Annotated in this window: 50 protein-coding genes, 2 tRNA genes and 1 pseudogene (2 of these 53 cut by a window edge); 27 read left to right on the top strand and 26 right to left on the bottom strand. The window is 38.8% G+C overall.

The genetic code is table 11. The features are described 5' to 3' along the window. A protein-coding gene (locus C4S38_RS10840) for a S9 family peptidase (protein WP_200817965.1) crosses the window boundary here: on the bottom strand, positions 1 to 636 show its 5' end (the start). The gene continues 1,458 nt to the left of window position 1, outside the view; the window shows 636 of its 2,094 coding nt (coding positions 1-636); its start codon is at positions 634 to 636; the stop codon falls past the left edge of the window. An 84-nt stretch (positions 637 to 720) separates the two neighbouring features. Between C4S38_RS10840 and C4S38_RS10835 the strand changes: the two genes are divergently transcribed. Both C4S38_RS10835 and C4S38_RS10830 read left to right on the top strand, forming a co-directional pair. After that, positions 721 to 1,209: an SPOR domain-containing protein gene (locus C4S38_RS10835; protein ID WP_099463120.1), complete on the top strand. Its 489-nt coding sequence runs from the start codon at positions 721 to 723 to the stop codon at positions 1,207 to 1,209. Between the two features lie 84 nt (positions 1,210 to 1,293). Beyond that, complete coding sequence (locus tag C4S38_RS10830) at positions 1,294 to 1,761, top strand: WbuC family cupin fold metalloprotein (protein WP_103983759.1); 468 nt, start codon at positions 1,294 to 1,296, stop codon at positions 1,759 to 1,761. A 13-nt stretch (positions 1,762 to 1,774) separates the two neighbouring features. Here the strand turns inward: C4S38_RS10830 and C4S38_RS10825 are convergent, their stop codons facing one another. From C4S38_RS10825 to C4S38_RS10815, 3 genes are all read right to left on the bottom strand, one after another. Beyond that, complete coding sequence (locus C4S38_RS10825; RefSeq protein ID WP_103983758.1) at positions 1,775 to 3,595, bottom strand: peptidase U32 family protein; 1,821 nt, start codon at positions 3,593 to 3,595, stop codon at positions 1,775 to 1,777. 7 nt (positions 3,596 to 3,602) lie between these two features. Continuing rightward, entirely contained in the window at positions 3,603 to 4,535 is a 933-nt protein-coding gene (gene metA, locus C4S38_RS10820; protein WP_099463117.1) for a homoserine O-acetyltransferase MetA, read from the bottom strand. A gap of 179 nt (positions 4,536 to 4,714) precedes the next feature. Then, a complete protein-coding gene (locus tag C4S38_RS10815) occupies positions 4,715 to 5,773 on the bottom strand; it encodes a class I fructose-bisphosphate aldolase (RefSeq protein WP_103983757.1) in 1,059 nt (352 codons plus the stop codon). Between the two features lie 183 nt (positions 5,774 to 5,956). Here C4S38_RS10815 and C4S38_RS10810 point away from each other — a divergent pair, with 183 nt between their 5' ends. Continuing rightward, complete coding sequence (locus C4S38_RS10810) at positions 5,957 to 6,511, top strand: NADH peroxidase (RefSeq protein ID WP_099463115.1); 555 nt, start codon at positions 5,957 to 5,959, stop codon at positions 6,509 to 6,511. A 238-nt stretch (positions 6,512 to 6,749) separates the two neighbouring features. Here C4S38_RS10810 and C4S38_RS10805 read toward each other — a convergent pair whose 3' ends face one another. Together C4S38_RS10805 and C4S38_RS10800 are read right to left on the bottom strand one after the other, a co-directional pair. After that, complete coding sequence (locus C4S38_RS10805; RefSeq protein WP_103983756.1) at positions 6,750 to 6,995, bottom strand: hypothetical protein; 246 nt, start codon at positions 6,993 to 6,995, stop codon at positions 6,750 to 6,752. Between the two features lie 266 nt (positions 6,996 to 7,261). After that, the gene (locus tag C4S38_RS10800) at positions 7,262 to 7,723 is read right to left on the bottom strand and encodes a methylated-DNA--[protein]-cysteine S-methyltransferase (protein ID WP_103983755.1); all 462 of its coding nucleotides are present in this window, start codon (positions 7,721 to 7,723) and stop codon (positions 7,262 to 7,264) included. Between the two features lie 177 nt (positions 7,724 to 7,900). Here C4S38_RS10800 and C4S38_RS10795 point away from each other — a divergent pair. Then, positions 7,901 to 7,985, top strand: a tRNA-Ser gene (locus tag C4S38_RS10795). 181 nt (positions 7,986 to 8,166) lie between these two features. Here the strand turns inward: C4S38_RS10795 and C4S38_RS10790 are convergent. After that, positions 8,167 to 9,660: a Fic family protein gene (locus C4S38_RS10790; protein ID WP_103983765.1), complete on the bottom strand. Its 1,494-nt coding sequence runs from the start codon at positions 9,658 to 9,660 to the stop codon at positions 8,167 to 8,169. Positions 9,661 to 10,120: 460 nt separating this feature from the next. Between C4S38_RS10790 and C4S38_RS10785 the strand changes: the two genes are divergently transcribed. The 8 genes and pseudogenes from C4S38_RS10785 to C4S38_RS10750 all read left to right on the top strand — a co-directional run bounded on the left by C4S38_RS10785 (position 10,121) and on the right by C4S38_RS10750 (position 21,516). Continuing rightward, on the top strand, positions 10,121 to 10,561 hold the full coding sequence (locus C4S38_RS10785) for a GNAT family N-acetyltransferase (RefSeq protein WP_200817964.1): 441 nt from the start codon (positions 10,121 to 10,123) through the stop codon (positions 10,559 to 10,561). A gap of 12 nt (positions 10,562 to 10,573) precedes the next feature. Then, positions 10,574 to 11,196, top strand: a pseudogene (locus C4S38_RS16280) (hypothetical protein). 111 nt (positions 11,197 to 11,307) lie between these two features. Further along, positions 11,308 to 13,995 (top strand): sensor histidine kinase, encoded by a 2,688-nt coding sequence (locus C4S38_RS10775; protein ID WP_103983754.1) that lies wholly within the window; start codon positions 11,308 to 11,310, stop codon positions 13,993 to 13,995. A gap of 1 nt (position 13,996) precedes the next feature. Continuing rightward, positions 13,997 to 16,639: an ABC transporter substrate binding protein gene (locus tag C4S38_RS10770; RefSeq protein WP_103983753.1), complete on the top strand. Its 2,643-nt coding sequence runs from the start codon at positions 13,997 to 13,999 to the stop codon at positions 16,637 to 16,639. 23 nt (positions 16,640 to 16,662) lie between these two features. After that, positions 16,663 to 17,067: a response regulator gene (locus tag C4S38_RS10765; protein ID WP_099463061.1), complete on the top strand. Its 405-nt coding sequence runs from the start codon at positions 16,663 to 16,665 to the stop codon at positions 17,065 to 17,067. 217 nt (positions 17,068 to 17,284) lie between these two features. Further along, positions 17,285 to 19,405 (top strand): KamA family radical SAM protein, encoded by a 2,121-nt coding sequence (locus tag C4S38_RS10760; RefSeq protein WP_103983752.1) that lies wholly within the window; start codon positions 17,285 to 17,287, stop codon positions 19,403 to 19,405. A gap of 41 nt (positions 19,406 to 19,446) precedes the next feature. Next, positions 19,447 to 19,989, top strand: a complete 543-nt coding sequence (locus C4S38_RS10755; RefSeq protein ID WP_103983751.1) for a ferredoxin domain-containing protein — start codon at positions 19,447 to 19,449, stop codon at positions 19,987 to 19,989. Positions 19,990 to 20,139: 150 nt separating this feature from the next. Continuing rightward, positions 20,140 to 21,516 carry an MFS transporter gene (locus C4S38_RS10750; protein WP_103983750.1) on the top strand — a complete coding sequence of 459 codons (1,377 nt, stop codon included), beginning with the start codon at positions 20,140 to 20,142 and terminating at the stop codon, positions 21,514 to 21,516. A gap of 775 nt (positions 21,517 to 22,291) precedes the next feature. On the opposite strand, the gene gpmA is transcribed toward C4S38_RS10750, so the two are convergent. Beyond that, complete coding sequence (gene gpmA / locus C4S38_RS10740) at positions 22,292 to 23,038, bottom strand: 2,3-diphosphoglycerate-dependent phosphoglycerate mutase (RefSeq protein ID WP_103983749.1); 747 nt, start codon at positions 23,036 to 23,038, stop codon at positions 22,292 to 22,294. A gap of 107 nt (positions 23,039 to 23,145) precedes the next feature. Here gpmA and nikR point away from each other — a divergent pair, with 107 nt between their 5' ends. The 3 genes from nikR (at position 23,146) to C4S38_RS10725 (ending at position 26,870) form a co-directional block, all read left to right on the top strand. Further along, positions 23,146 to 23,547 carry a nickel-responsive transcriptional regulator NikR gene (nikR, locus tag C4S38_RS10735; RefSeq protein WP_099463056.1) on the top strand — a complete coding sequence of 134 codons (402 nt, stop codon included), beginning with the start codon at positions 23,146 to 23,148 and terminating at the stop codon, positions 23,545 to 23,547. An 84-nt stretch (positions 23,548 to 23,631) separates the two neighbouring features. Further along, positions 23,632 to 25,518 (top strand): TonB-dependent receptor plug domain-containing protein, encoded by a 1,887-nt coding sequence (locus C4S38_RS10730; protein ID WP_103983748.1) that lies wholly within the window; start codon positions 23,632 to 23,634, stop codon positions 25,516 to 25,518. A 56-nt stretch (positions 25,519 to 25,574) separates the two neighbouring features. Next, positions 25,575 to 26,870 carry a DcaP family trimeric outer membrane transporter gene (locus C4S38_RS10725; protein ID WP_103983747.1) on the top strand — a complete coding sequence of 432 codons (1,296 nt, stop codon included), beginning with the start codon at positions 25,575 to 25,577 and terminating at the stop codon, positions 26,868 to 26,870. Here the strand turns inward: C4S38_RS10725 and C4S38_RS10720 are convergent. From C4S38_RS10720 to gldB, 4 genes are all read right to left on the bottom strand, one after another. Continuing rightward, a complete protein-coding gene (locus tag C4S38_RS10720) occupies positions 26,855 to 27,037 on the bottom strand; it encodes a hypothetical protein (protein ID WP_103983746.1) in 183 nt (60 codons plus the stop codon). The genes C4S38_RS10725 and C4S38_RS10720 overlap by 16 nt on opposite strands. A 15-nt stretch (positions 27,038 to 27,052) precedes the next feature. Continuing rightward, positions 27,053 to 28,624, bottom strand: a complete 1,572-nt coding sequence (locus C4S38_RS10715) for a ClC family H(+)/Cl(-) exchange transporter (protein WP_103983745.1) — start codon at positions 28,622 to 28,624, stop codon at positions 27,053 to 27,055. Between the two features lie 107 nt (positions 28,625 to 28,731). Continuing rightward, on the bottom strand, positions 28,732 to 30,351 hold the full coding sequence (locus C4S38_RS10710; protein ID WP_103983744.1) for a sialidase family protein: 1,620 nt from the start codon (positions 30,349 to 30,351) through the stop codon (positions 28,732 to 28,734). A gap of 211 nt (positions 30,352 to 30,562) precedes the next feature. After that, entirely contained in the window at positions 30,563 to 31,555 is a 993-nt protein-coding gene (gene gldB / locus C4S38_RS10705) for a gliding motility lipoprotein GldB (RefSeq protein ID WP_103983743.1), read from the bottom strand. 104 nt (positions 31,556 to 31,659) lie between these two features. On the opposite strand from gldB, the gene C4S38_RS10700 reads away from it, so the two are divergent. Then, on the top strand, positions 31,660 to 32,982 hold the full coding sequence (locus tag C4S38_RS10700; protein WP_099463050.1) for an MATE family efflux transporter: 1,323 nt from the start codon (positions 31,660 to 31,662) through the stop codon (positions 32,980 to 32,982). Positions 32,983 to 33,042: 60 nt separating this feature from the next. Here the strand turns inward: C4S38_RS10700 and C4S38_RS10695 are convergent, their stop codons facing one another. The 5 genes from C4S38_RS10695 to C4S38_RS10675 form a co-directional block, all read right to left on the bottom strand. Beyond that, entirely contained in the window at positions 33,043 to 34,968 is a 1,926-nt protein-coding gene (locus tag C4S38_RS10695) for an NAD(+) synthase (protein ID WP_103983742.1), read from the bottom strand. A gap of 49 nt (positions 34,969 to 35,017) precedes the next feature. Further along, positions 35,018 to 36,370 (bottom strand): MATE family efflux transporter, encoded by a 1,353-nt coding sequence (locus C4S38_RS10690; RefSeq protein WP_103983764.1) that lies wholly within the window; start codon positions 36,368 to 36,370, stop codon positions 35,018 to 35,020. Between the two features lie 77 nt (positions 36,371 to 36,447). Continuing rightward, the gene (locus tag C4S38_RS10685; protein WP_103983741.1) at positions 36,448 to 37,212 is read right to left on the bottom strand and encodes a peptidylprolyl isomerase; all 765 of its coding nucleotides are present in this window, start codon (positions 37,210 to 37,212) and stop codon (positions 36,448 to 36,450) included. Between the two features lie 10 nt (positions 37,213 to 37,222). Then, entirely contained in the window at positions 37,223 to 37,894 is a 672-nt protein-coding gene (locus C4S38_RS10680; RefSeq protein WP_103983740.1) for a peptidylprolyl isomerase, read from the bottom strand. Positions 37,895 to 38,011: 117 nt separating this feature from the next. Then, on the bottom strand, positions 38,012 to 38,914 hold the full coding sequence (locus tag C4S38_RS10675) for a glycosyltransferase family protein (RefSeq protein ID WP_103983739.1): 903 nt from the start codon (positions 38,912 to 38,914) through the stop codon (positions 38,012 to 38,014). A 178-nt stretch (positions 38,915 to 39,092) separates the two neighbouring features. Here C4S38_RS10675 and C4S38_RS10670 point away from each other — a divergent pair, with 178 nt between their 5' ends. After that, complete coding sequence (locus C4S38_RS10670; RefSeq protein ID WP_103983738.1) at positions 39,093 to 41,135, top strand: M13 family metallopeptidase; 2,043 nt, start codon at positions 39,093 to 39,095, stop codon at positions 41,133 to 41,135. A 63-nt stretch (positions 41,136 to 41,198) separates the two neighbouring features. Here C4S38_RS10670 and C4S38_RS10665 read toward each other — a convergent pair whose 3' ends face one another. From C4S38_RS10665 to C4S38_RS10650, 3 genes are all read right to left on the bottom strand, one after another. Further along, complete coding sequence (locus C4S38_RS10665) at positions 41,199 to 43,211, bottom strand: glucosidase family protein (protein ID WP_103983737.1); 2,013 nt, start codon at positions 43,209 to 43,211, stop codon at positions 41,199 to 41,201. 302 nt (positions 43,212 to 43,513) lie between these two features. Further along, a complete protein-coding gene (locus tag C4S38_RS10660) occupies positions 43,514 to 43,723 on the bottom strand; it encodes a hypothetical protein (RefSeq protein WP_103983736.1) in 210 nt (69 codons plus the stop codon). A 366-nt stretch (positions 43,724 to 44,089) separates the two neighbouring features. Beyond that, the gene (locus C4S38_RS10650; protein WP_103983735.1) at positions 44,090 to 44,491 is read right to left on the bottom strand and encodes a hypothetical protein; all 402 of its coding nucleotides are present in this window, start codon (positions 44,489 to 44,491) and stop codon (positions 44,090 to 44,092) included. Positions 44,492 to 44,580: 89 nt separating this feature from the next. Here C4S38_RS10650 and C4S38_RS10645 point away from each other — a divergent pair, with 89 nt between their 5' ends. After that, on the top strand, positions 44,581 to 45,465 hold the full coding sequence (locus C4S38_RS10645; protein WP_103983734.1) for a 1,4-dihydroxy-2-naphthoate polyprenyltransferase: 885 nt from the start codon (positions 44,581 to 44,583) through the stop codon (positions 45,463 to 45,465). 201 nt (positions 45,466 to 45,666) lie between these two features. Here C4S38_RS10645 and C4S38_RS10640 read toward each other — a convergent pair whose 3' ends face one another. Together C4S38_RS10640 and C4S38_RS10635 are read right to left on the bottom strand one after the other, a co-directional pair. Continuing rightward, positions 45,667 to 46,542 carry an NAD kinase gene (locus tag C4S38_RS10640; RefSeq protein ID WP_103983733.1) on the bottom strand — a complete coding sequence of 292 codons (876 nt, stop codon included), beginning with the start codon at positions 46,540 to 46,542 and terminating at the stop codon, positions 45,667 to 45,669. 17 nt (positions 46,543 to 46,559) lie between these two features. Then, positions 46,560 to 47,219 carry a CBS domain-containing protein gene (locus C4S38_RS10635; RefSeq protein ID WP_099463037.1) on the bottom strand — a complete coding sequence of 220 codons (660 nt, stop codon included), beginning with the start codon at positions 47,217 to 47,219 and terminating at the stop codon, positions 46,560 to 46,562. An 85-nt stretch (positions 47,220 to 47,304) separates the two neighbouring features. Between C4S38_RS10635 and C4S38_RS10630 the strand changes: the two genes are divergently transcribed. From C4S38_RS10630 to C4S38_RS10595, 8 genes are all read left to right on the top strand, one after another. Continuing rightward, positions 47,305 to 48,018, top strand: a complete 714-nt coding sequence (locus C4S38_RS10630) for a pyridoxine 5'-phosphate synthase (RefSeq protein WP_103983732.1) — start codon at positions 47,305 to 47,307, stop codon at positions 48,016 to 48,018. A gap of 33 nt (positions 48,019 to 48,051) precedes the next feature. Then, entirely contained in the window at positions 48,052 to 48,765 is a 714-nt protein-coding gene (locus C4S38_RS10625; protein WP_099463035.1) for a MotA/TolQ/ExbB proton channel family protein, read from the top strand. 5 nt (positions 48,766 to 48,770) lie between these two features. Then, positions 48,771 to 49,181: an ExbD/TolR family protein gene (locus tag C4S38_RS10620; protein WP_099463034.1), complete on the top strand. Its 411-nt coding sequence runs from the start codon at positions 48,771 to 48,773 to the stop codon at positions 49,179 to 49,181. A gap of 5 nt (positions 49,182 to 49,186) precedes the next feature. Beyond that, positions 49,187 to 50,035 carry an energy transducer TonB family protein gene (locus tag C4S38_RS10615; protein WP_103983731.1) on the top strand — a complete coding sequence of 283 codons (849 nt, stop codon included), beginning with the start codon at positions 49,187 to 49,189 and terminating at the stop codon, positions 50,033 to 50,035. A gap of 17 nt (positions 50,036 to 50,052) precedes the next feature. Continuing rightward, entirely contained in the window at positions 50,053 to 50,598 is a 546-nt protein-coding gene (locus C4S38_RS10610) for a DJ-1 family glyoxalase III (RefSeq protein WP_103983730.1), read from the top strand. A 190-nt stretch (positions 50,599 to 50,788) separates the two neighbouring features. After that, positions 50,789 to 51,982 (top strand): peroxiredoxin family protein, encoded by a 1,194-nt coding sequence (locus C4S38_RS10605; RefSeq protein WP_103983729.1) that lies wholly within the window; start codon positions 50,789 to 50,791, stop codon positions 51,980 to 51,982. Between the two features lie 69 nt (positions 51,983 to 52,051). After that, positions 52,052 to 52,966: a DMT family transporter gene (locus tag C4S38_RS10600; RefSeq protein ID WP_103983728.1), complete on the top strand. Its 915-nt coding sequence runs from the start codon at positions 52,052 to 52,054 to the stop codon at positions 52,964 to 52,966. 96 nt (positions 52,967 to 53,062) lie between these two features. Then, positions 53,063 to 53,602 (top strand): 30S ribosomal protein S16, encoded by a 540-nt coding sequence (locus tag C4S38_RS10595; protein ID WP_099463029.1) that lies wholly within the window; start codon positions 53,063 to 53,065, stop codon positions 53,600 to 53,602. Between the two features lie 223 nt (positions 53,603 to 53,825). Here C4S38_RS10595 and trxA read toward each other — a convergent pair whose 3' ends face one another. Further along, a complete protein-coding gene (gene trxA / locus C4S38_RS10590; RefSeq protein WP_103983727.1) occupies positions 53,826 to 54,299 on the bottom strand; it encodes a thioredoxin in 474 nt (157 codons plus the stop codon). A 183-nt stretch (positions 54,300 to 54,482) separates the two neighbouring features. Here trxA and C4S38_RS10585 point away from each other — a divergent pair. After that, positions 54,483 to 54,567, top strand: a tRNA-Ser gene (locus tag C4S38_RS10585). Between the two features lie 265 nt (positions 54,568 to 54,832). Here C4S38_RS10585 and C4S38_RS10580 read toward each other — a convergent pair. The 3 genes from C4S38_RS10580 to C4S38_RS10570 form a co-directional block, all read right to left on the bottom strand. After that, positions 54,833 to 55,879 carry a hypothetical protein gene (locus C4S38_RS10580; protein ID WP_103983726.1) on the bottom strand — a complete coding sequence of 349 codons (1,047 nt, stop codon included), beginning with the start codon at positions 55,877 to 55,879 and terminating at the stop codon, positions 54,833 to 54,835. 246 nt (positions 55,880 to 56,125) lie between these two features. Continuing rightward, on the bottom strand, positions 56,126 to 56,989 hold the full coding sequence (locus tag C4S38_RS10575) for a hypothetical protein (RefSeq protein ID WP_103983725.1): 864 nt from the start codon (positions 56,987 to 56,989) through the stop codon (positions 56,126 to 56,128). Positions 56,990 to 57,000: 11 nt separating this feature from the next. Continuing rightward, positions 57,001 to 57,671: the 3' portion of an outer membrane beta-barrel protein gene (locus C4S38_RS10570; protein WP_160034715.1), read on the bottom strand. It continues 7 nt past the right edge of the window; 671 of the gene's 678 nt are visible here — the last part of the coding sequence; its start codon lies beyond the right edge, outside the window — the gene reads right to left on this strand; it ends in the stop codon at positions 57,001 to 57,003.

The raw sequence follows: 57,671 nt of genomic DNA, 5'->3' as shown, positions 1-57,671 counted from the left end.
GAAATCGGCAATAAAAGGATGGGGCGCAGTTGTTACCCATTCGTCCCAGTGTTTATACATCAGGTCTGTAATAATGATACCACTGGTTTTGTCTAAATCAGGATATTTGTCGGTTGAGCTTTTTACTGTTTTTACCTGGGATATAAAGAGTATCTTTTTCTCATTGGGTGAGAAGGCGAAGCCTTCGATATTGCCGTCATATTTGGATAGCTGTTTACGGTCGGTTCCATCGGGATTCATTTCCCAAAGCTGGCTGCTTCCACTTTCAGAAGATAGAAAGGCGATTTTGGTTCCTCCTTTTATCCATACGGCATTGTTTTCCGAATACGGTGTTGATGTGATTTGTTTATTGTCTGATCCGTCTGCGTTAATCACGAAGACTTCGCGATTGCTTTTATTCTGAGGCACGCTGTAATAGGCCACAGTATAAACGATTTTCTTTGCATCAGGCGAAACACAAAAATCGCCAATACGTCCCATAGCCCAAAGTGTCTCCGGTGTCATACGTCCGGACGGCACTTTAATTTCCGAACGTCCGATAAGAGGAGCTTCACTGTCGGCCTTTTTAGCCTCTTGTGTACAAGCACCTAACAATACGGATGTTGCCATAACCATTGTTCCGATAGTTTTATTCATGTACTTTATAAATATTATGTTATGAGTGCGAAAGTACTAAATATAATTTATATCTTTGCGTAATTAATTTAAGAACTGAACAGTATGAATAAGATTTGGTTATTTGGAGCCGCAATAAGTATGGTATTAGCACTTGGCTCATGTAAACCTAAACAGAGTGCGTACAAAGCTGCTTATGAACAAGCTAAGGAAAAAGAAACCACGGCTCCTGTTGAGGTAGTAGAAGATACTGAAGTTGTTGAAGACGTTACTCCGGTGTCAAAACCGCGGGTATCATCGGCAACTACGCGTACGGAAAGAATTAATGCTGCACAAGGCGAAGATGCCAGCCGTTTGAAACGTTACAGCGTTGTAATTGGCAGTTTTAAGAATCGTACCAATGCTTACTCATTAAAGGAACGCATGCAGAGAGATGGTTACAATGCCGTATTAGGTGAAAACGAACAAGGTATGCTCCGTGTCATTGTTGCCAGTTTCGACAATAAAGCTGATGCTGCTGACAGCCGCGATGCTATTAAATCCAAATATGCTCCAAACTTCCAGGATGCCTGGTTGCTGGAAAGACAGTATTGATAAAATATAATATTAATAAAAAAGCCATTTCAAATGATCTTGAAATGGCTTTTTTATTAAATGTAAAACCTTTATTGTTCAATTATGAAAATCATAAACACAATATTGCTGGACGAAATAACGGCAAAAGCCAAACAATCGCCCCGCATGCGAATGAATTATAACTTTCATGAAAAGCTGGATGATCCGGTTAACCGCTTGCTTAATGCGATGGAACCGGGCACTTATTTACGTCCTCATCGTCATTTGGATCCTGCAAAAGATGAAATATTTCTTCTTTTGCGTGGGCGGGTTGCCGTATTTCTTTTTGATGAAACTGGAGAAATCACAGATACACTTGTCCTTGATCCTCTTGCTGGAATATATGGTGCCGAGATAAAGGCCGGTGTGTGGCACGGATTGTTGGTACTTGATAGCGGATCGGTTATATACGAAGTAAAGCAGGGTCCGTTCGCACCTTTAAGCCCGGAAAATATGGCTCCTTGGAGTCCGGCAGTAGAGGAAGCTGAAGCTGTACGGTTATATATGCAGAAATTGGCAGCGGCTCTTTAAAATATATGTTGCCCTATTGTTTATTATCAGCATACACAAGCATCTGGCAGTTCTTGCAGTCGAACTGTAAACGTAAGCGGGTATCTTTATACAAAAGGTAGTATGGTTCCTTGAAAACGGATGTGGGCTTTTGAAAAATAGGACATGCCTTTATTGAAAAACGGATACAATGTTTTGTAAACATTAGCGGCACATCTTTTTGTGGGGCAAGCTCAAATGCAGGAGCTATCTGTGTTACTCCATGTGTCTTGTAAAACGCTTCGGCCAGACTGTTCGCTACATTTCCCAAATAGGTAAGCGAATGCTCCGGATAAGGCGTGTCATTCGTAGTGCATTTTGATAGTTCGCGGCGGTATCGAATACGACGGCAGGCTAATAATTTTTCTACTCCTTCACGACGCATATCTGCAAGTAATGAAGAAGGAACGAACCAGTTCTCTGATAAGTTTACTTCTACTTCGGATGTTTCAAAAGGCGTATTGCCTAATTTACTTAATTGGGTACGGATGTTATCTTGTTGGTCGCGCCGTGCTGCCTCCTTCTCAAATGGACGGGTGACGAGAATATGGGCTCCGGTTTCGTCGCTCATTTCCAGAGAAAAACCGAATGAGTTATCAGAGAAACAAATATAGGTAGCGAGTTTTCGTTCTGCCGAAGGTTTGGAAAGTTGTTTTTCAAAAGCCTGATCGAAGTTCCGGTATATAGGTGTTTTAGGGAGAAGTGCGGGCATTTCTAATGGAAAAACCCTGTTTGCATCTACGCGGTTTACACGGAAGCCTTCCAACTCTCCCCGTGAATTAAAGAATGCCAGGCCATCACCATTGTTGAGTTGTTTTAATCCGGCTATGGTAAATGAGTTTCCTTTTATTTCTTTTACTGTCCCTATTGGTTCGCCTAATGATTTTGGAGTATCGAAAGCCGTTATATCATCTGTTCGTTTCTCTGTTAAAAAAGGAGTGAAGCCACGATTGAAGCTTTTTTCTACGGCCGGTTCAAAGGAAAATGAACTCATTCCTGAGGATGCCCTGCGGTATTCCGGATGACGGGATAAAATATCATCCAGCTTTTTACGGTAAAAAGCAGTGATGTTTTTTACATAACTTACGTCTTTCAGGCGTCCTTCTATTTTAAAAGATGAGGCACCTGCTTCTATCAAAGCTTCAAGATTTTCGGATCTGTTCATGTCTCGCAACGATAGCAAGTGCTTATTGTTTGCTATTATTTTGCCACCAGCATCTACTAATGTGTAAGGGAGGCGGCAGTATTGGGCACATTCGCCCCGGTTTGCACTGCGCCCGCTTAGGGCAGCACTCAGATAGCACTGACCGCTATAGCTTACACAAAGAGCCCCATGTACGAAAACTTCTAAGGGAACGCTGGTTTGTTCGTAGATAGAGCGGATCTGATTAAGTGACAGTTCTCGTGCAAGCACAACTTGGGAGAATCCTGCATTTTGTAGGAATTTGACTTTTTCGGGAGTACGGTTGTCTGTTTGCGTACTGGCATGCAAGGGAATTGGTGGTATATCCAACCGGGTGATTCCCATATCTTGTATAATCAGTGCATCGGTTCCTGCATCATATAACTGGCGAATGAGAAGTTCGGCTTCCTTTAATTCGTTTTCTTTTAGTATCGTATTGAGTGTTACATAAATGCGTGCATCGTAAATGTGAGCATAATCGCATAATGCACTGATATCTTCTAAAGAGTTTCCTGCAGCGGCACGGGCGCCGAATTTTGGAGCTCCGATGTAAACGGCATCGGCTCCGTGGTTAATAGCTTCGATACCGCAAGTTAAATCTTTAGCCGGAGCAAGTAATTCTATCGTACGCATAAACAGATCAGAGACTTCCTAAATTTTTAATATCTTCTATACGGAATGGTGTTTCCTGGTAAACGTAATAGTTCAGCCAGTTGGTGAAAAGCAAATTTGCATGTCCCCGCCAACGTACAACAGGACCTTGGGCCGGATCGTTGTTGCGGTAATAATTGCGGGGAACGGAGATTGATAAACCCTTGTTGATATCACGCACATATTCGTCATTCAATGTATATGGCGAATATTCTGAATGTCCGGTGATAAAAAACTCCCGGCCTCCACGTGCCATTGCCATGTAAACACCGGATTCCTGGCTTTCTGAAAGAAGTGTTAATTCAGGTACTTTACGGATGTCTTCGCGCCGGACTTCGGTATGACGGCTGTGTGGTACATAAAATTCGTCATCAAATCCCCGGAATATCGGCAGATACGGTTCACGCAATGTATGACGGAATACGCCAAACATTTTGGCTGGTAAATCATATTTGGGTACGTCATAGAAATGGTAAAGACCAGCCTGAGCTGCCCAACATATGTAAAGTGTAGAAGTAACATGAGTTCGTGCCCAGTCGAATATGCAGGTAATTTCATCCCAGTAGGCCACCTCTTCGAAAGCCATTTGTTCTACCGGGGCACCTGTTATAATCATACCATCGTAGTAATCTGCAGCAATATCGTCAAAATCTTTGTAAAATTCCTGCATGTGCTCGATCGGTGTATTTTTAGGAGTATGTCCTTTTATCTTCATAAAATCCAGTTCTACCTGTAATGGTGTATTACTAAGTAGGCGGATAAGATCCGTTTCTGTAGTTATCTTAAGTGGCATCAGATTAAGAACGACAACACGCAATGGGCGGATATCTTGTTCCGAAGCCCTGAGAGAGTCCATTACAAAAATGTGTTCCTTTTTCAGCAGCTCAATAGCCGGTAGGTTTTTCTGTAAATTTAAAGGCATGATATTTTTGTATTTGTTTGAAGCTACAAAGATAGAAATTAGTTGAGAGTTGACAAGTTAGAGATAGCTGGTTTTTATTTGATGATGAACTTCATAGATAAAGGTGGTGGTTTAGACTTAGGTACGTAATAAAAAAGCTGTCTGGTAAAGACAGCTTTTATGATGGATTGGCTATTTGACTATGCAATTGTTATTTCATGATCAAGATAAACATCCTGTATAGCGTTGAGTAATTCGACGCCATCTTTCATAGATTTCTGAAAAGCCTTACGACCGCTTATAAGCCCCATGCCGCCGGCACGCTTATTTACAACAGCAGTAACTACTGCATCTTTCAGATCGGAAGCTCCATGTGATTCGCCACCGGAATTAATCAGACCAACGCGCCCCATATAGCTATTCGCTACCTGATAGCGGCAGAGATCAATAGGATGTTCGGTAGTTAGCTCCGTATACATCTTTTGGTTTATTTTACCGAAGTTGATAGCTGTAAAACCTCCGTTGTTGACAGGAAGTTTTTGTTTTACAATATCAGCTTTGATGGTAACACCCAAATGATTAGCCTGTCCTGTCAGGTCAGCGGCTTCGTGATAGTCTACTCCGTCTTGTTTGAAAGCGTTATTGCGTAGATAGCACCATAAAACGGTAGCCATTCCTAATTCGTGTGCATATTCGAATGCTTCGGCTACTTGTATCAATTGCTGCCTACTTTCCTGTGACCCGAAATAAATAGTAGCACCTACGGCTACAGCTCCCATATTCCATGCCTCTTTAACCGTTCCGAACATGATCTGATTGTAAGTGTTAGGGTAACTTAACAGCTCATTATGATTAAGTTTTACTAAGAATGGTATTTTATGTGCATACTTTCGGGCAACACTACCTAATACCCCAAAAGTAGAGGCAACAGCATTACAACCGCCTTCAATGGCAAGTTTGACAATGTTTTCAGGATCAAAATAGAGAGGGTTCGGAGCAAAAGATGCTCCGGCAGTATGCTCTATACCTTGATCCACCGGTAAAATGGAAACATAACCGGTGTTTGCCAACCGACCATGTCCCAATATTGCTTGCAAGCTGTTTAATGTTTGGATGTTTCTGTCCGAAGCAATCCAAACGTCATCGATTAGCGTAGGAGAGGGTATATGTATAAGAGATTTGTCTATCGTTTTACAAGAATGGTTTAGATAAAACTCGCTTTTGTCGCCAAGAAGGCTTTTGATTTTTGAAGTATCCATAGTATTATATATTTATTTCTATATATTAGTAACAGCGTAAAAGGAAAATAAGTTTTATAGTTTTTATCAATTACTATATAGAAGAAATCTATTGGGAAAGTTCTTTTGTTTTCGATTGTTTAGTTAATTTTGTCAACGGAAACCAATCATTTTATATAATAACCAATAAAAAATTACACAGCGATGAAGAAAAAATGGATATGCACAGTATGCGGTTATGTACATGAAGGTGACGAAGCTCCTGAATTTTGCCCTCAATGTAAACAGCCTAAAAGCAAGTTTAAAGAGTTGGTAGAAAGCGAAGGCGCATTGAAGTTCGTTGACGAACACGTATTAGGTGTTGCAAAAGGTGTTGATCCTGTTATATTGGAAGGTTTAAATGCCCATTTTATGGGAGAATGTACCGAAGTCGGTATGTATTTGGCTATGAGTCGTCAGGCTGATCGTGAAGGTTATCCTGAAGTGGCTGAAGCATTTAAACGTTATGCTTGGGAAGAAGCTGAGCATGCGGCTAAATTTGCAGAACTGTTAGGCGATGTTGTTTGGGATACAAAAACAAATCTTAAAAAACGTATGGAAGCAGAAGCCGGCGCTTGTGAAGATAAAAAGCGTATTGCTACACTGGCTAAGCAACAAAACCTGGATGCAATCCACGACACAGTACATGAGATGTGTAAAGATGAAGCTCGTCACGGCAAAGGGTTTGAAGGTTTATACAATCGCTATTTTAAAAAGTAATTTGTAGGAATACAGGCTACAAAATGAATTTTGAAGAGGGCATCTTTTATAAGATGCCCTTTTTTGACAACCGTCTGATATGTCATATATTTAGTTTCATCCCGATAAAACTATTTTTTCATCCTGATGAAACTATTTTTTTGTCCCGATAAAAAAATAAAAGAATTCCTTTCTCTGCCTGATAAATTACGGGAGCTGCTTCTTGAAAAATAACTATTATTTTATCAGTATTCGAATATTAAACTTGTAGGACTTCCTGGGTTACAAAAAGAGAATGCTCCTCCATGGTATAAACCCCGTTCTTTTTTCGCAGTAAGGTGATGATGTTATTCTCATTCAAAGCGAAAGGAATTTCGAATGTCTTTTCTTCAGCATCATACAATGCGAACGTATAATCGTTAACCGTTCCGTTGCTGTAATTGGTATCCGGGAATATATGGTCTGTGGACTTGCCTTCGTACGGAAAAGAACTGAATACCTTCATGTAGTCATAGGAGTTGTCTTGTTGGCTGGGGATAAATCCTTTCAGAGTAACCGGGATGCATCTTTTCCGGGGGATGCATAGATTATCTGTATAAGTAGTGCTATGATTAAACGAATAACCGTATCTGGTTTCCTGCGTAACATTATTGATCTAAACTGATTGCACTAAGGGATAGTAGTAGTGTTCCGAATAAATTTTCAGCTCTCATATCTGTTGAGTTTATGATACTTTGCAAAAAGGAGGTTGTATGGCTTCTTTTTTTATGTTTATTTCTTTTCTTTTTCCAGATTAAGCAGATATTCTTTTGCAGGTAATCCGCCTCCATATCCAACTAATTTTCCATTTGCTCCTATTACACGATGGCAAGGCACGATAATGGAAATAGGGTTTCTGTTATTAGCCATTCCGACTGCTCTGCAGGCTTTAGGGTTGCCAGCAGCTTCGGCTACTTGTTTATAACTCCACGTTTCTCCGTAAGGTATAGTAGTTAATACTGTCCAGACCTTCTTTTGGAAAGGAGTTCCTTTGGGATTCAACGGCAAATCGAAAGCCGTTCTTTTTCTTGCAAAATATTCCTCGATTTGTTGAAAGGCTTTTTTTATCAAAGGTGTTTCTTTATATATTGCCTGATTTGGGTATGATGAGTAGGCAATTCGTGTAACCGCATTTTCATCTGCTTGAATTTCCAGTTGTCCGACCGGAGTAGAGTATGAATAATAATAGTTCATTGTCCTTATCTTTTATAGTTAAACTAATCTTACAAAGTAAGTCTATTTTTTGAGTATAAAAAACAGATATGTTTTCTTTTCTGTCAAAAAAATAGTTTGAAATATTTGGAACTAATAGGAGATATTATTACCTTTGCACCCGAAATAAGAACAAGGAACAATCCTTGAACTAGTATTGGAGAGATGGCAGAGTGGTCGATTGCGGCGGTCTTGAAAACCGTTGAACTGAGAGGTTCCTGGGGTTCGAATCCCTATCTCTCCGCTGAACACTAAAGACAAATAGTGGAAAAGCTAAGACAAGTCCCGTAAAACCTTGATTTTACGGGACTTTTTTCGTTTTGTCGGCAGACAAGCAAATGCCCCGTTTGGACAAAGTAGTGTTACTAAATCGTTACCAATATATTCATTATCTTCATTGAAATTTATCATACTATTTTTTGTTGTTAAATGCTTGATAAAAACTTTGTGAAGGGCACTATATCACCTGCTACACTTGCTTTTTCAAGAGCAACCATATATTCATCCCGCTTCTCTACTGAAATAATCAACCAATCGTAACCGCCTGATGCTAACATTGTATTCATTAAGAATCGTCCTACACGACCATTACCGTCCATATAAGGGTGGATATAAGTAAATACAAAATGCCCTAATATAGCTCTCACACTGGCTTCGGGTTCTTCTTTCAGTAGCTCAAACAATGTTCTCATAGCATCTCGTAGCGCATCGGGATTCGGTGGAGTGTGCATTGAGTTACGAATATAAACCTGATGGGAGCGATAACCTACAATATCGGACGGTTTAATAATGCCAGCCGTAACACACGGCATAAACATTTCGCTGTGCCATACCGATAAATCTCGTTCTACTACCTCTGCATTATTTGCACCGTTCAATATATCCGAGATACTTGTTTTGACACTCTGAAATGCCTGCCAATAACCGCGTGCCGCAAGAGCATTTTTGGAATCCGCATCGTCTCCATCCGGTTTCCAAGCTCCACTTTTGACTTTGTTTATCAACTCGTCCGTTACCCGATACCCCTCAATAGACAAGGAGTGATAAGCATCCAGTTTGTACTGCGTTTCCATTTGTTCCAAGAATTGCTGAGGGGAGAGATTAGACTTAGTGCGGCTGAAGTTACTCAAAACATCGTCCCTCATATTTTGCCACATCAACCTTAAGCGCGTAGCATATGGAGAGGGGGATCGGCTTACTTTTACAACTTCTGCAAACGGATCATCTTCACGGACATCATATCCTATTCGCTTCATTGTACTCATGATCTCATCGGCAAAATCGGCCCTTCCTATATTGCGAAAAGCCCCGGCCACTCTTCCGGCACGGATTGTCTGTCCTGTATCGACCAATATCTTGAGAATACCCGACACATCGCCCACCATTGCCAATGCTGTACGCATCGTTAGCGGATCATTGCTATACATAGAGGGAGTTGCAACAATAATAGCTTCAGTGAGTGAATAGAGATTGAGTCCGTATTGATTATTGCTATCAATTACTGATGGTAGTTCCGCTCCGAGATTAAAAATCGAAGTAGGGGGTATCAACTGAATGGCATTGTTGTTTCCTTTTGGAGCTCTAATTAAGACCTGTGCAGGAACGATGGATGAGCCACTATGAATAGCCAGTGATTGTTCTGCGGACAAACACCACTCTTTACCATAGCGTTCAGTGGCATATCTGACAATGAAGTTCCAAAACGAAGCATACCAGGCAGTACTGTCGCCGGGTAGTGTCCTCGGATCAGTAACCACATACCATCCTTTTATAATAGGCTTCAGGAAGTTGTTAGCCATAAGCCGCTTCATATGAGTTGGTGATAGTTCTCCTCCTTTTATAATCATGAAATTGCCATCCTGCTGTACTTTTTTGAGTGCGGCCAAAGAGGATGCTAATAATTCAGCTATTGTTGCCATTGTTTGAACTGTATTAGAATACGTAAATATATCTGTTGCCCTACACGTGATAATTAAAAAAAATAAAACACGCTTATGTTTGTGTTGTATTACACGTATAATATGCAAATATAATTCCATAGTTCTAATAACCAAATCTTTTGGAAATGTTTTTTAGAGCCGCAGGTTATAAAAAAATTGGTGCTCAGAGGAAGAGTACTACCTTTGACCTATCGTCTTCCGCTCTTCGCACCTCGGCATAATAATTTACTAACATTCTAACTATTTATGACAATGAAAACTATATCTTTGCAGATATAAGCGGATTATGATATGGTGAATTTCAATGAATATATGAATGAGATTGATTTTTCAGGGTTTAAAGAGCTTTTCAAAATAATTATAGAAAAAGAATTGCAGTGCAAAAGAAGCCTGTAAAACGAGATATTTATGAAAGTGCTTTAATTTAAAAGGATAAAATATGATTACTATAAATCCAAACAGAACAGATATATTAATTGATGCATTGATCTCTCTGTGGGAGGCATCGGTACGTGCTACACATCATTTTTTGACAAAAGAGGATATTCAAAAGCTCATTCCGTTTGTAAAAATGGGCTTATCTAACATTGAAACTCTTATAGTTGTCGAGGATACCCACAAACCTATTGCATTTATGGGTATCGAGGAGAGTAAAATTGAGATGCTCTTTGTATTGCCTGATTGCTTTGGTAAAGGTATCGGCAAAGAACTCATAACTCTTGCTGTTACCCAATATGGCGTACAGTACGTTGATGTAAATGAACAAAATCCGCAAGCCATAGGATTTTACAGTCATATCGGGTTCGAAGTATTTGAACGTAAAGAGACAGATGAGCAGGGAAAACCATTTCCAATCCTTAAAATGAAACGATGTTTATGATGTCTATTTTTCATTCGACAGGCTACACCCAATGATATTACAGAGATAAAGGGGTTGTGTGAAAATACTGTATTGACCATTAATAGACGAGATTACTCACAGGAGGAAGTGGAAGACTGGGCATCGTGTGGAGGTGATCTCTCTAAAATAGGAGAGATGATAAAGACACACTATTTTATTGTGGCTGTTAATCAACAGTTACAGATTGTTGGTTTTTCATCCGGCACACGTCGTCGTTTTTCTTATGAAATGCAGGACAAGGTTGTGGGTATTTTGAAAGAATATATGGATAGTGGTGACCCTTTCGTGTTTACTCAAAAAGCGATAGAACATTATAGAAAAAACGTATAGATCCTCGTACAAAGACAATTGTTTATAGTGATGCATTAGATTTGGATAATATACGTAAGATTAAAGAATTTGTGGATGGAAGATTGCATGATGTATATGGAGCTGGAACTTATTTGACAAATGATGTAGGAGTAAGGCCTTTGAATATGGTTATTAAACTATTTGAATGCAAACCTAAAGGTTATAAATTCTTTTTGCCGACAGTGAAACTATCCGATGCAGAAGGAAAACATACAGGTGATCCGGAAGAAATGATATTGTGTATCAGGGTTTTATGTTTGTGAGTGGTAAAAATGCCCAAAAGTAAATGAGATTTAATGATAATCAAGATTTATTTCAAATATAATTTGTACGTTTGTGAGCTTTAAAACAATTTTATTTATAGGGTTCGCTTAATGTTGGACAAGTATTTCAAGAAGGACAAATTATTTGTTTTAGTCTTTCTTATTGGTGTTTTTATTTGTATCATGCTTGTTATTTCATATAATGAGCACGAGACGAAGAAATACCATATATTATTAATTCATTCTTTTGACCAGAATTGCAAATGGAAGGATGAAATGAACAATGGAGTAAAAGATTGTTTTGAAGATAATGGGGTTCATGTGGATATACAAACATTTTATTTGAATGCAGAATATCTTCCTGCTCAAGCAGAGTTGGATACCTTAAATTTCTTAATGGATCAATATCTGGATAAACCTCTTGATTTGATTTTGGTCTGTGATGACCAGGCTACTTTTTCTTTACTGGCAACGAATCATCCGCTTTCGCATAAGATCCCAATTGTATTTAGTGGTGTCGATTATGTAAATAATAAAGTTTTAGCAGGACATACCAATATAACAGGATTCACGACAAAGCCAAATTTTGTAAAATGTTACCACTTAGCTCAAAAATTATTTGGACGGATTGATGATTTAGCTATTATTGCGGAAGACACTTATTTAGGACGTGTTGGTGCAGATGAAGCCAGGTCTCAATTTGAGAATTACCAGGAAACAGCAACAATTTATAATTCTTTTCCTAATTATAATAAAACAGATACAATCCGTCCACTTTCTTCCATTGAATATCCTTTGCATATACGAATAGAACGTGTAGATAAACAGGAAGCAGAAGCCTTGAAAAAGATTTTATTTTACCGTTTGCATAGTTGTTGTATTTTACCGAAATGGAGTCCGTTTTATTCGGCTTTGGCTAGTATGGGGACTGCGCCTTTCTTAATGATAAATAATGAAGGATTTGGTGATGGACGTATTGGAGGATATATGACTCCTAGCTATAATCAGACTTATGATGCTGCAGATTTAGGAATTAAACTTTTACGTGGAGGAAAAATTACAGATTTTCCGATAACTGCAAGTAAACAATATCCCGTTTTTGACTGGGATCAATTGAAATATTGGAAGATTAATTTAAATTCGTTGCCGCCAGATAGTATTATTCCAAATATGCCTTTAACTGTAAAATATAAGAAACATATCTGGCTTGGAGTCGTGTTTGTTGTTGTTTTAGTTATGTCTCTATTTCTTGTACTTATGCGTCTTTATAAGCGAGAGGCTTTAAATAAGAAAAGAATACGTAATAAATTATCGAAAGAACAATTAGAATTAAGCATCACAATTGATGCTTTGGATGAAGGTGTGGTTTATTTAGACAGGAAAGGGACAGTTCTTTCTATTAATAGAGCTGCTTTACAATGGCTTAAGTTAAGCGGCACACCTGATATTTATGTAAAATGTAATATCCGTGATTTATTCAATATACAAAATAAAGGGGAACCATATTATTTACAAAACCTGATAAATCGAATGGCACAGCAACAAGACAGCTGTAAGTTAAGCGATACGGCGGTCTTGATCACAACAGATAAACATATATTTCCTGTTTCCGGTAATATAAGCAGTACAAATAGGAATGGTGACTTTTATGGAGTGATAATAACTTTTCGAGATGTGACGGATGAATATTCCGAAAAAGAGTTTCTTGCACTTAGTATGGTTGCAGGGGATGTTTTTGCTTGGAGGTATGATAACAGCTGTGATTATGTCATGTTTGATGAATCGTTTTTTCATTCATTTAATATACCTCATGATGGAATGAATGCTATTTCTGCCCAGAAATTTAGAGATATCATTTATCCGGAAGATTATACCAGATGGAAAAAGGCGATTAAAGGCATCTCTTCCGGGAAAATAACGAAATCGACAATCCAGATTCGTCAAGACTTCAATGGCATGGGCTATCAGTGGTGGGAATATCGTATTACCTCATTACCTAAATCATCATTAGGAAATCATTATAAACTATTTGGTTTATGTTTAAATGTTGATAGGTTTAAGAAGATAGAAGAAGAACTGGTACGTGTGCGTGATGAAGCACGGGAATCTGATAGAATGAAAGGTGTATTTTTGGCAAATATGAGCCATGAAGTGAGAACGCCTTTAAATTCGATAGTAGGTTTTTCTACTTTGCTTATTGAAGATAATGAACTGGGAGAAGATGAACGTGGAAGTTTTATTGAGATAATAAATGAAAACTGTCGTTTGCTATTGAATTTGATAAATGAAATTTTGGATATATCACGTGTGGAAAGTGGTATTCTTTTTCGCGATGAAGAATGTAATTTGACACAAATAGTGGAAGACTCTATTGAGGCGAGCCGTTCAGCATGTCCGGATTCTGTATGTCTGAAGGTTGAGGTTCCTGAAGAACCGGTATGCATATTAGGTGATAAGTTCCGTTTGAAACAATTGTTGGATAATTTGATAGATAATGCTTTTAAATTTACTGAACAAGGAAGTGTGACCGTTGGATACATTTTATCTGAAAACTTTAAAAATATATGTATTTATGTTCGTGATACCGGTATAGGCATATCCGAACAGGAGATACAAAAGGTATTCAATCGTTTTTATAAAACGAATGATTTTGTGCGTGGCGGCGGTTTAGGCCTATCTATTTGCAAAGAAATTGTTCGGCGATTGGATGGTGTGATCCGGGTAGAATCAACACTTGATAAGGGTAGTTGCTTTATTGTTGAAATTCCTTTTAAAACGATCTGCAAAAAGAACGAATAAGATGTTTAAGTGGAATTTACATATTATTTTATCGGGTTTATTCTGTATTTTATGTATAGGGTTTACTGCATTGTTTGTGGCTTGTCATCAAACATATTCTAATGCAAATAATCCATACAATATATTATTAATCCATTCGTATCGTGCTGATTGTCCATGGAAAGCCGATTTAAATAAGGGAGTTGAAGATTGCTTGAAGGATTTTCGTATTTCTGCAGATATTAAGACCTTCTATCTGGATTCCGAATATTTTTCGAGTACAGAAGAAATTTCTGCATTGAATACATTATTGGATGGAACCTGGAGGCCTGATTTAATATTACTTTGTGATGATCCGGCTACTTTGGCACTAATAAAGACACAACATCCGTTAACATACGAAGTTCCTATAGTTTTTTGCGGTGTAGATTATTACTGTGACTCTTTATTGGAAGGACATACTAATATAACAGGATATACAACACGGCCTGATTATGCAAAATGTTTAGAGTTGATACGTTCTTTATATCCTTCTGCTAAAAAAGTAATATTTGAGATTGAAGATAATACATTGGGTAAATTAGCTTTGAATGAATTAAAAAAGCAATGTAAAGCTGACATTATTCCGGATTCAATGCGGGTACAAATAAGTAATATGGATAAGGAGAAAGGAAAGCAGATTATGTGGAATTCTGTTTTTGCAAGTAATGTACCTCATATTATGCCGGTGTGGAGTAATTTTTATTCCGGACGTGCACGAAATACGAATGTTCCTTTTTTTGCCGTGAACAGTGAAGGGTTTGGATTAGGTTATTTGGGCGGATATATGACTCCGGCCTATGATCAGACTTATCAAGCCACTAAAACAGGGATTAGTATTCTGTCTGGTGAGCCAGTATCTGATTTTTCGATTGTTCCGAGTAAGCAAATTCCTGTATTTGATTGGGAACAAATGAAGAAGCGTGGTATTTCAATGGATCAGTTGCCTCAGAGAAGTGTGGTCATTAATATATCTTTTGGCGAAAAATATCACGATTCAATAGTTGTGGTGGTTATTGTTCTTTTGTTATTTGTAGGACGTCTGGCTTTTATGTTGGTTGGTTTATATCGGACGGAAAAGAAACAAAAGAGAGAGACTCAGAATGAACTGAAAGAACATCGAAAGAACCTGAAAACAATAATGTCGTCTATTCGTGAAGGTGTTATTTCTATAGACTTAGAGATGAATATTTTTGCTATAAATCCTGCAGCTTTGCGATGGTTGCATTTGGATGGATGCGAAAATGGTTATATAGGGCGGAATATTTTTTCATTAATAGATATTGCTTTACCTGGCAGAGACCGGTACTTAAAAACTTTATTACAATCAGTTTTAAATAAAGATAAGTGTATTCATTTTGAGCAATCCAGCCAGATGTTTTCATTCGATAGCCAATATCATTTTCCTGTAGTAGGTGCATTATATGCAATATATCAGAGCCGGCAGTTATATGGTGCGGTTATCACCTTTCATGATATTACGGAAGAATTTACTCAAAAGGAGTTTCTGACTTTGACAATGGGAACAGGAAATGTTTCATATTGGCATTACGATGCGTCAGGAATGAGACTTTTGGCCGACTCTTCATTCTTTACTTATTATGATATACCGGATGATGGCTCTCATAGTATTTCTCTTAAACGTTTCCGTGAAATGATACATCCGGATGATTTGGAGGCATGGATAAATATTAGTAATAAAATGTTGCGGGTCGAAAATAAGAAGTTAAGAATGGAAATGCGTATAAATTTTAATGGCAAAGGATACCAATGGTGGGAATGCCGTTTTGCAAACCGATTCTTATCATCGTTCGATACTCGGCAACTTTCTGTTTTTGGTATTTGCATTAATATACAAAAATTTAAACAAACACAAAATGCATTAGTTCTGGCACGTAATAAGGCACGTATGTCGGACAAGCTGAAAAGTGCATTTCTTGCCAATATGAGCCATGAAATACGAACACCGTTGAATGCCATTGTTGGTTTTTCTAATCTTCTAACTTCGGGAGATGACTATAGTGCTGAAGAACGCAGACTTTTTATAGAGACAATTCAGAATAATTGCGATTTATTGCTTGCTCTTATTAGTGATATATTGGATTTGGCGCAGATAGAAAGTGGAACGATGTTTTTCAAAGACGAAAACTGTGATGTAAATGAATTGATAAATCAAATTGTAATCACTCAGCAGGTAATCATTCCAAATCGTTTGAAACTGATAGAGAAAATTCCATCAGAGACAATATGTATTATTACAGATAAATTGAGATTGAATCAAGTAATAACGAATCTGATTAATAATGCTGTTAAGTTTACGGAAAAAGGATCGGTTACTGTCGGTTATATTAAAGAGCCTGGTAATTATCTTTGTTTTTTTGTTGAAGATACAGGATGCGGTATACCTGAAAAAGATCAGAAAAATGTATTCGAGCGTTTTTTCAAAAAGAATGATTTTACGCAAGGAGCCGGCTTGGGACTTTCTATTTGTAGAATGATTGTAGACCGGATGAACGGAACAATAGAAGTTGAATCAAAAGAAGGAGTAGGTAGTCGTTTTAACGTGAAAATTCCTTATATTGCAACCGGAAATAAACACAGTGGTGATGAATCATCTATAATTTGAGGGAAATACATAAAATATATAGTATGAATACAGAGACGAATGAAGCTCTACCAAGTGAGAGCCCGATAACAATTTTAATTGCAGAAGACGAAGAGAGCAATTATTTGTTGCTTAAAACGATTTTACAGAAACATTGTAATTTACTTCGTGCTAAAACAGGAAAGGAAGCTTTAGCCCTTTTCAAGGAAAATTGTGTCGATTTGATTTTATTGGATATAAAGATGCCTGAAATGACAGGAATTGAAGCATTAGGTGAAATTCGCAAAATGAATAAAGATATTCCGGTTATTATGCAATCTGCTTACGTTTTTGATTCGGATATGGATGCAGCTCGTAATGCAGGAGCTTCAGACTTTATTACAAAACCAATCAATTTGAAAATCTTCAAAGCTACAATTAGTAAATATTGTCCTTCTTTTGTGTGGTAAAAAAAGGATTCATTCGGATGGGTTTGGAGTTTCTTTCGAAAGAAATTTTAGTTTCATCCGAATGGATATGTTTTATCATTTTGCCTTAATTTGAATGTGTATTAAGATGTTTTAGACTTTTGTGCATTTCATTTTGTTGATTTTTTTGTTATTTTTGTAGAAAAACGTCTCCCCGGCGTGTTTTTGTTATATTTCTGATCAATAAAATGAATTGCTTATGATAAAAAGAGAATCCCTTACATCCGACATTTCCAAACTGAGAAAAGAGTATAAACAAAATTTTCCTCAACTGTATAATATAGCAGAAGATAGTGAAACTGTAGATACTTTTAAAAAAGTATTACGTTCTTATATCTCTACTTTTACTAGCATACGGAAAGATAATCAGAAACTAAGAAATGCGGCAGTAGTACGGATTCTTAATTTAATTGATCATGATGATACTTTTGTGGATGAATTATCAACCGGCGAGAAACTCCCTATCCGTACAATCTATTATTTATGGCATTTTCTCAGAGGAACATTGAATGAAGATGTTTCATCCGATTTGTTTATAGATGTTTATCATCAGTTTGAATTGTTGATGTGTCCTGAAATTATTTTGCCAGAACGTTCATTGGTAAAACGCCAGATGCATCGTTGGCCAACAGGATTGGATGAAAATGTTATTGCTATTCGCAATGCAGGCATAGAACGGATTATAGGCTGTTTGATACGTAAAATAGAACGTAGACATGCCCCTTCTTCAAAATATCAATTTGAAGAAGGAATGTCTTATGAAGAGAAATACAGACAAGTTCATGAATGGTGGAATACGACACGCTTCCATTTGGCAATGGCCATTAAAAGTCCTACGGAACTGAACTTTTTTTTAGGATACTCTCTTTCGGATGAAACTATGCAATTGTTAGCCAAAGCTAAAAAGAAAGGAATGCCTTTTTTCGTAACCCCATATTATCTTTCTCTTTTAAATACAAGGAAAGAAGGTTTTGATGATAAGACAATTCGATCTTATATCCTTTATTCAAATGAGTTGGTTGACACTTATGGTGAAATAAAAGCGTGGGAAAAAGAAGATGTTGTAATTGCAGAAAAACCAAATGCCGCCGGCTGGTTGTTGCCGGAAGGGCATAATATTCATCGTCGTTATCCGGAGGTAGCAATCCTGATTCCGGATTCGATGGGACGTGCCTGTGGCGGGTTATGTGCATCTTGTCAGCGAATGTATGATTTTCAAAGTGAACGCTTGAATTTTGATTTTGAAGCACTGAAGCCAAAAGAAACATGGGATAAGAAATTGCGCCGTCTGATGCATTATTTTGAAGAAGATGCGCAACTCAGGGATATTTTGATAACAGGTGGCGATGCTTTAATGAGCCAGGATGCTACTTTACGTAAAATATTGGAGGCTGTTTACAAAATGGCGGTCCGTAAACGAAAAGCAAATGAAAGTCGTCCGGAAGGAGAAAAATTTGCAGAACTACAACGCGTACGTTTAGGTTCTCGTCTTTTAGCTTATCTACCTTTGCGGATAACGGATGAATTAGTGGCTATCCTGAAAGAGTTTAAAGAAAAGGCTTCGGTTGTTGGAGTTTCGCAGTTTTATATACAAACACATTTTCAGTCTCCTTTGGAGGTTACGCCGGAGGCAAAACGAGCTATTGGAGCTATTCAATCGGCAGGATGGACGATAACAAATCAGTTGGTGTTTACGGTAGCTGCATCCAGACGCGGACATACTGCAAAATTGCGTCAGGTATTAAATGCTTTAGGCGTGGTTTGCTATTATACTTTTTCTGTGAAAGGTTTTAAGGAGAACTATGCAGTGTTTACTCCTAACAGTCGTTCTTTACAAGAGCAATATGAAGAGAAAATATTTGGTATAATTCCGGTAGATAAACGTAAAGAACTACATTCGTTAATACGAAATGGATATCTGTTGGGTAAGAAACTGATGCATTTTTTGAAAGAAAATGATTTGTTATTTGCATCAACGGATCGTAATGTATTGAACCTTCCTGCTATTGGTAAAAGTATGACATTTACTACCATTGGATTGACGGAAGAGGGGCAGCGGATCCTTAAATTTGATCATGATGCCAGTCGCCGGCATAGTCCGATCATTGATAAGATTGGAGAAGTTTATATAAAGGAAAATAAATCGATAGCCGCTTACCTTCGCCAGTTGAAGGAAATGGGTGAAGATATAAAAGAATATCATACTATTTGGTCATATACTGAAGGTATAACAGAACCTCGTTTCAGTATTTATGAGTATCCTGATTATTCGTTCGGTATAACGGATATAATGACGAATTTAGAGCTGGAAAATCATTAAAAGTGTATCTTTGTTTATAATTCAACTAAACCAATAAAAGGATGATACAAAACGAAAGAGAAATCAGGCGTCAATTGGTGTTACAGGCTGCAAATCAAATGATGATCGCTGCTCGTACAGCTCCAAAAGGTAAAGGTATAGATATTATTGAAATAGCAGTTGTTACGGAAGAGGATATACGTAAGTTGTCGGAAGAAATGCTGAAGCTGGCATCTGAAACGGGAATGAAATTTTTGTTGCGTGACGCAGATAATATATTGAGTGCTGATGCTGTTTTGGTTATTGGCACAATGCAGAAAACTCAGGGAATGAACTGTGCTCATTGTGGATATGCGACGTGTGTAGAAAAACCGGAGTTGGTTCCGTGTGCTATTAATACTGTAGATTTGGGAATTGCTATTGGATCTGCGTGCGCTACAGCTGCCGATTTACGTGTTGATACCCGGGTGATGTTTAGTGCTGGTTTGGCTGCTCAACGTTTGCATATATTAGGTGATTGTAAATGTGTTATGGCAATTCCGGTATCTGCATCTTCTAAAAATCCTTTTTTTGACAGGAAACCAAAAGAGCAACCAATTGGATAAATATCAGTTATCAAATATGATACTTCATTATTGTAAATATAGATCCGACTTTTGAAAACAAAGTGTTTAAGTCTATCTTCTTAAAAAGTATTATCTTCATAAACTCTCTTTATTTGTAATCTGTTCCTTTCCAAATCAGATCAAGTAAAGATGAGTGATAATACAAATTTACAGGTGCCGGATGGTGTTCCGGTGCCACGTCGTTATTGGGCGATATTGGCTATCGGATTCGGTATTACTGTTTCCGTGTTGGATGGAGTAATAGCGAATGTTGCTTTACCTGCCATAGCAAAAGACCTGCATACGAATCCTTCTCTTTCTATTTGGGTTGTTAATGCATATCAGTTGGCTATAACAATCTCGTTGTTGTCTTTATCTTCCATCGGTGAAATCTGGGGATATCGTAAAGTTTATACCTATGGGTTATTATTATTTAGTTGTACCTCTTTGGCTTGTGCACTATCCGATTCTTTGTCCACATTAATTATAGCTCGTACCTTACAAGGTTTTGGAGCAGCGGCAATCACTAGTGTGAATACGGCATTGATACGTATAATATATCCCAAACGTTTTTTGGCGAGAGGTATGGGGCTTAATGCTTTGGTCATTTCAGTGTCAGCAGCTGCAGGGCCTACAATTGCAGCGGGTATTTTATCTGTTGCCAATTGGCCGTGGTTATTTGCGATTAACATTCCTATCGGGGTGACAGCTTTATTGATAAGTTATAGATTTCTTCCTCCGAATCCCATTAAAATAAAAGGACGTCGTTTTGATATTGAAGGCGGATTGCTTAATGCTGTTACATTTGCTTTGCTGATTGCTATTATCGAAGGCTTTACCCATGATATAAATATTTATATTATTCTGATTATTGTAACAATAGCGATTCTTACAGGATATGTTTATATCAAACGTGAAACAAAACAGGATTATCCGTTATTTCCGGTTGATTTACTTAAGATCCCGATTTTTTCTTTATCGATTCTTGCATCTGTCTTTTCATTTATGTCGCAAATGTTGGCAATGGTATCTCTTCCTTTCTTTCTTCAACGAGTATTAGGCAAGGACGAGGTTGCGACCGGATTATTATTGACGCCATGGCCATTGGCAACCATGATCTTTGCCCCGTTGGCCGGTTTTCTATCTGATAAGATTAAAGCAGGAATGCTTGGTTGTATCGGAATGTTGATTTTTGCTACAGGCTTATTCTTGTTGGCAACAATGCCTTCTAATCCATCCAATATTGAAATTATTTGGCGAATGGCTATATGCGGATGTGGTTTTGGCCTATTTCAGACACCCAATAACAGTACAATTATAGGTTCTGCTCCGTCAAGCCGGAGTGGTGGAGCCAGTGGAATGTTAGGGACAGCCCGTTTGATGGGGCAGACAATGGGAGCTTCATTAGTCGCTTTGATGTTTAAACTATTTCCTGGCCACAGCATGCATGTTAGTCTTTTATTAGGATGTATAATTTCAGTGGTCGCAGCGTTTATAAGTGTTTTAAGGGTTGGAAATAAAATATAAAACGGACTTGGGATATATCCCCACTTTGTCACCTTCTGTCACCATCTTCGGGGCTTATTCCTAAATTACAAAATGATCCAGTGTTGATTGTAAATTACTGATACATATTGTTCTATTATTTCGGGATTGTGCTTGCAACACTTTAATGCTTCCCGCGAACATTTTTCACTACTTTTCTCTTGACAGAAAAGTAGTGAAAAGATACAAAGTTGTTCCTGTCACTTTTGGCTTGACCCAAAAGTAACCAAAAGGTCAAGGCTACACCGTCCGGGCTACTCCGGAAAAAGACTTCGCTGAACCAGCGGAACTCGCTACGCTCAAACAGCCGCTGGTTTTAACGTTGCGTCTTTTACCTGCGTTTAACGCCCAGCCGCTGATGCCACAAGTGAGAAAGCAGAGCTTTCTTTTGGGATGGCCGATACAGTCTGCTCTTTTATGGCTTTAGCCTGGTTTCAATTGCCGTCAGCTTCAGCTGACGGACTAAAAGGGGATATATCTGTACTGGCTTCAGCCAAATTTCTTCTTGGAAATTCTATATTGTCTGTATGCAATAAATTGCTTATTCAAGCATCAGGGAAAGTGTTCGCGGAAGTGTTAAAATGAAATCCGATCCGTTTTGTTTTTTAACTTTTAAAATAGCGATATTATGTTGTAATATTATCTATAATAGCAGATTGTAGATTGCATAGAATGTCTGTAGATAATTTTTCAGATTTTGAAACACCCTCCGAAGAAAGTGATAAAGTGAACCCTTAAACGACCCTTTGTTCTTTTATTATTTCTTTTTTCCTTGATTGGCAACAGCTTCCATCAACTTTTTGATTTCTTCAGGATCGCCCAGGAAATAATCGTTCATTAGTTTTAGATCGTCATTAAACTCAAATACATAAGGTATTGCCGTCGGCAGATTCAGATGAACAATCTTTTCATTCGAGATATTTTTTAAATATTTGATAATGCCTCGTAGACTGTTCCCATGTGCTACTACTAATAATTGATTTGACGTTTTCAGGGAGGGGAAAATAACTTCTTTCCAATATGGGATAATACGGTCGACAGTATCTTTTAATGATTCCGTGCGAGGTAATTCTTTATCAGGAACATCTTTGTAACGGATATCAAATCGCGGATTGCGCGGATCATCTTCCGGTAAAGGCAATGGAGCAATATCATAACTGCGTCTCCATATAAGCACTTGTTCATCGCCATATTTTTCAGCAGTTTCACTTTTATTCAGCCCTTGTAGCATTCCATAATGTTTCTCGTTCAACCTCCAGCTTTTTTCTACTGGGATCCAATCCTGATCCATTCTGTCTAGTACGCAATTTAAAGTTTTTACTGCTCGCTTTAAGTAAGATGTGTATGCTTTATCGAAAACATATCCTTTTTCTTTCAATACATTGCCTGCTTTTAAGGCTTCTTGTATACCCTTTTCCGTTAGGTCTACATCTGTCCAACCGGTGAACCGGTTTTCTTTATTCCATAGACTTTCTCCATGGCGGAGTAACACTATACTTTTCATATTATCTAATTTATATGCTTGTTTATATATAACAAGACACAAACGAAAAAGATTATAGTTCCGTCAAAATGCTTTATCTTTACCTCTTGATTGATAAAAAAATAATTATGGCATTAAAACGTTTCGGTGTGTCTTTGGAAGATAATGTATTGGATTCTTTGGACCAATATGTGGAAGAGAATGGTTTTGCTAATCGTTCTCAGGCTATCCGGTTTCTTATAGAAAAAAATGTGGCCGAGAAAAAATGGCAATGCAACCATATTGTTGCTGGTACTATTATTATCATGTACGATCAGGAAAAAAAAGAAATATATACAAAAATGACAGAAATCGAACGGATCTATAATGACGTTATCCTTTCTTCTTCGCAATATTATATCAATCAAAGTTTCTGCCTCCATATTGTAACAGTAATGGGAACAGCCTACAGATTGACGGAGTTGTCGGATCGTTTGACTACTATAAAAGGAATAAAACATGGGAAATTAGTGATGAGTCGAGCCGATTGATGCTTTTTTTTTCAAATCGTGTTACGTTTTATATAAATCGTGTTACTTTTGTGCGTTCAATAATATAATATTAACACGAAATATATGAAAAGAACATTTTTACTTATTTCCGGACTTTTGTCTGTATTTTTATCTTATGCTTCTGATACGGGAAAAATTGATAGCCTGATTAATTTGCAAGGTGTGGTGGTGTCGGCCAATAAGATTTTTGTAAATAGAAACAGTGTTCCGTTATCTATTTCAGTAATCAGTAGAAATGAAATTGAGTCAAGTAGCGAGTCTGCTTTGCTTCCTGTATTGTCTCAGCGTGTTCCCGGACTTTTTGTTACCCAGAAAGGAATTACTGGCTTTGGTGTGTCGGATGGTTCGGCCGGAATGGTTAACATCCGTGGAATAGGACAGAGTAACAGAGTGCTGATGTTATTTGATGGACAACCACAGTGGGCAGGCGTTTTCGGTCATGCGTTGCCAGACACTTATGTGGCTTCAGATGTAGAACGTGTAGAAGTTATCCGTGGTCCGGGTTCTTTACTTTACGGTTCTAACGCGATGGGGGGAGTTGTGAATATTATTACCCGCAGGCATAACCAGGAAGGACGCCGTACGCAAGCCCGTATTATGTATGGCTCATATAATACGCAGAAATATATGATTAACAATGGTTATAATGTGGGCAACTTCAGTAGCTTCATATCTATAAATCATGATCGGACAGATGGACACCGACCCAATTCGGAGTTCCATATCACGAATGGGTTTTTGAATCTTGGTTATAAAATGAATGAACACTATAAAGTATCCGGAAATTTAACCCTTGCCAAATATAAGACTCATAACCCTGGAATGATAACTGATCCGAAGATTGATAATATAATGAATATACTTCGTGGAACAACTTCTTTCGCTTTAGAAAATAACTATGAGAAGACCAGTGGCGCTATTCGTGTTTTTTATAATTGGGGTGATCATAAAATAAATGACGGGCATAAACCGGATGCTGCTCCGAGTTCATTTTTATTCCGTTCGGATGACCATAATACAGGGGTGCAAATTTATCAATCCTTCAGGCTGTTTAAAGGAAATAGTTTTACTGCCGGTATCGATTATAAGAATTGGGGCGGACATGCGTGGCAGGACAGCATCAAAGGTAACCGTGGCGAAGTGGTAAATAAGACGGTAAATGAAATTGCCGGTTATGCTATCATGCAGCAGGATTTTTTTGATAAGTTGAGCATCAACGCAGGTCTTCGTTATGAACATAGCAGTGCTTATGGCAGTGAATGGGTTCCGCAAGCGGGTTTCGCTCTTCGTCTATTTGAAGGAAATACCATAAAGGGATCGTTTTCTAAAGGTTTTAGAAGTCCGACTTTGCGTGAATTGTATATTTCCTATTTACCTTATTCGAAAGCAAATCCTGATTTGTTACCGGAAAGTATGCTTAATTATGAACTTTCTGTGGGACAGACATTTCTTGATAATCGATTGTCCGCCGAATTAACAGCTTTCTATATTGAAGGAAAAAATACTATAAGTACGGTCAATATGCAGCTGCAGAATGTAGGACACTTATATAATAAAGGTATAGAGTTTGATGCCCGTTATCAGATTTTGAATAATCTGAATTTAGGAATGAATTATAGTTATCTGCATACTAACAAACCTACAACTGCGGCACCTAAACATAAATTTTTTGCCGATGTGACATATTCGCCCGGTCGTTTTACATTTGATGTCAATGTGGAATCTATCTCAGATCTTTATGTCAATGTAAATGATAAGAATCCGGTACAAAATTTAAAAGAAAATTATACCTTGTTAAATGCGCGTGTTGCTTATCGTTTCGGCACATTGGAGAAGGGGTTGAATTTATTCGTCAAGGGAGAAAATCTTACGGCAACCCGTTATCAGATTAATGTGGGATATCCCATGCCAAAAGCCGTTTTTATGGGTGGAGTGGATGTTACATTCTAAACCTTTTCATCTCATAGTTGTTCAACTTAGGTAATAAATCTAAACAGTGAACATCTATGAGACTATTTTTACAAGGGGCAGCTATCTTGTTGGCTGCCGGACTAGCAAACGCCGCCCATGCGCAGGGCAAGACACAGAAAGTGATTATTGAAGATGATGACCCTAATGCGATCATGCTGGTTACCATCGACAAAGCAGGTGATGAGATTGTTCGCGTCATGAATGAGACTCAACCCCAACGGTTCCACGATCCTAAAGCTCCCCGTTTTATATTGACCGACCGAAAGGGACGTTTTGCTCTTGGTATAGGTGGATATGTGAAAGCTACTGCTGAGTACGACTTTGATGGAATTTCGGATGATGTCGATTTTTATCCTTCTCTTATTCCCAACAAAGGACAGGGTACGTATGCTCGTAATCAATTCCAGATGGATGCTACTACCAGTACTATCTTTTTAAAATTAGTAGGACGTACCAAAAACCTGGGTGATTTTGTAGTTTATACTGCTGGTAATTTCCGTGGTGGCGACAAAGTATTCCAGTTACAAAATGCGTACGCATCTTTCCTTGGGTTTACATTAGGATATGATTACACTCTCTTTATGGATGCGGCCGGTGCACCTCCTACAATCGATTTCGCAGGTCCTAACGGTATGGCATTTCATCGTGCTACGCAATTCCGTTATGAACATACCTTTATGCAACGCCTGAAAATGGGTATCGCTGTAGAAATGCCGGATGTAGACGGACTCACTACTTCCAACGAACGTATAGGCGTACAACGTACTCCAAGCTTTCCTTTATATGTACAATATAACTGGAACAAGAGTAGTCATCTGCGTGTAGCAGGTATTTTCCGTAGTATGACTTATGATAACCTTGTAGCTCATAAAGCCGAGTCTGAAGCCGGATGGGGTGTATTGGCTTCAACAACTTTCAATTTGGGCAAGAGCCTGCAGATGTTCGGCCAGGGTGTATACGGACGCGGTATCAGTCAGTATATGAATGATATCAGTAATCTGAATGTGGATATTGTTCCGAATCCGGAAAAGCAAGGCGAAATGCAGGTGCTTCCTATGATGGGTTGGTATGCAGGCCTGCAATACAATATCACTCCTAAAGTTTTTATTTCGAGTACATATAGCCAGTCACGTCTTTATAGTGAAAAGGATTATCCCCGGACTCCATCGGATCAATATCGTTATGGACAGTATTTGGTAGCTAATGTGTTTTGGAATATCACTCCCAATCTTCAGGCCGGAGTAGAATATCTCCATGGATGGCGTACAGACTTTGATGATATGACGCGTCAGGCAAACAGAATTAATGTATCTGCTCAATTCAACTTCTGATAAACGGTTATTTCTGCCACCGGAAGTGGTTTGATAGCCCCGGAATAATTTAGATATTCCGGGGCTTCTGATTTTAAAACATTACCATTCTTCATTTCTACAGGAATATTGTCCCGGAAGTGCATGGAGACATGAGTGCTGCCTGCTTCTGTTAAAATCTTTGCCATGATATAATTATTTAGTCAATAAATATTTGCTAAACTGATTAGAGGTTCATATAGTTTTTCTATGTCTTGTGCATCAATCTCTATTTCAACCTGATCGCCGGGAATCAAGGTTTCTCCTTGCGGAGAAAGCGTTTTACGGTCACGGCGTATGTTTTTAATAAAGCATCGTTCCGGTAAAGTAAGTTCTTCTGTTTTTTTTCCGTCAAAGTAAGAGCCGTGCATAATTTCCACAAAGAGGCTGGAACGCTTTTGCTGGCTATAGGGTGGTTGGGAGATCATTTCATCATACAGTACAACATTAAACGGCTTGATTTGCAACAATTCGGTGAAATAATAAGTTAATCCTCCAACGATAATGGATGGATAAAAAACTTCCAAGTGTCCTGTTATTTCAGTAATCAATACAATGCCCGTTAATGGGGTGCGTACTACGGCAACTAAGAATCCTACCATACTGATAAGCATTATGTAGCTGATATTGGCCTCTGCTATATATCCGAATTTTACCAGTAATAAAGCTATAATCTGTCCGAATAAACCTCCTGTTACGAGTGTGGGAATAAAGTTTCCGCCCGGTAAACCGGAAGAAAAAGAAAAGGTGGTAAAAACCAAATGGATCAACATCATGGCTGTAATCCATAATATTGGTTTGTAACCATCCATTGCTTGCATGATAAGAAAATGTTCCCCACCTCCTGTGAGGTCAACTTCTAAAAGAGAAATCGTATAAGCAATAATTAGTAAATAAAGTAATTTTATATGAGCAGGTTGTTTGATTCGCGGATATATATTTTTGCTCCATAAGGTGAACCATGAATATAATTTTGCAAAGACAGAGATCACTACAGCCAATAATAAAAGAACTTTGAATTGCTCTAACATAGGCATGGAAGGAGCGATTGCATCGATTTTAAAATAAGGGTTTATTGGAAAGATGATACTGGCAATGCCTCCTGCTACCACGCCGGCTAACAGGGTGGTGATGGCTGTCTTGGGCGCATCAAAACGTTCTATAGATTCAATTACGAGTAATGAAGATGCCAGGGGGGCGGCAAAAGCAGCTGCCAGCCCGGCTCCGGCTCCGGCTGCTAAAAGTTGTTTTCGTTCGCCCGATAGTACACGACCCCACTTGGAAACGAGGTAGCCGATATATGAACCTATCTGAACACATGGGCCTTCCCGGCCTAATGATAACCCGGCGCTGAGAGATAATATACCTCCTGAAAATTTTGCAATCAATTGGAGTAATGGGTTTTTATAATCCACGCGTCCGTTGATTACTCCACGTGTTTGTGGAATACCTCCTCCTGTAATAAGAGGCATCTTTTTGACTAACCAGCTCACAAATATAAGGATGCCCCATAGTATGGGAAACAACAGCAAATGGAAATACCAGTGAGGATGCGAATCGAAGAAAGCTTTGCGGATATCAAAAAATAGTTGGAGCAGATAATGGTATGGGACTGCTACCATCCCGGTGAGCAATCCCACAAATATACTGACAAAATATAGACGGGCATCAATAAATTTGAGCTTCCATATCCGTCGTTTTTTCAGTTCCCGGATATCCAAATTATTCCAATCCATGCTGTTCTTATTATCGACTACGATAATACAACAATTTAGAATGGGTTGGGTTTGCCTGCTTTATGACAATCAAAGATTATTAACAGAAACAAATATTGTCCTGGCTGTTACTTGATGAGATCCGATAGTTTGATTGCCTGGAATGTCATGTGCGCTACACTTGATTCGTAAAAAATACCAACGGTTTCTTTATCTATCATAGACAGGCAGGTATAGCCCCATCCCTCAGCTTCGTCCAACATCACCTGGTGTTCTGCGGGCCAGGTGAGTCCTTCATCCAGACTTGCTTTGATTGTAATATGGTTACGACCTTTTTGGGTATTGGGGTTAGAGAATAGAAGCAGTTTTTTGCCGGTGATATTATCTTTTGCATCTACTTTTATCAAACTTGCCATACATATGGGTTCCTGAAGTGCATGACGGCTGGAAGGATGTTCTTCCCATGTTTTCCCTAGATCGCGGGTAGTGGCAATGGCACGACTTCCTCCGCGGTTGTCGCGCATATTGAGCATCAGAACGCCCGGTTCCACTTCTATCACTTGCGACTCTGTTGTGTTTGTACGTGCCGGATTATGAAGATGCCATGTTTCTCCACGATCTTTACTGTACATTATGCCTGCATTTGGTATACGGGTTGCATCTATAAACTGTATGGGAAAGACTAAAGTACCATCCTGCATTGTAATTCCACGTCCGGGACCTTGCAGAAGAAAATACCACGAAGGGTCCTTTACCTGTGAGGTTATATTAATGGGTTGACTCCATGTTTTACCATCATCTTCACTTTTTACAAGCATTAACTGTGCTGTCTCGTCCGGAGTCATTCCCGGCATGGAGTTCCACCAGGCTCGTTCGTTTCCCATTCCGTGTGTCCATGCAGCGACAATCCAGACAGTATTCGTTTTTTCGTCTACCAATATCGCTGGGTCGCCAACGCCGTTTTGTGCATGCGGAAGCCCACCGGCTTCTCCAAAGCTCATGGCTACGCGCATAGGTTCCCAGGTTTGTCCTTTGTCTGTGCTCCGGCTAAGACCTATGTCTACCATTTCCTGCAAATCCACACTGTTATTATAGCGTATATCATAAACTCCTAATAGTGTACCATTATTAGTAGTTACTAATCCGGGAATACGATAAGCGGCAACACCATCATCCCATGCCTGGCGCACTCCGATTCCTACACGACGGGTTTCTGCTTTTCCTGCCCAGGATACAACTGCAGATTTGTTATTGATTATTGCTTGCGGGATTGTGGCGGATATTTTGGCGAGTAAAGAAGTTTCCGGTTTCATTTCAATGCTTATCCAATAATAGTTTACCCCATTTACCATAGGTTGAGTAGTAGTGAAGGTTAGATTGCCGGATGGATTGTTTACTTCGTCTTTCTTCACGGAGTAAGACGGATTGGCTTTGCGGGTCCAGTCACGGGAGTGGCTTGAAATATAAGTTACCGGACTATAATGTGTTCCACTTCTTGATGGAGCTTCAACTCCTGCGTAATAAAGCCGTACGGATTGAATATTATCAATGTTTACCGATTGGTCAAACTGCAATGCCAGTTTGTTTAGTATGTCGCCTTTTTGGGCAGGGATGCGTATTTCAAATAACACATTGTCTGTCCGGTCGATCAGTATAGGTATTTGGGGTTCATTTACAAACAGTGTATCAGTAGCAAATGAAATCAGATGTAAGGCTAATAGGCCTAGCAACAAAAAAAGTTTTTTCATGGATTTAGTTTATTTGAATGATAAATGATATTCGCGTTTAGCATTTCGAGGCTAAAGATACATTTTTTTGAGGTATCCAAAAAAAGAAAGGGAAAGTTTGAACCTTTTTCTTTTCCTTATGTTATAGTGATATAGTGTTTTTCATGGTATTAGAATTAAGTTAGATTAGGTTATCCGTCTTGTTCGTGAGAATAGGACGGTTTCTTTTTTATTAGGGTTTATATTTGGATGCTTCCAGTATTGTTTGTGCATTTGCATTTATCAGGGCTTCTGGTGTGCTGTTTGTTTCTTTCATATATTTATTAACGATCTGCCAACCTACCCATGTACCAACGTTTCCGGGAGCTTCATTGGCAAGATGGGTGGAAGGTGCATCCTCAAAGTATTTGGAAGTAGTCATGTGGTCCGGGGTAAAAAGATCCTTGCGTTCGATGATGGCTTTCCAGATATCTTCTTCATGTTCTTTGCACCAGTTGAGGTTTTGTTCGGTAAAACCAATCAAATCGGCTTGTGTTATCTCCGGCAATGCCTGGCTTAACAGGTATTTTATTTTTCCTTCATAAATCATACGGTCTAAAAGTACATTCTCTTTTCCTGTAAATGGATATTCGGACATGATCCAGCCTGCCAGATAATCGGGGACAATATTATGACGTTGCATTTTTTGTTTCTGGTAGTCGTAGAAAAAATCCTGATATAACGGAAAGTCCTTACCCATATATTTATCAATAGATATAGATAGCAAACTGTCACCTACAAGTACGTTCTGATTAAATCCGGATATGTGCATATATACTGCCGGAATTTGCATGGATGGAAAATTGGCATGAAGATAGTTGAATCCTTCTCCTAATTTTTTTTCTATATCCGAAATATCGTTATACTGCGTAATGGCTTCCATATACAGTTGTTTTAGTGTCGGCTCCGAATAAAAAGTGATAAGTTTAGGGAAGAAATTCGGATCATCCGGAGTCTGGATATTCAATATACCTTTGCCTAGAATATCTAACATTTGGGGATATTGTTTGCGAAGCTGTACTTGCATGGTCGTATCTTTCGTATCGACTAGGGCAAACAATTCTTTGTCAAAGCGTTGAATATGCATAGGCGTAGTCTCCGCATAATTTGTTGTATTTGTGTTTTGTCCGGTACAGCTAAATAATGTAACTGTAAAAAGCACCGTTAAAAAAGTTTTTGCTATCATCTTCTTCAAAATTATAAGCTATTAAAGAAACGGTTCATCTTCTTTTATATTGTATAAATAACATCTAATCATTACCTTTGCCTCCCTTTTTAACAAAATCCGGTATGCAGTTCTCAAACAAACAAATATTACAGATAACATATCCCGTATTGATAAGTTTATTAATGGAGCACCTTATCGGGTTGACAGATACGGCTTATTTAGGACGGGTAGGTGAGGTAGAACTTGGTGCATCAGCCTTAGCCGGAGTCTATTACTTGGTAATTTATATGCTGGGCTTTGGGTTTAGTGTCGGAGCTCAGGTGCTGATAGCCCGTCGTAACGGGGAACAGGATTATTTAAAGATCGGGCCTGTATTTACACAGGGTATGCTATTTTTGTTGTTATTGGCAGCTGTCCTGTTTACATTGTCTAATTTTTATTCTCCTATATTATTACGCCATTTGATAGGATCGGAAGATGTTTATCTGGCTACAATGAAGTATATAGATTGGCGCGTATACGGATTCTTTTTTTCTTTTACCGCCGTCATGTTCCGGGCTTTTTATGTTGGAACTACCCATACGAAGATTCTTACCGCAAATTCTGTGGTTATGGTATTGACGAATGTAGTCCTGAACTATATTCTTATATTCGGTAAATTAGGTTTCCCTGCTTTGGGAATAGCAGGAGCTGCTATTGCATCTTCTATTTCCGAAGCTGTCTCTGTTTTATTTTTTATAATATATACATGGAAAAAGGTTGATTATAAGAAGTATGGATTGTTCCGGTATGAAGGAGTAGATTTTAGAATGCTCGGACAGATATTAAGTGTTTCTGTTTGGGTGATGATACAGCATGGTATTGCTTTTTGTGGTTGGTTTATCTTTTTTATCGCAGTGGAGCATTTAGGCGAACGCCCGTTGGCTGTAACGAATATAGTGCGTAGTATATCTTCTTTCCTGTTTATGTTTGTAAATGCATTTGCCTCGACTAACAGTTCCCTGGTTAGTAATTTAATCGGAGCAGGAGAAACAGAACAAGTTATGAAGCTGTGTCGTCGGATGGTACGCATCTGCTATTATTTTGTATTACCTATAGCATTGCTATTTGCTGTTTTTCCAGAACTGGTATTGCGCATTTATACGGATAACCAGGAGTTGGTAGCCGCCTCGGTTCCTTCTTTATGGGTAATGTTGTCATCTTATCTGCTGGCTGTTCCCGCATTTATTTTCTTTTTTAGTGTTTCGGGAACAGGGAATACACGTATTGCCTTGATTATAGATATAGTTAGTATTGCAGTGTATGTGCTTTATATATTCTATATTGTAATTAAGATGCAGCCTGAAATAGCTGTTTGTTGGACAACCGAATATGTATATAATATAATGATTCTTTCATCATTTTATTATATATGGAAAGGAAACTGGAGAAATAAGAAAATATAAAAATCATCCCGATCATTTTTTGGAAACATCGTTATGATTTGATAAAATGATCGGGGGCAATTATTCCAGTCCTTCTATTTCTTTTAACCATAACGTAGCCATTGCATCACTGGGCATACGCCAGTCTCCTCGGGGTGAGAGACTGATTGAGCCGACTTTTGGCCCGTCGGGCAGACAATTACGCTTAAATTGTTGCTGGAAGAAACGGCGGAAAAAGGTATGCAACCATCTTTTGATTGTTACATTATCATATTTGCCAGTAAAGGCTTTTTGAGCCAAATAATATATCTTGGACGGAGTAGAACCGAAACGTAAGAAATGATAAAGATAGAAATCATGTAGTTCGTAAGGACCTACTAAATCTTCTGTTTTTTGTTTGATGTTACCGTTTTCATCTGCCGGGATTAGTTCCGGACTGATTGGTGTGTCGATAATATCCAATAAAGTAAGACGTGACGTTTCATCGACTTTATGAAGAGCCACCCATTCAACCAGATATTTAACCAGTGTTTTTGGTATGCTTCCGTTTACACCGTACATAGACATATGATCTCCATTATATGTAGCCCAGCCGAGAGCCAATTCCGACAAATCACCGGTTCCGATTACTAAACCGTTTTCCTGATTGGCAACATCCATTAGTATTTGCGTGCGTTCACGGGCCTGGCTGTTCTCGTAAGTAACATTATGTACATTCATATCATGATGAATATCTTTGAAGTGCTGTATACAGGCATCTTTAATAGAAATTTCCCGGAGTGTCACCCCTAAAGAATGTATCAGATTTACGGCATTATTGTAAGTTCTTCCGGTGGTGCCAAATCCCGGCATTGTGATTCCGATTATGTGTTTGCGTGAAATATGCAGGGCATCGAATGTCATAACGGCAACGAGAAGCGCCAGCGTAGAATCCAAGCCGCCGGAGATACCTATTATTGCTGTTTGAGCATGGGTATGCAACAAACGTTTGACAAGACCTGCTACTTGAATGTGAAATATTTCATTGCACCGTTCATTCAGGGCATCACCGGACGGTATGAAAGGATGCGGATCTATAGGACGCGTAAGTTTACCGGAAAATTCAGGTAGTGTTACAGGAATGACCGTATAGTTTTTTTGAGAAAGTCCGACGTTTTCTTGTGAGAAACTGGTATTTGTCAATCTGTCGTTTTGCAGATTCTGAATATCAATTTCGCTTATGATAAGTTGTTCTTCCATACAGAAACGTTCGGATTCGTTTAATATCTTGCCGTTTTCTGCAATGATGCCGTTGCCGGCAAATACGAGGTCAGTGCTCGACTCTCCAAATCCCGCCGATGAATAAATATAACCTGCCAGACAACGCGCCGATTGCTGACTGATTAATGAACGTAGATAATGATGTTTGCCTATCAGCTCGTTGCTTGCCGAAATATTGAATAATAAGTTTGCTCCTTGTATTGCCAGCAAAGAACTGGGAGGAACAGGAACCCATAAATCTTCACATATTTCAATGCCGATCTTTATTTTATCTTGTGCAAAAATAAGATGGCGGCCAAGCGGATAGGATTGATTGCCTATTATAATAGTATCGCTGTTCAGATCGTCGGCTGAAGTAAACCAACGTTGTTCCTGAAATTCTTTATAATTGGGCAGGTATGTCTTCGGTACTACAGCTACTATTTTGCCGCATTGAAAGATAACGGCAGCATTTATCAATCTGTTTTCGGTTACCAGAGGACAACCTACAATGGAGAGTATTCCCGAATTGCCGGTTTCGTCAACTAGTTGTAGTAGAGCCTTTTCGGCATTACGAAGTAATGTTTGTTGAGTGAACAGATCAAAGCAGGTATAGGAGGTTACCGACAGTTCCGGAAAAGCTATGATCTGTACCCCCTTTTCTGAAGCCTTGTGTATTAACCCTTTTATTTGTTGGATATTATAGAAACAATCTGCAACCAATACATGTGGTATGGCCGCAGCTACTTTAACAAATCCGTAGTCCATAATTCTTATCTTTGTTTAGCGACGCTCAAAGATAAGGGTTTTTAATGAATTAGGGAGTAACCTGGATATTTTTACTTTGCAGAGTAAGTTTGTTGAATCTTCTCCACAATAAAATGCCTAACGTTGTAAGGCTGACCGGAAATCCGCACCATACACCAATGGCACCCCAGTCGAATATGAATCCGCACAGGTAACCAATTGGCAGGGCTAATCCGAAGTGGCAGACAAAAGCCATATAAGCCATATATTTTACGTCCGAGATTCCTCTTAACGCATTGGCAAATAATATTTGTAATCCGTCTCCGAATTGGTAAAGGATGACTGAGTAGGATAGAAGCGCCACCATTTCTACTACCTGTTTTTCCGGAGTAAACAAATATCCCATGCTGTTTTTGAAAATCAGAATAAGCGATACTACGACTATAGCAACAAACATAGTCAGATGTAATCCGGCGAAAGAAGCATAACGGATGCTGCTGTAATCGTTCCACTCTTTATAACTGCTTACACGTATGGTTACGGCTGCTGCAATGCCGTAGTAAACCATAAAACCCAAGGTGGTGATTACCCCGACAACCTGATGCGCTGCCAGTGCCGTACTTCCCAACCATCCCATCATAATAACACTCAGGCTGAATGAGCCGGTTTCTACGCCCATCTGTAATCCTACAGGAAATCCTAACCGAACCAAATTGTTCAGGTTGATACGGTTGATAATACCTTGTTTGAATCCGGTTAAAAACCGGCTGTATTTACTATGGTGGGTGAATATATATAAGAATGAGAAGAAGGTAATGATACGACTTGCCAGAGTAGATATACCGGCTCCGGTCAGCCCCATTTCCGGTACGCCACAACGACCGTATATCAGGAAATAATTGCCTATTATATTAAGTACGTTTGCGCTAAGCATAATCCACATGGGAGTTAACGTATCTGTTATTCCATCGCTGAATTGCTTGAAAGAGTTGAATAACATAGCAAAAATGACGGAAAATAATTGCAATATATAATATGGCCTGATGTAAGGCATCAGTTCGTTTGGCTGATTTAATACATCGATGTTGAGCAGTAACACCAGCATGCAAAGACTGATTAATATTCCAACAATGAAATTGATAAAAAGACTGTTCTTCAGTGTTTCGCCGGCTTTAGTGTAATCTTTTCCGGCAAATAACCCACCGATGATAGGCGTTAGTCCGTAAGAGAACCCCATTCCGAAGATGAAAGCCAGGTTAAAGAAATTATTTACAAATGAAGCGGCTGCCAACTCGTTTGTACTATGGTGGCCTACCATTATATTATCGGCAAATCCAACAATGATAATGCCCAGTTGTCCTAACATTATAGGCACACCCAGGCGAATAGTTTTTTTATAGTGTTCTATGTAATTGGAAAACATGTGGAGATATGAAGCGCATTTACATGATAATGGCATACAAACAATCCGGAATTATTTGTATGCCACTATATGTTATATTAAAGTATTTCTATGGATTCTATAACAATATTTTCGGTTGGACGGTCTTGTTTATTGGTCTTAACATTCTGTATATTGTTTACCACGTCTAGTCCTTCAACTACTTCTCCGTAAACCGTATATTGATTATCCAGAAAAGGAACGCCTCCGATTGTTTTATAAATCTCGCGTACTTCCGGATTTAATTTGGTTTCTTCTTTACGTTTCTCGGCTTCCAGTTCTGTTTTGCCTATTAATGTATCTTTAAGGATATTTAGTTCGTCTCTGTTGCCACTCCGGTAAAGCTCCATAATTTTGGATTTGTTTTCTGTTTGCAGGCGCGCAAAGATGGATTGTTTCAATTGGCTTTCCATCTGTTTTTCCATCTGGCTCAGTTCGCTGTCATTATATTTTTTGCCGGTTACAATATAGAATTGTGAAGCCGAAGACTCTTTGTTTGGGTTTACTTCATCTCCTGTACGTGCGGCACACAAGGCTCCTTGCTTATGGAAATATTTCGGATAGGCAAATTCAGCCGGCACGGTGTAACCCAAATCTCCTGCCCCTAATTGCTTGTTCATTGGTGCGTCTTTGGATGTAATGTCACCGCCCTGTATCATGAAATCTTTAATAACACGGTGAAAAAGGAGGCCGTTATATTGTCCGTCTTTTACCAGTTTAATAAAGTTGTCGCGATGTTTTGGCGTATCGTTATATAATTTCAGTTTGATGTCGCCTTTATTGGTGTGCATCATTACAAGTGTTTCTGTTACTTGATTCTCCATATTTCAATCTTTATTTATTAACAATAGTCATTGTTTTAATCTTGATGTTTTTTACCGGGCGGTCGTTCTCGTTGGTTTCCGTAAATTGTATTTTGTCTACTGCTTTCATGCCGCTAACTACCTCGCCGAAAATAGTATAGTTACCATCCAGATGGGGTGTTCCACCTTCCAGCATATAGGCTTGTTTTTGTTCGGGTGTAAAGGTTGTACCTTTTTCCTTGGTCATTTTATCCAGTTCCATTTCCGTGTAATATTTGCCGGTTACAATATAGAATTGAGAGGCCGAGGATGCCTTTTCCGGATTCTCTTCATCTCCCGTACGGGCAGCACATAGCATTCCCCGTTTATGGAAATATTTAGGGAAAACTATTTCTGCCGGGATAGTATAATCAGGATCTCCGTCTCCCAGATGTTTGTCCATAGGGGCATCTTTTGATGTAATATCTCCACCCTGAATCATAAATTGCTTTATGACACGATGGAATAACAATCCGTCGTATAGTTTTTCTTTTACGTTCTTGATAAAGTTGTCCCTATGTTGAGGTGTGTCATTAAACAGTTTCACCTTAATCTTACCCATATCCGTATCAATCAGCACCAACGTCTCGGTTTCTTGCGCATGTAACGGGCAATGCGAAAGAATAAATACCGAAACAAACAACAAAGTAAGGATTCGTTTCATATTTTATTTGCAATTAATTTGGAGGCAAAAATATGAATAAAATATGAATAATTGATCATCTGCGCTTTTCTACTCTTGCAATCGCATAGCCGATTTGTCTGTTATTTGATTTTTGAATCAGAATAGCTTTGAAGGATATTCTCCGGCATTCACTAATGCCTGTATCTTATCAACCACACCTTGACGGTCTGCAGCATAGGTAACGCCGAACCATTTAGATGTAGTATCTAAAACTTTCACACGGGCGGTGTTTTCTGTTATCAGTTTGTTTACCATTAAAGGAATGAAATATTCGCTTTTAAGATTACCCATATTTGCTTTCAGGAATTCTTTGAAAAATTCTTCTGAATATTCAAAATAATCAGGAGTAAACCCCCACATATTCATGGAAACAGGTGTATTTTCTTCTAATACGACTTTCTTTCCGTTTTCGTCTGTAAATTGGATATCTCCGTCAATACGTTCGATTGCAGTACGCTCAACAACGCCAGTCAGGAAGCCTGCCGTATTTGTCTCGCAAACGCCACGGGCAACGGAGCCGCTCTCACTCAATGTATTGCCAACACGGTAGCCAACCATGCAATAGTCGTTTTTCTTACCTGTCATTCCGGTTAGAGCTTTACCTAATACGGCAAAACTATCGCGTCCGTAAAAGTCGTCTGCATTGATTACGGCAAAAGGTTCGTTAATCACCTTTTTCCCCATAAGTACAGCGTGGTTTGTTCCCCACGGTTTTTCGCGTCCTTCAGGACAAGTAAACCCTTCCGGCAGGTCGTTTAAATCCTGAAATACTACTTCGACAGGAATATGGTTTTCATATTTGGAGATAATTTTTTCGCGGAAATCTTTTTCAAATGATTTGCGGATAACAAATACCAATTTTCCGAATCCGCCACGAATAGCATCGAAAATAGAATAGTCCATAATTGTCTCGCCGTTGGGGCCAAGGCCGTCTAATTGTTTTAATCCTCCGTAACGGCTACCCATGCCGGCTGCCAGAACAAATAATGTAGGTTTCATAATGTCTATATTTTTTAGTGTTTCTCTATTCTGCGGGCAAAGTTAGCAATTTCTGTTATTTGCCTTGCATACTTTATTATTTTGTTAAATTACTGGCGTTAAATAAAGGTTGTTGGTAGGCTATTTGTTTTTATTTATACTACCTTTGCACCATCTTTTAAGGCTTAAAGTTAGTAAAATGAAAAAAACGAAGATGTTACCGCTTATGGCAGCTTGTATGGTTGCTTTGGTGGGCTGCAATACTCCTGTGAAAGAGATTGCAAAAGTGAAAGCCATTGATCTGGCAAATATGGATACGACAGTGGCTTCGGGTACTGATTTTTACGAATATGCATGTGGCGGATGGATTAAAAATAATCCGTTGAAACCTGAATATTCAAGTTTTGGTACTTTTAATGTATTAATGGAAAATAATCAGGAGCAACTCCGTAATTTGATTGATGAATTGGGAACTACTCCCCAACAAGCCGGAACCGTAGCCCAGAAAATAGGTACTTTATATGCGATGGGGCTGGATAGCACAAAACTGAACGCCGATGGTGTAAATCCTGTTAAGGAAGAGCTGGCTGCTATCAATTCGTTGGTTACAAAATCCGATATTTCAAAAATGGTTGCCACCCTGCATAAAGGAGGTATGTCTCCGTTCTTTGTTTATTTTGTAGCTGCTGATGAAAAGAATAGTTCTATGAATATTATGGGGCTGTATCAGGCAGGAATAGGCATGGGCGATCGCGATTATTATTTACAAACAGACGAAGCAAGTGAAAAGATGCGTGATGCATACCAGGCTTATATTAATAAATTATTCACTTTGGCTGGATATACTCCCGAACAGGCTGATGCTGCTGTAAATGCTGTAATGAAAATCGAAAAGAATATTGCTCAGATATCTTCAAGTCGCGAAGAATTGCGCGATTCGCAAAAGAATTACAATAAACTTTCATTTGAAGACTTTAAAAAGCATAGCAGTGCTTTGGACTGGGATGTTTATTTCCAGTCTTTAGGCGTTCCGGATTTGAAGGAGTTGGATGCCAAACAGATTAATTTCTATAAAGGTTTGGAAGATTTGTTCAAAAATACATCGATTGATGAGCAGAAGGCTTATCTGGCATTTAACTTGCTGAACGCAGCAGCTCCTTACCTGAGTGACGATTTTGTAACTGCTTCTTTTGATTTCTACGGGAAGGTTATGTCGGGACAGCAGGAACAGAAACCACGTTGGAAACGTTCTCTTTCTACTGTGAATGGAGCTTTGGGCGAAGCTGTCGGCGAAATGTATGTAGCAAAGTATTTTCCGGCTTCTTCTAAAGAAAAAATGCTTCAGCTGGTTGGAAATTTGCAGAAAGCATTGGGCGAACGTATTGCTTCATTGGAATGGATGAGCAATGTAACCAAGGAAAAAGCTCAGGAAAAACTGGCTGCTTTTGGTGTAAAGATAGGTTATCCTGATAAATGGCGCGATTACAGCGGCCTGGAAATAAAGGACGATTCGTATTGGGCTAATGTGCGCCGTTCTAATATTTTTGATGCTGAATATTATCTGGCGGACTTGAATAAACCGGTGGATAAATCCCGTTGGCTCATAACACCTCAAACGGTTAATGCTTATTATAACCCGACAACGAATGAGATTTGTTTCCCTGCTGCAATTCTCCAGCCTCCGTTCTTTAATCCGGATGCCGATGATGCTGTAAATTATGGTGCTATTGGCGTGGTGATCGGACATGAGATGACTCATGGTTTTGACGATCAGGGACGTAATTATGATAAAGACGGTAATCTGACTGACTGGTGGACTGCCGATGATGCTAAGCGTTTTACAGAACGCGCCGACAAACTGGTTGAACAATATAATAATATTATTGTATTAGATACAGTACATGCTAATGGTCGTTTTACACTGGGTGAGAACATTGCCGACCATGGCGGATTGCTGGTAGCACATCAGGCTTATAAAAATTCATTGAAGGGTAAAGAGGCTCCGGCTCCGATTGATGGTTTTACTGATGATCAGCGCTTCTATTTAGGTTATGCAACTTTGTGGGGGCAGAATATCAGACCGGAAGAGATTCTTCGTCTTACAAAGATTGATCCTCATTCTTTGGGTAAATGGCGTGTGAATGCTGCTTTACGTAATATAGATGACTTCTATGCTGCTTTCGGAATAAAAGAGGGTGATCCGATGTATATGGCTCCTGCAGACCGTGTGGTTATATGGTAGTAATAATGATAAATAAAACAGCAAAGGCGTCTCTTCATTAGGGACGCCTTTTTTATTGTTGGATTACCGTGTGTTACCTGGTAGTTCGACCGTTATAGTTTCTCCTTCTTTAGTGTTTTTGTGTAATAAGGTTTTATTACCAATTTTGACTGATATATCTATCTTACTTTGGTTTCGGTTTACTTCGATATCAAAAGAGGTTCCGAATGCTTTAATGTTCCGTAAGCTCATTGTATTCCATTCTTTAGGCAGGCGAGGTGTGAAAACGAATGATTTTAAACCGGTAGGACGGATTCCGAATAAACCTTCTGTTATGATGCGGCAATATAACCCACTTTCGGCCGATAAATGGCGTTGACTTCCTTCCGGCCAGGCTTCGATAGCATAGGGGACATGTTCTCCCAGTAAACGCTGGTTGGAATAGAACTTGAGATATTCGGTTGCTTTCTCTGTTTCACCACACGCATAGACTCCACGTAATGCGTACAAAGTAGAACGATCCCAGAAAGTTTCGCTGCCGGCCTGTGTCAACAAACCGTTTTTTGTCCATAGACGCGGGGAGAAAAGGGCTTGGATAGTTCCTTCTTTACGATCGTAAATGCCAACGGTCAGCGGAATACAAATCCATGAGCGTAGTATATCATTACCTTTGTAATATCGATATGTATCGAAGCCTTCTACGTTGGCTTCGAAATAGCTTTCCATGTTTTTGCGGAGAGTCTTAGCCTGTTTATCATAAGATGCCAATTGGGCCGAAGGCTTATGCAAATCTTTTCCTAAATATACAGCAGATAATAGGGCATCATAATATAATGAGGATGTACACAGGTTGGCTTTGCCAGCCGGAAAACGGTTTTCCAATTCGTCTGCATCGGAAGCTACTACACCTTCGCTGTTCAACTGGCGATGGCAATATTCCAGGCACCATTCAATCAAAGGCCATAGTTCTTCAGCTTCTGCTTTATCTCCTTTGGCTAAAGCATAACGCGCTGCCCCGTATGCAACCATCGCTGCATCACCACGGTCGCCGGCTCCTCCCCATACATCGGTACCTTCTGCTATAATGGAACTTGGTATCTTACTATATTCCTGATTCATAAACCGTGCGAAGTGCTTAAAAGAGTTCAGGGCTGATGCATTTCCGGTTTCATATCCTAAATATGGAAAGAACGGATTGATATATTCGGCTTGGTCGTTAGCCCAGATTGCAGCATAGTAAGATTCGCCTCCCGGACCATGAAGCAATCCTCCTTTAGTGTCGTATATGCTTTCGGAGCCGCGTATCTTAGCAAAGGCAAACATAGTGTTGATTACAGTATCCGGGGTTTCAAGAATCAGATTATTCCATAACCCGGAAACAAGGCTTTTGCGGGCTTGTAATTCTTTTTCAATATCGGGCTTAAGTTCTGTTTCCCCGTTTTTATATCCGGCTATGGATGTATAAAATACAAATGTTTCTTTGGGCCGGAGTTGTTTGGTTGCCGAACCTGTTATTTCGGATATAAGTTTGTAGCTACCGTCTACACCTATTGAAGGATCTGTATTTGTTATGGTCCGTGAAACAGGGACTTCGACTGTAATATTGGTTTCACCCGTATTTTGCAAGATATATTTCTCGTATATGGCAGGATTGGATACAGAAGGGAAAATTGTGCGTGTTATGGATATGCTTGCATTACCGGGGAAGGAAAAGGTGCTTTCTACAATCATCGTTCCGTCTAATGTTATTGTATGGACTTCTTCGTTTAATAATGATAATCCGTTTACTGTAATCATTTCGGGAGCATTCCATGCAAATTTTCTTGTAAGGCTGGCGTGTGTATTGTTGGGAATTGTTCGCAACATAGGCCACACTAAGCTTTTATTCAGTCGAAAGGAGCCATCTTGATTCACCCCGTAACGTAATACGGTTGAAACTTTCAGACCACTCATTTCAATATGATCATAATGAGGTAGCTTATCTTTTACTTTCCATGAAATACTTCCGTTTGGATTAATTGTCCATCGGTTTTGCGCAACAAGTATCCCCGTACTTGTACAGAGACAAAAAAGCATGATAAGGAATTGTCTTTTCATAATAATATTGCTATTTAAAAGCACATGAATATATTACATATTGTTTTATTTATATGCAATATTCGTGAATTAATTAAAGATATGCAACGGATTGAATAAAATAAGATAAAAAAATGTCCGGTTTCCTATTGGCAGGTATTATAGATACCATACTCAAATAAACAGCAAGTTATTTTTTAATAGGCAGAAAAACGTATTTCAAGTAACCCCAAGTCACCTCGGAGTAACAATAGGAAGTTTTTCCGGACATTTGTTAGGTTTTTGTATTGGAATATTTGTCTTATAATGAATATTCTAAATCTTTATTCATAGTCATATTCCTCTGGCTTTTCATGAGCTGCTTGCTTTAATTGTATGCTACGCAATACAACCATCACTATGGTGATAAAGCCTAAGCATCCCATTATTACATCTTTAGTCATTATGTTAGAGAAGTCGGTAGTACCAACTAATACTAATGTGATAAATGATAGCATCATAACTGCATCTACCAAATCTTTATTTATTTTCATATCTTTCTGTTTTTTTAATTATGTACGTCACTTATTTGGATGTCTCTTCGTTAATCGCAGTCGCTTCTTCCGTGTTCCCGGAATTACTGAGACCTCTCATGATCCCATATAAACCGACACAAAGTGTGCCCATTACGATAACAAGTTTCAAATAGTCGTTTGTAATAATTGAACTACACGCAAGTACGCAACCTGCAATTGTGATAAGAACATAAAGATATATTCGGCCTTTGCCTGATTTATTTTTAGACATAATTGTATGATTTTAGAGTGAATAATAAATTGATTTGTGCTGAAAGAGCACAATAATTAAATGGTATAGAAGATATGGCTTCCATACGCAAAGATGCAATTATTCACAATAAATCAAATGATGAGTTTCCGGAGGACAAAGATGTGATGCCCCATCCGGCAGAGAAGAGTTGATAAGTTTATGGTATGACAATCTGAATTAGTTTCAGATACTTTATGGAGTACGTTTATTCCTTTCAAGCGGATGAACTGTAGCGTTTTTTCTGCCCCTTTTTGAATACGTAACTCAAAGTTGTAATTGGTTGTTTGAATATTCCGGCGGGGTGTAAGACCGTTACTGCCTTTTAATTCACTGCTTAGTATTTCCAGATGATGTTGTATATCGGCAGAAGTTTTTTCTTTCATAATAGTTTCCTGATTAGCAGCAATAGTATTGTTGTCCCTATTTACACCATCTTCAGGTGCAAGTAGAAACATACCAATCAGCAGACCTATTATAAATAGAATATTCTTCATGCTGCAAATATATATGAAATCTTAATAGAGTAACAACTATTTGGTTTTTTTGTTTTTACTTTTGCAGGTAAAATATGTAAAAGGTCGATATGAAAGAAGAAAAAACACTTTTAAGTGCATGGCTGGAAGCTGCCAGGCCAAAAACATTGCCTGCTTCGTTTAGTCCGGTGTTAGTAGGATGTGCTTTGGCATATCGTGATGGTATGTTTCGCCTGGTGCCTGCTATACTTTGTTTATTAGTAGCTTTATTGGCACAAATTGCCAGTAATTTTGCGAATGATTATTTTGATTTTAAGAAAGGAGCGGATAAAGAAGACCGTTTAGGACCGGATCGTGCGGTGGCTTCGGGTTGGATTACTCCAAAAGCTATGTTGAAAGGAACTTTTGTCACTTTGGCATTGGCATGTCTTTGCGGATGTATGCTTTTGTTTTATGCCGGTTGGGAACTTATTCCGGTAGGTTTAGCCATTGCGATATGTGTGTTAGCTTATTCTGCAGGACCTTTTCCGTTGGCATATAATGGTTTGGGTGATGTTTGCGTGTTACTGTTTTATGGAATGATTCCGGTTTGTTTTACTTATTATGTGCAAGCACTTTCTTTTTCTCTATTGTCTTTTTTATTATCATTGGCATTGGGTTTGTTGTCTGTCAATATTCTGATTGTAAATAATTACCGGGATTACGAACAAGATAAAGCAGCCAATAAGCGGACTACAATTGTTTTATTTGGCCGTAATTTTGGTCGCGTTGCTTATTTTATAAATGGGGTAGCCGCATTACTTATTGTGATGCCTTTATTATTAAGTAGTGCTTGGTGGATACATTTTGTATTTGGTGCTTTTGCAGTCCTTTTTATATCTACCTGGATGGAGTTGAAGCTTTACCGGGGACGTGAACTTAATAAAACGTTAGCTCATACGGCGCGCAATGTTTTTTTGTTTTCCTTGTTATTGATGGTAGTTTTGCTTTATTGAATAAGTAATATCGTTTTATTCATTTATATTGGGTATTGGATTATGTATGCGGAACAGTATAAAACAAAAAAGGCTATCCATCACGGACAGCCAATCTTCATTGTTAACCTTAAATCTAATACCATGAAAAACACAGTGCAAATATATGGTATTTATGTTTTATAGCATAACTTTTCGGTGTAAATCTTTTGATATTTAACATTATTTCATTCTTGCGTCTGCTCCCCACATTAATTTTTCCCGCAAAGTTTGGTAAAAAGTATGGTTGTAACGCTTGATGACCTTTGTTGTATAATTAGCTTTACTTATTTCCAATTTTATACCGGTAGGGAATACTTCCGAACGGCCGTCCAGCGCAATAAGAAAATTGCTGCTCCTGCTCTCTACTCCTAATGTAATTGTATATGAATCAGGTATGACTAATGGACGGACATTTAATGAATGGGGAGCTACGGGACTTAATACAATATTGTTACTTTGCGGCAGTATGATAGGACCGTTTACACTCATAGAGTAAGCTGTAGACCCTGTAGGTGTGGCAACGACAAGGCCATCTGCCTGATAGGATGTTAAATAATCTTCATTTAACGAGGTGTGAATGGTTATCATGGATGATGTGTCACGTTTTAGAATTGCGATCTCGTTCAATGCGTAATTATAGCCATGATAGATGTGATCTTCCGTATGAAGACGTAGTAAAGTGCGTTCTTCTATGCGGTAGTAGTTTTTGAAAAGTTCTTCGAGAGTATCTTCTACTTCGTTACTGCTTACATCTGCTAAGAATCCTAAACGTCCTGTGTTGATGCCGAGTATCGGGATATTTTGTTTGTTTACCCGTGCTGCTGTTCGTAAGAATGTCCCGTCGCCGCCAATACTTAAAGCAGCATCCAGGTTAAATTCGTCTCCACTTATAAGTCCCGACATGGGTGGCTCGTATCCTAAAGCGTCGGTAAGGAATGTGTAAAATAGACTGTCTACATATACTTCGGCTTCCAGGGTATGTAGTTTTTCAAATAGACGTTTGATTAGGTTTTGTTTTTCAACCTGATGTTTACTGCCAAAAACTCCTACTTTCATAATTTTAGTCCTTTCTTTTACATATTCATATAATGTAGCAATTCGTCCATCCGCTGCTGTAAAACATCGTCTACCATTCCTTTTTCCATGAAATGGTAGAGAACGGTATAATTAAACCGTTCAAAGCTGCGTATAACGGGCGATGCATCCTCCAGATCGATCTTAATGGAGATTAGCAACTTTCCTGTATCTTTATCCGTATGTGATAATAGATTTATAACATGGGCATTGTTGGATTCAACCAGCCGGGCAATATCTGAAAGAACATAATCCTGAGGCATCATTTCGAGGACAATTATGCTTCCTTCTGCTTCTGCATTACATAATTCGGATAAAGCCTCGATTAATTTATCCCGGGTGATGGCTCCTGAGTAAATGCCTTCGGTGGAAACGACTGGTAGTAGGCTTAAGCCATAGCGTGTTATGATTGCAAGCGCTTCGTGCAAATGACTGTCCTCACGTACACTGGGTGCAAACATTACCGGTTCGCCAATAGTAATTGATGAGCTAGGTATGGCTAACAAATCTTTTTCCGAAAGTAAACACTGATATGTGTTTTCATTTAGTAATGGAAGATGTTTAAGTTTAAAATCATCCATTAGCCCTAAAGCGTATTCTACTGTGTCAAAACTTTTTAACACCGGAATATCTTTCATTATGAAATCTTTTACTAACATTTTTCTGTAAATTCCCCAAATCCTACTAAATTTGTCGATACTTTTGTGCAAATGTAATCAAGAAAAAAAGATATAACGATATTCGATGACAAATTTAAGTGTAAACATTAACAAGGTTGCAACTATTCGTAATGCGCGTGGCGGTAATATGCCGGACGTGCTGGAAGTCGCTCAGAATTGTGAATCTTTCGGTGCTCAGGGGATTACAGTTCATCCTCGTCCTGATGAAAGACATATCCGTTACAGTGATGTGTTTGCTTTGAAACCGTTGATTAAAACAGAGTTTAACATAGAAGGTTATCCCTGTGATGCATTTGTGGATTTGGTTTTGAAGGTGAAACCTACACAAGTTACGCTTGTTCCGGATGCTCCGGATGCAATAACGTCTAATGCAGGATGGGATGTGAAAATTCATTTTGACCGTTTGAGTGAGTTAGTTGATATTTTTACTACGCATGGTATTCGTACATCTATTTTTGTAGGTACAGATCTGGATAATATTGTACTGGCTGCAAAAACCGGCACCGACCGTATTGAACTTTATACGGAGCCGTATGCAACTAAATATCCGGAGAATCGTGAAGAAGCTATCGCGCCCTTTATAGCTGCAGCACAACAAGCTAAAAGTTTGGGATTAGGAGTAAATGCCGGTCATGACTTGAATTTGGATAATCTGGCGTATTTTAATCAGAACATTCCTTGGTTGGATGAGGTTTCTATAGGACATGCTTTAATCTGTGATGCTTTATATTATGGATTGAAAGAGACTATTAAACTATATAAGGATTGCCTTTCGTAAATTAAAAATTGAAAATTCATAATTAAATTAAGTATGAGTATTTTACTTTCACTCCAGGCCACAGGAGCACAGGCAGCAGATCAGATGCCTGATCTGACATCAGTGGCACCACTTCCTACAGAGGCTGAGATTAATGTTATAGACCTTGCATTTAAAGGCGGGTGGATTATGATTGTATTGTTGTTATTGTCTCTGATGGCAATATACATCTTTGTGCAGCGGTTAATGGTTATCCGCCGTGCCGGTAAAGAGGACGAGTCTTTTATGAACCGTATTAAAGATTATATTCATGAAGGTAAGTTGGATTCGGCGTTGAATCTTTGTCGTAGTACAAATACGCCTTCTGCACGTATGATAGAAAAAGGAATCACCCGTTTGGGACGTCCTATGAATGATGTCCTTGTGGCAATAGAGAATGTAGGCAACCTGGAAATTGCAAAGTTGGAAAAAGGTTTTCCTTTGATTGCTACGACAGCGGCAGGTGCCCCTATGTTAGGGTTCTTAGGTACTGTGACTGGTATGGTACGTGCGTTTTTTGATATGGCTAATGCCGGAACGAATGTAGACGTTTCGTTACTGTCTAATGGTATTTATGAAGCTTTGGTCACAACAGTTGGAGGTCTTGTGGTAGGTATTATCGCTTTGTTTGCATATAACTATCTGGTTTCCCAGGTAGATAATGTTGTGAATAAGATGGAAGCCCGTACAATGGAATTTATGGATTTATTGAACGAACCAGCAAATTAATTGAGATGGCTTTAAAAAGAAGAACAAAAGTAAATGAATCTTTCAGCATGGCATCTATGACGGACGTCATATTTCTATTGTTGATTTTCTTTATGGTTACTTCTACTGTTGTAATTCCGAATGCTATCAAAGTCACCTTGCCGCAAGCTCAGAAGCAAACTGCAGCTAAACCGCTTACCCGTGTGACGATAGATGCCAATTTGAATTATTATGTAGCTTTTGGCAACCAACGGGAAAAACAGGTTTCATTTGAAGAGATTACTCCGTTTCTGCAAGATAGCTATGCCAAAGAACCGGAAATGTTTGTAGCTCTTTATGCGGATGAAACCGTACCTTATAAAGAAATTGTAAAGATTTTGAATATAGCGAACGAAAATAAGTTTAAGATGGTGCTTGCCACACGTCCGCAGAAATAACGTCTATGAAGTTTAATAAAGATGACATATATGGTATAGTTGGTACGGCTGCTTTCCATGCAGTACTTTTTCTTATCCTGTGGTTTTCGGTTTTGAAAACGATTATACCCGATGAAGATGGAGGCGTATTGGTCAATTTCGGAAACGTAGATGCTGCTGCAGGAATGTTTGAACCTAAGTATACCGGACAGGAACTACCTCAGGAGACGACAACGCCTCCTCCTCCGGAACCTGCACCTAAGGTTGAAGCTTCGAAAGAAGAATTGATAACTCAGGATATCGAAGAGAGTGTCGCTATTAATGAGGCTAAAAAGAAAGAAGAGAAACGGAAAAAAGAGGAAGCGGAGAAGAGACGCAAGGAAGAGATAGAAAAGGAGCGTATTCGTAAAGAAGAAGCTGAAAAGAAGCGTATAGCAGACGAACGACGTAAAAAAGAACAGGCTATTAGTAATAAAGTAGCCGGTGCTTTCGGTATGGGTAGTACCGATGGTAATAGTCAGGGCGATGCCGCTTCTGGAACAGGCAACCAGGGAAGTCCGTTTGGAAATTCCGATCATGGAGCAAATGAAGGAGTGGGAGGTTACGGCTCATTTAATCTGAATGGTCGTTCTATCGGAGCCGGAGGACTACCGCGTCCTGCTTATACCATACAAGAGGAAGGGCGTATAGTGATTAATATTACAGTAGATCCGAAAGGGAATGTGATATTTACGGAGATAGGCCGGGGAACTAATATTGATAATGCATCTATGCGTAAAAGTGCTTTGGACGCTGCCCGTCGTGCTAAGTTTAATAGCATTAACGGAACAAATAACCAAAGCGGAACAATTACGTATGTTTATAAGTTTAAATAATATAATCGGATAAAGTCATGAAGAAAGCGTATGTATTCTTTGCTACCGGCTTCGAAGAACTGGAAGCTGTTGGAACCGTAGATATTTTACGTCGCGGAGGTATTGATGCGAAAACCGTTTCTATTACGGGCGAACGCAAAGTAACGGGTGCTCATGGTATGGAATTTGTGACAGATAGTTTGTTTGCAGAAACAGATCTAACGGATGCAGATGCTTTGGTTTTACCCGGAGGCATGCCTGGGGCAATTAATTTAAACAATTATGAGCCATTAAAAGAAAGGCTTTTAGAGCAATATCGTAATCAAAAGGTAGTTGCTGCTATTTGTGCCGCTCCGCTTGTGTTAGGAGGATTAGGTTTGTTGAAAGGCCGTAATGCTACTTGTTATCCGGGTTTCGAACCAAAGTTGGTTGGTGCAAATGTCACGGGTGAGGCGGTAGAAGTGGATGGCAATGTCATTACGGGTAAAGGTCCCGGATTAGTATTTAATTTTGGATTGGCATTGGTTGCTGCATTAAAAGGCGAAGCAGTTGCCGAAGAAGTAGCGGCGGGATTACTTTTGTAATTTAATCATTCTAAAATAAGAAGGGATAAAAGATAACCTTTATACAGTCTGTTAAAAGGTGGTAAAAGTCAGGTCTGACAGTTGTCGGGTCTGACTTTTCTTTATATTTGTATGTACGATTATTTCGGAATATGCTTTGATGTAGTTTTTTTACGAAATTATAATAGATTGAACTAATAAAGATATTGCTATGAAAACACGACTGTTGATTATTTCTGCATTCTTATTGTCTGCTATGACAAATGCTGCTCAGGATATGAAGAAGGATTATCTGGGAAAAGTGTTAGATAATTTGGAGAAGATTGAGTCTGCTACCTATACGGAGATTATGGAAGCCTGGGAACCGGGAGATACTATTGCCTCCTATCGGACTCCATTCATAGTGAATGAATATAACAATCCTATTGACACTATTATTGGTGCTTCTTATGTATGCTTTACGCCAAGTATTGAATTTTATGGCGGATATGATGGTAAAAAGAGAGCTATAGTATATGATGAAGATAAGAATATCGTTCTGGATGATTTTACAGTAAGGAAATTGCCGTTCAGGCTTGTTACTCCACCTTTTTTTAGCTTCACTAAGAATGTTATTAAATATGCACTTGAAACGAATGACAAAATTACGATGGAGCTTGATGATATGGCGGAATGTTATCACTTTAAATTAACCATAAAAGAAGATAAACAGGTCGAATTCTTTGGAAAAGCTTATTATATGGATAATCCGTATGCTTTTGATCCCACATCTGTTTATGAGCTTTGGATTCGAAAATCGGATGACCTGCCTTATAAATACAGGAGGGAGCAATGCCATAGTATTTCCGCTGTTACATGCGTGGATGTTGAATATAATAGGTTGTCTATTGAAGATTTTAATTTATCTGATTATTTTCCGAAGGACTTTGAAGTTCGTATGTATGGTCAAAAACGTAATGTACCGGTTCTGCCGGAACTTACTGGAATAAAGGCTCCGGATTGGACGTTGAACGATATAAAAGAAAAAACTGTATCTTTGTCGGACATTAAAAGCAAAGTGGTATTATTAGAATTTACGGGTATTGGCTGTGGGCCTTGTATGGTATCCATTCCTTTCCTGAATAAATTAAAAGATGACTTTGGCGAGGATAAACTTGAAGTTGTGGCAATTGAAACATGGAAACGGAATGCACATTCCAGACAAAATTATGTGGATAAACACAATATAACTTATATGTTCCTGAGTGCTACGGATGCTGTAATTAAAGACTATCGGACTGGAGGAGCGGCTCCTGTCTTTTTTATACTGGATGAGCATCGAACGATAAGGAAAGTAATAAATGGCTATAATAAAGAGGTTACAGATAAAGAGATACTTGATGCCATAACCGGATTATTAGAGTAAAAGTTAGTATACAAGTATATCATCGCAACTGCAGGTATATGTTGATTGTTTTAAAAAAAAGAAATTACGATGAGTAACCTCAAAGGTTTTGCGTTTGGTATTGCAACTTCTGTAACGTTTGGTTTAATACCGTTATTTACATTACCTCTCATGGCTAGTGGAATGCTGTTTGATTCCATTCTTTTTTATCGTTTCTTTTTTGCTGCGATTTCTCTGGCGGGAGTTATGAAAGTGGAAAAGCAATCTTTTCAGATAGACAAAAGGGATATTCCGGTGCTGATATTGTTGGGTGGATTTTATACAATATCCTCATTGTTCCTATTTTGGGGATATAACTTTATGGCAGCAGGAATTGCTACGACGCTCCATTTCACTTATCCTATATTTGTCGCTCTTATTATGATGACGGTATTTAAAGAAAAGACTTCATGGGTAACTGTGTTTGCTATTCTTTTAGCCGTATCCGGTGTTGCACGTCTTTCTATAGGAGATGGAGAATTGGCTTTAAATCCTGTTGGTGTAGTTATTGTTCTTTTTTCGGCTGTAGGGTATGCTTTATATATAGTTACGGTAAATAAGTCGAGGGTACATGTTATGAATGGACGGAAACTTACCTTTTATGTATTTATAGTCAGTACATTCATGTTTCTTGTTAAGGCATTGATGAATGGCGGGCTGCAACCGATACCGGATGGACAGTCATGGATGAATCTTATTTTATTAGCTATTGTTCCGACTGTGATTTCTAATGTCACTTTAGTACAGGCAGTGCATAATATAGGATCAACATTGACTGCTGTTTTGGGGGCAATGGAACCGGTGACAGCCGTATGTGTCGGTGTTTTACTATTTAGTGAACCTTTTACTTCTCATGTTGCTTTAGGTATCCTTCTGATAATAGTAGCCGTGACTCTTATCATACTTAACAAGTATATACAAAAAAGTTTACGGGGATTAAGGCATAAATGGATGGTGAATCATTAACTTTTAAACGTTTTTCTGTTTAAAAGTTTGTTTTAAAGACGAAAAAACTTATCTTTGCACCCGCTAATACAAACAGCTTAAATTAATTATTCAAACATGGCAACAAAAATTAGATTGCAAAGACACGGTCGTAAAAGCTACGCTTTTTATCAGATTGTAGTCGCAGACAGCAGGGCTCCACGTGATGGAAGATTTATTGAAAGGATAGGTTCTTATAATCCGAACACTAATCCTGCTACAGTAGATTTGAACTTCGAAAGAGCTTTGTATTGGTTACAGGTAGGTGCACAACCTACAGATACAACTCGCAATATTCTTTCTCGTGAAGGAGTTTGCATGAAAAAGCATTTGCTGGAAGGTGTAAAGAAGGGTGCTTTCGACGAAGCAGCAGCTGAAGAGAAATTTCAGGCTTGGTTGAAAAACAAACAGTCTTCTATTCAGGCTGTAAAAGACAAAGATAGCGAAGCTGCAAGAGCTGAAGCTAAGGCTCGTCTGGAAGCAGAGAAAGAAGCAAATAAGGCAAAAGCAGAAGTTGTAGCTAAGAAGAAAGCAGAATTGGCAGCTGCAGCCGCTGCTGCTCAAGCTGAAGAAGCTGCTCCTGCAGAGGAAGCTCCTGCAGCTGAAAGTGCTGAATAATTCGTGCTGGTGCTAAAATAAAAAAGAGGATATCCTTTTAGGATATCCTCTTTTTTGTATTGGTAATTATCTGATGAAATTTAGATAAACAACTGAATTGATTTGAATAGAAGGCTAAAAGAAATAGGGTGGGCAATTAAATAAGAAAAGGTTTGTATCTTAGTTTTATTAAAAACAGATACAAACCTTTTCTTTTGCTTTTATATAGACTGTTGCGTCGTTTTTATTTCTTTTTACCGAGCAAGAAGCTATTAATTTGTTCAACAAAAGCTTCCTTAGGTAGGGCACCTTGTGCAACTTGAGGTTGCCCGTTCATCGGAATAAATAAAAATGTTGGTATACTTTGTATCCCGAATGCAGAGGCTAGCTCTTTTTCTTTGTCAACATTTACTTTATAAATCACAATGTCGTTTTTGTAAGTTTCAGCAAGCTCATTTAAAATAGGAGCTACTTTCTTACACGGACCACACCAGTCAGCATAAAAATCAATTATGCAAGGTTTGTCTCCTTCGTAAACCCATTTATTCGGACTTTTCTCGAAATCGAATACTTTAGAAAGAAACTCTGTTTTATTTAGATGCACAACTTCCGCGGTTGTTGCTTTCTCTGCTTGCTTTTCTCCTGTTTTTGCAGACATTGTACAACTAACCAAAAGAAGTACGACTGAGATTGCTAATAAACCTTTTAAATTTCTCATAAAAAACTGTTTACTGTATTAATACTGTCTACAAAAATAACAATAAATTATCTTTAAACGTTCATACGGATAGCTAAAAGAAAAATAATAAACGAAAAAGAAAAATATAATACCAAACGCTAGGAAGTAAAAAAAAACTTATTACCTTTGCACCGCAATCGAGAGAAAAACGGTTGCACGACTGGAGAGATGGCAGAGTGGTCGATTGCGGCGGTCTTGAAAACCGTTGAACTGAGAGGTTCCTGGGGTTCGAATCCCTCCAGCTCCACAATCAACTCTGATTATCAGAGAATTACATCAACAACACCCAATTTTACACCCAAGAATGTAAGGTTGGGTGTTTCTTTTTTAGTGTAAAAATGGGTGCTACATACGCTATGCAAACGGCATGACTAAAGGGAAAAGAAAAGTAAGGGAAAGAATATTTTTATTTTCCCTTTTGTTTTTCCCTTTCATTCCGGCCTTGATATTGCCGGATATGGTCGGTTTAGTTTAATGCCGTATATATGGGGTACGGTAGTAAAGCAAAGCGGTCACTTGTCGAAGATTTCTTTGATGGCTGCGGCAAATTCGGCGTTGGCTTCGCTTGGCATATCGCTGACGGGTTGCCGATATTTTGAGCGGTAGAACTGTGATTTTATGTCAAGCCGGGAGAGGATGGCGTTAGTCCATTCCTCCTTTGACGGAGTTCCAAGTGTTGTTCCAAGTCTACTGATCAGATAGCACACCCTCACCTTTTCTCCCGGATTGATTTGAAGTAAGTGTGAATCGGGATGGAGGTTTATGGCATGAAAGAAGTCCACCTCGTCCATTTCTTTGAATTGAGATCCGTTGCATAACTCGTATATTTTCGATACAAGGTGCATGGGGAAATATGTCAGAACTGAGACCATTTCCACATTCTCGTTATCATGGTCATCTGACACAGTGGTATCAAAATATCTCCGGACGGATGATAACAATGCTGAACACTGACTATATATATCACCAAACAGATCATTACCGATGTGGGATAATTGTTCGGATAACTTACGTTTTTGAGAGTATAATCCGTCAAGGATATGCCTCTCTTTGTCATAATCGGCCTTATATCTTTCAAGTTTCCGCTCAAGCAATGCCACATATTCCGGTGATGCACCGTTGAACGGAGTCATTTCATATGAGTTGGATGCTTCGCGCAATTCATCGTTTATATCTCTCAGTTTGCATTGTTGCTGCTCAATCTGCTTCTCTACTATGGCAATATCCGTATTCCAAAGTGAAGATAGGGTAGAGCCACAAAGTGCAATCGAGGAATGTTCATATACATTCACAACCGTTTGCAGTGCTTTGCTAAGGCTCTCCATTATCATATCCGATTTCTCTTTTGGTTCATTGAAGATAAGGTGCAGCAGCCCATTCTCAATATCGGCAAGATCAGGAAAGTCATCACGGAGTGTAACTAAAGCCATGACATTCTCTTTTGTCACTCCTAATCCCGCTGCTTTACCTGTATAGATATGGCTTGCAGCCCCAAGTCGCGGCAACAAAAAAGTCAGTGCCTCTATATTAGAAGCCTTGTGTTTATTTTCGGTATCCATATTATGAATAACACTTGAATCAAAATAATGGCTTCGTGATAGAATTTATATTCAGAGTTTAACTGTTCTCTATCATCAAAATGAGTAAGCCATATACGGATAGGCCTAAAAGGAGGAAAGAAAAGATATGAAAAAAACGGCTATCCAATTCAGATAACCGTTTAACGTATCTTGTTTGTATCTAGATTGCCATAAGATGTTGCGCATCAGACCACAAACACCAAAAGCAAGATTCCTATAAATATCCTATTGCTCTTGCTTCGTTTCAATAACATTGAAAACATTGATGAGCTTGTAGGGTTCAATAGTTACGTTCTCCCATGTACCGTAATAGGTTGATTCTATATATACTTGTAATTTTTCATCTGACAATGAACCCGGCGTGTTTGGTATGGTAATCTTTAGGGTAGCCTTATCGCCGGAAGAATGTCCTATTGCAGAATTTGTTATCTTGCAGTCGAAAGTTGTATTAGGACTCCATGCTGTCGCACCGCAACCTAAAGATACTTCAAGGGTTGAGGCTGTGCCGGATGTCGGAGTCCAATAAAGTTTTTCTTGGGGAACTGCAATTGTGAAATGATCTGACGAACGAACCTCAAAAGACTGATTGTATTCTTCCCCCGTAGTCGATTTACTTTTTACAGACACATAAATCCAGCCTTCACATTCAAATTTTGGAGCCTCCGAGAACACTATCTTTTGAATATTGTCTGCGATGATGATTTGTGCATCCCGACTGTTTTTCTGAATCAGATTGCCCAGAAGTGTGAAATTGAGACGCCCTGTCTTGTTTGAAAGAGGCACCTTAAATTCAAGTGGGTCACCGGAATAAGGCTTGTCATCCAAAGTATATCTGACATTTCCATTACTTGCTATGAGGGAGATGCTTCTTAAAACTACACCTTTCGGTGCAGACATCTCAATGTCCGAAATGCTGATTGTCATTTCTTCTGAAACGTCCATCCACTTGTCATCCGGACGTTCATCTACTTTTGCGCTTATCTTTACTTTGGTGGTGTCGATTGGTGCAAGTTCGGGGTCATCATGATCGGCACAAGACACGATTAACAGACTAACGAAAGATGCGATGAGAAAGTTGAGTTTGTTCATGTTTTCACGTTTTAGAAGTTGTAACCTACACTGAATGTCACACGGTTTTCATGGAATTTAACATCCGAATCGCTGAGCATATTCAACATGCCAATACCACCGTTAACACCGAAATAGAAATGTTGATATGAAATCCCGGCGCCAATTCCCCAGAGAAGGTTGACACGGTTAAGACCACCATCATCACCATACAGACTTTCAGAGACATCAATATAATCTTGTTTTAAATGGCCTTTTGCCGTAAAGCCTATTTCAAGTTCCGGACCTGTAAAAACAGATACTTTGACATCGTCTGTGAAATCAAAATGGTAACCGGCCATAATTGGAACACGCATACCGAATTTCTTGATTTTGAAACTCATGTCTTTGAACAGTATATCGTCTTCGGAAAAGTCGATAAACTCATCTTTCATGGAATAAGTGTTGTAATAGAGCTTCAAGCCCGGTTCAATGTAGAAGTTGGCTACAACGGGTATATTGTAGATACCACCGAATTCCACACCTCCTCCGTTGTTGAATACGCTGATGCCAACGTTATCAGCAGTGATCTTTCCGGGACATGTGATTTCACCACCAAGGCGAATACCGAAGTATGCCTTATTGTTGGGATTGTTGACAAGGGTGCTCTGCGCCATGATTGACATAGCCGACAATACCATAATTGTCAATGCAATAAATAGTT

Origin of the sequence: Parabacteroides chinchillae (assembly GCF_900108035.1) — a bacterium.
In the GTDB taxonomy this organism is placed as follows: domain Bacteria; phylum Bacteroidota; class Bacteroidia; order Bacteroidales; family Tannerellaceae; genus Parabacteroides; species Parabacteroides chinchillae.
The sequence above is the reverse complement of the archived record's forward strand: the minus strand, read 5'-3'. Positions and strand labels throughout refer to the sequence as shown.

Excerpts from the sequence above, each read along its gene's own strand:
- C4S38_RS10835 (WP_099463120.1), top strand. The coding sequence starts at position 721 with ATGAATAAGATTTGGTTATTTGGAGCCGCAATAAGTATGGTATTAGCA.
- C4S38_RS10830 (WP_103983759.1), top strand. The coding sequence starts at position 1,294 with ATGAAAATCATAAACACAATATTGCTGGACGAAATAACGGCAAAAGCC.
- C4S38_RS10825 (WP_103983758.1), bottom strand. The coding sequence starts at position 3,595 with ATGCGTACGATAGAATTACTTGCTCCGGCTAAAGATTTAACTTGCGGT.
- metA (WP_099463117.1), bottom strand. The coding sequence starts at position 4,535 with ATGCCTTTAAATTTACAGAAAAACCTACCGGCTATTGAGCTGCTGAAA.
- C4S38_RS10815 (WP_103983757.1), bottom strand. The coding sequence starts at position 5,773 with ATGGATACTTCAAAAATCAAAAGCCTTCTTGGCGACAAAAGCGAGTTT.
- C4S38_RS10810 (WP_099463115.1), top strand. The coding sequence starts at position 5,957 with ATGAAGAAAAAATGGATATGCACAGTATGCGGTTATGTACATGAAGGT.
- C4S38_RS10805 (WP_103983756.1), bottom strand. The coding sequence starts at position 6,995 with ATGAAGGTATTCAGTTCTTTTCCGTACGAAGGCAAGTCCACAGACCAT.
- C4S38_RS10800 (WP_103983755.1), bottom strand. The coding sequence starts at position 7,723 with ATGAACTATTATTATTCATACTCTACTCCGGTCGGACAACTGGAAATT.
- C4S38_RS10790 (WP_103983765.1), bottom strand. The coding sequence starts at position 9,660 with ATGGCAACAATAGCTGAATTATTAGCATCCTCTTTGGCCGCACTCAAA.
- C4S38_RS10785 (WP_200817964.1), top strand. The coding sequence starts at position 10,121 with ATGATTACTATAAATCCAAACAGAACAGATATATTAATTGATGCATTG.
- C4S38_RS10775 (WP_103983754.1), top strand. The coding sequence starts at position 11,308 with ATGTTGGACAAGTATTTCAAGAAGGACAAATTATTTGTTTTAGTCTTT.
- C4S38_RS10770 (WP_103983753.1), top strand. The coding sequence starts at position 13,997 with ATGTTTAAGTGGAATTTACATATTATTTTATCGGGTTTATTCTGTATT.
- C4S38_RS10765 (WP_099463061.1), top strand. The coding sequence starts at position 16,663 with ATGAATACAGAGACGAATGAAGCTCTACCAAGTGAGAGCCCGATAACA.
- C4S38_RS10760 (WP_103983752.1), top strand. The coding sequence starts at position 17,285 with ATGATAAAAAGAGAATCCCTTACATCCGACATTTCCAAACTGAGAAAA.
- C4S38_RS10755 (WP_103983751.1), top strand. The coding sequence starts at position 19,447 with ATGATACAAAACGAAAGAGAAATCAGGCGTCAATTGGTGTTACAGGCT.
- C4S38_RS10750 (WP_103983750.1), top strand. The coding sequence starts at position 20,140 with ATGAGTGATAATACAAATTTACAGGTGCCGGATGGTGTTCCGGTGCCA.
- gpmA (WP_103983749.1), bottom strand. The coding sequence starts at position 23,038 with ATGAAAAGTATAGTGTTACTCCGCCATGGAGAAAGTCTATGGAATAAA.
- nikR (WP_099463056.1), top strand. The coding sequence starts at position 23,146 with ATGGCATTAAAACGTTTCGGTGTGTCTTTGGAAGATAATGTATTGGAT.
- C4S38_RS10730 (WP_103983748.1), top strand. The coding sequence starts at position 23,632 with ATGAAAAGAACATTTTTACTTATTTCCGGACTTTTGTCTGTATTTTTA.
- C4S38_RS10725 (WP_103983747.1), top strand. The coding sequence starts at position 25,575 with ATGAGACTATTTTTACAAGGGGCAGCTATCTTGTTGGCTGCCGGACTA.
- C4S38_RS10720 (WP_103983746.1), bottom strand. The coding sequence starts at position 27,037 with ATGGCAAAGATTTTAACAGAAGCAGGCAGCACTCATGTCTCCATGCAC.
- C4S38_RS10715 (WP_103983745.1), bottom strand. The coding sequence starts at position 28,624 with ATGGATTGGAATAATTTGGATATCCGGGAACTGAAAAAACGACGGATA.
- C4S38_RS10710 (WP_103983744.1), bottom strand. The coding sequence starts at position 30,351 with ATGAAAAAACTTTTTTTGTTGCTAGGCCTATTAGCCTTACATCTGATT.
- gldB (WP_103983743.1), bottom strand. The coding sequence starts at position 31,555 with ATGATAGCAAAAACTTTTTTAACGGTGCTTTTTACAGTTACATTATTT.
- C4S38_RS10700 (WP_099463050.1), top strand. The coding sequence starts at position 31,660 with ATGCAGTTCTCAAACAAACAAATATTACAGATAACATATCCCGTATTG.
- C4S38_RS10695 (WP_103983742.1), bottom strand. The coding sequence starts at position 34,968 with ATGGACTACGGATTTGTTAAAGTAGCTGCGGCCATACCACATGTATTG.
- C4S38_RS10690 (WP_103983764.1), bottom strand. The coding sequence starts at position 36,370 with ATGTTTTCCAATTACATAGAACACTATAAAAAAACTATTCGCCTGGGT.
- C4S38_RS10685 (WP_103983741.1), bottom strand. The coding sequence starts at position 37,212 with ATGGAGAATCAAGTAACAGAAACACTTGTAATGATGCACACCAATAAA.
- C4S38_RS10680 (WP_103983740.1), bottom strand. The coding sequence starts at position 37,894 with ATGAAACGAATCCTTACTTTGTTGTTTGTTTCGGTATTTATTCTTTCG.
- C4S38_RS10675 (WP_103983739.1), bottom strand. The coding sequence starts at position 38,914 with ATGAAACCTACATTATTTGTTCTGGCAGCCGGCATGGGTAGCCGTTAC.
- C4S38_RS10670 (WP_103983738.1), top strand. The coding sequence starts at position 39,093 with ATGAAAAAAACGAAGATGTTACCGCTTATGGCAGCTTGTATGGTTGCT.
- C4S38_RS10665 (WP_103983737.1), bottom strand. The coding sequence starts at position 43,211 with ATGAAAAGACAATTCCTTATCATGCTTTTTTGTCTCTGTACAAGTACG.
- C4S38_RS10660 (WP_103983736.1), bottom strand. The coding sequence starts at position 43,723 with ATGAAAATAAATAAAGATTTGGTAGATGCAGTTATGATGCTATCATTT.
- C4S38_RS10650 (WP_103983735.1), bottom strand. The coding sequence starts at position 44,491 with ATGAAGAATATTCTATTTATAATAGGTCTGCTGATTGGTATGTTTCTA.
- C4S38_RS10645 (WP_103983734.1), top strand. The coding sequence starts at position 44,581 with ATGAAAGAAGAAAAAACACTTTTAAGTGCATGGCTGGAAGCTGCCAGG.
- C4S38_RS10640 (WP_103983733.1), bottom strand. The coding sequence starts at position 46,542 with ATGAAAGTAGGAGTTTTTGGCAGTAAACATCAGGTTGAAAAACAAAAC.
- C4S38_RS10635 (WP_099463037.1), bottom strand. The coding sequence starts at position 47,219 with ATGTTAGTAAAAGATTTCATAATGAAAGATATTCCGGTGTTAAAAAGT.
- C4S38_RS10630 (WP_103983732.1), top strand. The coding sequence starts at position 47,305 with ATGACAAATTTAAGTGTAAACATTAACAAGGTTGCAACTATTCGTAAT.
- C4S38_RS10625 (WP_099463035.1), top strand. The coding sequence starts at position 48,052 with ATGAGTATTTTACTTTCACTCCAGGCCACAGGAGCACAGGCAGCAGAT.
- C4S38_RS10620 (WP_099463034.1), top strand. The coding sequence starts at position 48,771 with ATGGCTTTAAAAAGAAGAACAAAAGTAAATGAATCTTTCAGCATGGCA.
- C4S38_RS10615 (WP_103983731.1), top strand. The coding sequence starts at position 49,187 with ATGAAGTTTAATAAAGATGACATATATGGTATAGTTGGTACGGCTGCT.
- C4S38_RS10610 (WP_103983730.1), top strand. The coding sequence starts at position 50,053 with ATGAAGAAAGCGTATGTATTCTTTGCTACCGGCTTCGAAGAACTGGAA.
- C4S38_RS10605 (WP_103983729.1), top strand. The coding sequence starts at position 50,789 with ATGAAAACACGACTGTTGATTATTTCTGCATTCTTATTGTCTGCTATG.
- C4S38_RS10600 (WP_103983728.1), top strand. The coding sequence starts at position 52,052 with ATGAGTAACCTCAAAGGTTTTGCGTTTGGTATTGCAACTTCTGTAACG.
- C4S38_RS10595 (WP_099463029.1), top strand. The coding sequence starts at position 53,063 with ATGGCAACAAAAATTAGATTGCAAAGACACGGTCGTAAAAGCTACGCT.
- trxA (WP_103983727.1), bottom strand. The coding sequence starts at position 54,299 with ATGAGAAATTTAAAAGGTTTATTAGCAATCTCAGTCGTACTTCTTTTG.
- C4S38_RS10580 (WP_103983726.1), bottom strand. The coding sequence starts at position 55,879 with ATGGATACCGAAAATAAACACAAGGCTTCTAATATAGAGGCACTGACT.
- C4S38_RS10575 (WP_103983725.1), bottom strand. The coding sequence starts at position 56,989 with ATGAACAAACTCAACTTTCTCATCGCATCTTTCGTTAGTCTGTTAATC.